Raw genomic sequence first — 57,671 nt, forward strand, 5'->3', positions numbered from 1 at the left:
ATTACAGCTAGTTTCCCACCTACTCCTCGTATCGAGGCCCCGGCACGATTGCCGGTCCGGCGGCACAGACCGCACCCTGCTGTTACCCGACCTCCCCAACGCCCCGGCAGGAGTGATCAGCATGAGGCCCGACAGCCACACGACGACGGCCGACGCGGTAGATCATCTTCAACGGCTGGCCTTCCAGTTAGAGGCGCACGCCTTCCAGGTGGAGCTGACCGCGCGAACCGGCCTCTTCCCCCGGCTGCACGTGATCAACCCCATGGTCCCGGCCATGACCGAGGACGTGTTCGCCTCCCACGAGGAGGACGGCGAATGGTGGTTCTGGCTCTCCTGGGCGGGCCGCATCGGCCAGGCGGAGGACGTCGCCACCGCCGCCGAGCGCATCGCCAGCGTCCTGCACGTGATCCGCCGCTGAGACCGCCGCCGACCCACCTCGGCGGCGGTTCTCACCGCCGCCGCCACGGTCGGGCCGCAGCACGGCACGCCATCTGTTCAGCTGAAGACGGTGTCCAGGTGGGTGTCGAGTGCGGCCAGCGCCTCCTCGGCGGAGTAGTGTCCGCCGAGCACGTGGATCGACAGCCCTTCGATGAGCGCGGCCAGGGCGGTCGCCGCCAGAACGGGGTCGGGCCGGGGTGAGGCGTCGCCGGTCTCCCGGGAGGCCAGGATCTGGCCGGTGATGAAATCCCGCAGTTGCGTGGTGTTCTCCCGCAGACCGGCGCCGGCCTGCGGCCGGACGGCGGTGTAGGCGAAGAACGCCAGGGCGACGTTTGCGTCGAGCAGGCGGTCCTCATCCAGCGGGAGCAACTGCACCAGCAACGCCCTGACCAGGTCCTTGGGCGGCAGGTTCGGTTCGATGCCACCGGCCATCCTGGCGCCGGCGTTGTCGCGGACGACGTCCATGGCGAAGGTCATCATCTCGTCCTTGGTGCGGAAGTAGTGCTGCACCATGCCCAGGGACACATCCGCCTCTTCGGCGACGTGCCGCAGGCTGACCGCCTCAAGGCCCCGTTTGGCGGCGACACGCACCAGGGCTTCGGCGATCAGCTTGCGGCGGGCGTGGTTGTCGACCTTCTTGGGCACCTGCCCATCTTTTCACAATACACTCGCATTGACTAACAGGGCGGGCCTTCTTTACAGTGCAGTCGTATTGCCAAACGACCGCGGAGGAAAGAATGACGCCCAGGACTTTGCCCTTCGACCGCCCGGACCCGCTCGCGCCGCCGCCGGCGTACGCCGAACTCCGCGAGACCGCTCCCGTCGCGAAGGTGGTCACCCCCGACGGCCAGGAGGCGTGGCTGGTCACCTCCTACGACGCGGTGGCGACCGTGCTGGCCGACCCGCGTTTCGGAGTGAGCCCGCCCGGCGGCTATCCCGGCAACGACACCCTCTTCCAGGACGGTCCGGCGCACGCCAGGCTGCGCCGGCTGGTGTCGAAGACGTTCACCGCACGGCGCGTCGCCTCGATGGCTTCGCGCGTCGAGGACCTGGTCGCCGAACGCGTCACGGCGATCATCGCGGCGGGCCCGCCCGCCGACCTCGTCGCCGCCCTGTCCACCCCGCTGGCCCTCACCGTGATCGGCGAGCTGATCGGCGTGCCCGCAGCGGAACGCGAGCCCCTCCGGCGCTGGGCCGAGACCGCCCTGGTGGTCGGCGAGGTCCCCGACGTGGCCGCCATGACGCAGGCCCACCAGGCGCTCCGGGAGTACTCCCGCGGCCTGGTCGAGGCCAAGCGAAAGGAGCCGGGCGACGACCTGCTCAGCGCGCTGGTCGAAGTGCGCGACACCGAGGACGGACGGCTTGACGACGACGAGCTCTCCGCCATGGCCATGACCCTCGTGGAGGGTGGGTACCTGAGCGCCAGGAACGCGATCTCGGTGTCGGTCGTCCAGATGATCCGTGACGGTCGCCCCGCCGGCGAGGAGTTCGACGTCGAGGAGGTGCTGCGACGGCTGTCGGGACTCATCGGCGAGGCCCTGCCGCGCTGGGCCACGGAGGATCTCGAACTGGACGGCGTCCGCGTCCACGCCGGTGACATGGTGCTGGCCAGGCTTGAGGCGGCCAACCAGGACCCGCGCCACTTCGCCGAGCCCGGCACCCACCTCCCGGGGCGGCCCGGCAAGCACCTGGCCTTCGGGCACGGCGCCCACTACTGCCTCGGGGCCGCCCTCGCCCGCCTGGAGGTCTCCGCGGTCCTCCGCGCCCTCGGCGACCGTCTACCGGACCTGCGGCTCGCCACCCCGGTCGAGGAGATCCCCTGGACGCACGGCTTCGCCGACTCCGGACCGGCGGCGGTCCAGGTCACCTGGTGAACGGGCACCCGGTTGATCAGCCCACGCGCGCCTCCCGTCAGCTGAACTTCGTCTGTGTTCGCTCCTGGAGCTCGCCGTCGAGGTAGATGTCTAGTTTCTCGTTGTAGAAGCAGATCAGACCGGCGACCCGGTGACTTTCGAGCAGCGGGGTGGGATAGGACCAGGCAAGGTCCTTCTGCCCGTTGACCGTCCAGTACGCGGCCGTGCCCTTGTAGGGGCAGTGGGTCACGGTGTCGGTGGGTTCGAGGAGGTCCAGGCGGACGTCGGTCTTCGGGAGGTAGTACCTCGGGGGCAGGCCGGTCTCGAAGAGGATGCGGGCGTTCCGGGAGTCGGCCACGGTCACCCCGTCCACCTCCACCCGGACGTGCCGCGAGCTGGGCAGGATGTCGACCCGGGTGTAGGGGCTGCGGGGGTGGACGAAGATCTCCTCGTCCTCCTCGAACCAGGCGTCCATCGCGGCCCAGTCGAGCCGTACGGTGCCGCGCAGCGCCTCGATCGGCGAGTCGGTGTAGACCAGGGCCGCGCCCTCGCGGCCGCCCACCGAGTGCACCTCGGCGTCGCCCCGGCTCGGCGAGTGATCGGTCTCACCCGTCGGCTTCAGCAGCCCGTCCTCGACGTCGGCGAGCGGGAGGTAGTAAGTGGGGTAGTACGGGTTCTCCCACACCAGCAGCGCGCGGACGGTGTCGGCCACCGGGCGCCCGCCGAGATACGCACGAACTCTTCTGGCCGTCGGTTCCCACTGGACCTGGCCCTGCTTCGTCGTCTCCATACAGGCTGAAACCCACCCGAATCAGCCCATGTTCCCAGATGAGTATCAGGATACTCATGCGCGAATCACGACGGAGGCGGAGAGTCAGGGCAGGAACATGGCTACTCAGGAGACGTCATGAGCGAGAACACGCTGGAGTTCTGCGAACTCCCCCTCCGGCCGGCCCCCGTCCTGCCGACCGGTCTCACGCAGGACCGCATGGACGCGATCGTCCTGTTGCGCGCCAAATGGGTGAACGGCACCACGCTCCACTACTACTTCTTCGACCGCGACACCGACGGTTCCACGGTCAACCAGGGCGGCGTCCAGACGTTCGTCTCCTGGGTCGGGAGCAAGGACCAGCAGGACGTGGTCAGGGAGTGCTTCGGAGAATGGCAGGCCCTCGGGATCGGGCTCAAGCTGAAGGAGGTGGCCGACCGCTCGGAGGCGGAGATCCGCGTCGGGTTCATGCCGGGCGACGGATCCTGGTCCTACGTCGGCCGCGACGTGCTCGACCAGGGAGTCAACGAGCGCACGATGAACTTCGGCTGGGACCTCACCCCGCCGGGCAAACGCCGGACGGCGCTGCACGAGATCGGCCACACCCTGGGCATGCCCCACGAGCACCAGAACCCCAACGCCGGCATCGCGTGGGACGAGGAGAAGGTCTACGCCACGCTCGCCGGGCCGCCGAACTTCTGGTCACGGGAGAAGACCTTCCACAACATCCTGCGCAAGCTCGACCCCGGTGAGGTGAGCGGCTCGACGTGGGACCCGCAGTCGATCATGCAGTACCCCTTCCCGCCGGGTCTGATCATCACCCCCGCCGAGTTCCACACCGGCGGCGTCGACCCGCCGGGGACCATCTCCGCGACCGACGCCGCGTACATCCGGCAGTGGTACCCGCCGCTGGACCCGGCGTCGGCTCCCCGGCTCAAGCCGTTCCAGTCGGTGCCGCTGTCGCTCGCGAAGGGCGAGCAGGCCGACTTCACCATCGACCCCGACGCGACCCGCGAGTACACCATGCGCACCTTCGGCCCCGCCGACGCGGTGAGCGTGCTCTTCGAGGAGGTCGACGGCGAACTGCGCTACGTGGGCGGCGACGACGACAGCGGCCAGTCCCGCAACACCGAGCTCAAGGCCAGGCTCTTCAAGGGCCGCCACTACGTGCTCCGCGTCCGCGTCTACAGCTCCTGGCAGTCCAACGAGACCGCCGTCATGTACTGGTGACCTCTTCCCCCGCTCCGGCCCCCCAGCCGGAGCGGGGGCCCTCTCCAACCCCTCGACCGGCCGCCGGGGTCAGTCACCCGGCGTGATCTTGGTAGGGTCGATCCGGTCGATCTTCCCCACCACCAGCCGGTTGATGAACCACAGCACCACCCCGATCGCGATCAGCACGACCGCCCGGAGATAGACCGATCCCTCCCGCCCGGTGATCGGCAGGATCAGCACCAGGCACACGACCGCGCCCAGCACCGGCGCCCAGCTCGGCGCGCGATAGTGATCGTGCTCCACGGTCTCCCGCCGCAGCACCAGCACGGACACGTTCACCAGCGCGAACACGCACAGCAGCAGGAGCACCGTCGTGTCCGCCAGCCCGCCGATCTCACCCGTGGACACGAGCACCACCGCGATCGCCACGGTGAACAGGATCGCGACCCACGGCGTGGCCCTGCTCGGGTGCACGGCGCCGAACACCGCCGGCACGATCCGCTCGCGGCCCATGCCGTACACCAGGCGGGAGGCCATCAGCATGTTGATCAGCGCGGTGTTCCCCACCGCGAGCAACGCGATCAGGGCGAAGACCTTGGGCGGGAACGCGAACCCCGCCACCTTGACGACCTCCAGCAGCGGCCCGGTGGACGTCTCCAGCGTCTTCGTGTCGACCAGCATCGTGGCGGTGAAGGCGACCGCCAGGTAGATCACCGCCGCGACGATCAGCCCGCCGAAGAGGGCACGGGGATAGTCCCGCTGCGGGTCCTTCGCCTCCTCGGCCAGATTGACCGAGTCCTCGAAGCCGAGGAGCGCGTAGAACGCCAGGGCGGTGCCGCCGAGCACGCCGAGGAACGCGCCGTGCGCCGGATGGAACATCAGCGCCCGCCCCGGCTCGCCGTCCCCGGAGATCAGCGCGAAGACGCCGATCGCGACGATGACGAGCAGGCCGCCCGCCTCCACGATCGTCAGCACGACGTTCACCCTGACGGACTCCGAGATGCCCGCGAAGTTGATCAGCGTGATCAGCGCCAGGAAGATCAGCGCTCCGGCGAGCACCGGAAGGCTGATGAACTCGGCGAGGTAGTCGCCGCCGAAGGCGCGGGCCGCCGCGCTCGCCGAGGTGATGCCGCTCATCATCACCGCGAAGGCCACGATGAACGTCACGAACGGAATGCCGTACGCCTTGTTCGCGTACAACGCGGCCCCGGCCGCCTGCGGGTACTTGCCCACGAGTTCGGCGTACGCGGTCGCGGTGAGCGCCGCCAGCACGAACGCCACCAGGAACGGCAGCCACAGCGCCCCGCCCACCTGCCCGGCCACTTTTCCGACCAGGGCGTAGATCCCCGCGCCTAGAATGTCCCCGATCACGAACAGCAGCAGCACCTTGCGCCCGATCACCCTCTTGAGCGAGTGCTGCTGCGTGTGCCCCACACCTGATGCCTCAGCCATACCGGACTCTTACCCTCTGTGCCGCAGAAACGACACTGGGTGATCTCCGTAAGCCCTGAGGGTCGCACGGGGCACCCCCACCTGACATTAAGGAAAGCCATGTCCAACGTCCTCATCCGTCGCGGCCCCGCCGTCATCGCCGCGTCCGTTCTCGTCTTACTCACCGCCTCCTGTGGCTTGGCCTCCGCCAACACGGAGGCGTGCCTGGAGGCCACCGCGGTCTGGAATGACCTCGGCGACAAGCTCGCGAAGGCGAACGACAACTTCGACGGCCTCGACAAGGCCCTCGACGAGGCGGCGGGCAAGCTCAAGACGATCGGCGGCAAGGCGGAGGGCGAACTCGCCACCGAACTGGCCAAGATGGCCGACGACATCGACTCGGTCAAGCTCGACGGTTCGGACCCCGCCGCCGCCGTCGGCGAGCTGGAAAAGCTCACCAAGATCTTTTCTGAGGGCGGCGCCAAGGTCGCCAACGCCTGCTGATCACGTCGCGCGTACCGCTCCGGATGGCGTCCGGCGAGGCGGTCGCCCCGCCCACGTCCTGCCCGCCTCTGACGTCCGGGGCGGGACTCCACGGCGTCCTTCGGAGGCGAGCCGCCTTCGACTTCGTCGTCTTCGGCTGGGCGGTCCGGCCCGTGCGGATTCACGCGTCTCACTCCTGACACATCGCGCAACAGGAGTAACATCCGGTAACTCCGGCATCACCTGTAAGTCCGATGAAAGTGATCTGCAAGTGTCGATCACTATGGTGCCGGTTCGTTTCAAGTGCCATTCGAACCCCCAGAGAAGGCAGTTCATGTTCTCCGTCCTCGCCCGTCGCGGCACCGTCCTCGTTGCCGCGTCCCTACTCGTCTCCCTCACCGCCGCCTGTGGCGGGGCGTCCGCCGCCGAATGCGCGGAGGCCACGAAGGTCCTCAACGACGGCACCACCCAGATCACCGCCGCGGCCGCCGGAGATCTCAAGGGCCTCGACAAGTCCCTCACTGAGATGTCCGAGAAGTTCAAGACGCTCGCCGGCAACGCCGAGGGCGAAGTCGCCGTCGCGCTCAACGAGCTGGCCACCGGTCTCGGCGATGTCAAGATCGACGCCTCTGACCCCGCCGGCGCGGTCACGGCGCTGACCGGGCTGACCACGACGCTCAGCGAGTCCGGCACCAAGCTGGCCAACGCCTGCAGCTGATCCACCTCGGTATGGGCCGGTACAGCAGTGGGTGCGCCCCGCCGTACCGGCCCATACCGGTTTGAAAGTGTCTAATCTGTCGCAGTGACCATCGTCGAGGACACTCCCACCAACCGCTGGTTACCCACCCGGTGGCGTACGGTCATCCGTACGGCCGGGCTTCGGGGGCATGCGCTCAGAGTCGGTCTGCTCACCGCCGCGGCGGCCGCCGTCTACGCCACACTCGGCCTGGTCAAGCTGCACACCTTCAAGGCCAGCACCTTCGACCTGGTCATCTTCGACCAGATGGTCAGGGGGTTCGCCGCCTTCGGGGCGCCGACCAGCGCGGCCCGCGGCATCAGCCTCGACCAGGGCATGCACTTCGTGCAGCTCGGCGAGCACTTCTCACCGATCCTGGCGCTGCTCGCGCCCTTCTACTGGGTGTACGACGGGCCGCAGACGCTGATCGTCGCCCAGGCGGTGCTCTTCGCCCTGGCCATCCCGTTCGTCTGGACGTTCACCCGGCGGGTGCTCGGCGCCGTCCCCGCCTATCTCGTGGCCGTGGCGTACGCGCTGTCCTGGCCGATCGCGCAGGCGGCCAACTTCGACTTCCACGAGGTGGCGTTCGCCCCGCTGCTCATCTCGATCATGATCGAGCGCTACCAGGCGGACCGGCTCAGGTCCTGCGCCGCGGCGGCCATGGCGCTGCTGCTGGTCAAGGAGGACATGGGCCTGCTCGTGATCGGGTTCGGCGCCTACGCCTTCGCCATCGGCAGGCGGCTGGACGGCGCCAGCTTCGCCCTGCTGGGATTCGGCTGGACCCTGCTCGTCAGAGGCGTCCTGATCCCCGCCGTCGGCGGCGACCCCGAGATGTACTGGGCCTACGACCAGCTCGGCTCCGGCGTCTCCGGCGTGCTCACGACCCTGGTCACCGACCCGTTCACGGTGATCAGCACCTTCTTCACGCCGGAGGACAAGGTGGACACCATGGCGATCATGCTGTGGCCCACCCTGCTGCTGTGCCTGTTCTCGCCGCTCACACTGATGGCCGTGCCGCACTTCCTGGAGCGGATGCTGTCGGACCGGCTGCACTGGTGGATCACCGACTTCCACCACAGCGCGTTCACCGTCGTCATCCTGACCTGCGCCGGCGTGGACGGGCTGATCAGAGTGCTCGGCCTGATCAAACGGCGGGAGGACCGCGGGCTGATCCTGAGCTGGTCGGTCGCGGTGTGCGCGATCGCGATCACGCTGCTTCCCCGGTTCGCCCTCGACCAGCTCGTCCATCCGGCCTTCTACCAGCGCGACGCCCGCGCCGAGGCCGCGGCGGCGGCCGTCTCGACGGTCCCCTCGGGCGTGGTCGTGGAGGCCGCCAACGCGCTGGGGCCCGCGCTCAGCTCACGCGCCACGGTCCTGCTGCTGGACCACACGCCCCGGCTGGCTCCATGGGTCGTCGCCGATCTCACGGCCGCCCACTTCCCGTTCGGCTCGGCCGAGGACCAGCAGCGGCGGGTCGCCGACCTCAGGAGCCAGGGCTACCAGGTCGTGTTCGATCGTGAGGGCTACGTGGTGCTGCGCCGCTGAGCCCTGGTCCGGGCCTGCGCGTAGCAGCTCTCGAAGCCCTCCAGCACGGATGGCCATGAGCACCTGACCGGCTCCGTCTCACGGTTGTGCCCGGCGATCTGCTCACGCAGCTCACGATCGGCGGCCAGCCGTACGACCGAGGTGGTCAGCTCGGCCAGGTCGCGCCCGAGCAGGCCCTCCTTCCCCGGCCGGACGAAGTCGGCCACCCCGCTCTGCGCCCTGGCCACCACGGGCACGCCCGCCGCCCGCGCCTCCAGTGCCGCCAGCCCGAACGACTCCCGCGGGGCCGGGGCGACGAACACGTCGGCCTGGGCGAGCAGGTCGCGGATCTCCTCGCGGCTGCGCCTGCCGGGCAGTGACACCCACCCGTCCATCGCGTGCGCGCGCAGGTAACGCCGCATCGACGCCTTCGCCGGGCCGTCGCCGACGATCGTCGCGCGCAGCGGGGTCCGCGCGCCCGCGCCCTGGAGCAGCTTCAGCAACCGCAGGGGCTGCTTCCGCGGCGCGAGCCTGCCGACGGCTACCACGTGCACCGGCTCGCCGTCCGGGACCCGGCGCGGCCCGCCGGACGGGCGCCAGCCGGCCAGGTCGAGACCGTTGGAGACGACGTGCACCGGCACGCCACGCCCCGCGACGGCGCGGATCGGACGGGCGGCGGCCTCGCTGACGGCGGTGCCCACCAGGCCCCAGCTCCGCCAGCCGAAGGTCTCGCGCAACGCCCGGTAGATCCCGCTCGTCACGGGATCCCACATGCTGTGCACGGTCACCACCACGGGCAGCCGCGCCCGCTCCGCGGCCCGCGCGCCCATCCAGGCGAACGGCGAGACCGCGCCGGCGTGCACGTGGACCACATCGGGCCGCCGCGCCGCCATCAACCGGAGGAGATGACCGACGCCGAAGGGATGCACCGGGAGGTCGAACGGCAGCCGCGCCACGATTCTGTGCAGACCGGGTAACCGCTCCCCCGGTGTCGCGGTCGCCACCTCGACCTCGTGTCCCGCCTCCCTCTGCATCCGGACCAGATCGGCGACCTGCATCTCGATGCCTCCGAGCCGCGGCAGATAACAGTCACTGACGTGGAGGATCCTCACCATCTCAGCGTATGGCTTGATCGCACCCCCGCGATCCGGACCGCGAACCGGGAGTAAAGTTCTGCTCGACCGAGCGAGCCGGCGACGCGGAGGGAGCACGATGAACACGGTGTTCTTCCACGCCCATCCCGACGACGAGGCCCTGCTCACGGCGGGGACCATGGCGATGCTCGCGGCGGAGGGGCACCGGGTGGTGCTCGTGGTGGCCACCGCCGGCGAGCGCGGGCTGGCCGATCTGGAGCCCGGTGACGAGTTGGGCGAGGCCCGGATGAAGGAGCTCTACCGGTCGGCGGCGCTGCTGGGCTGCGCCCGCGTGGTCAGGCTGGGCTACGCCGACTCGGGGCTGGCCGAGCAGGGCGGAGTGGCCGACGAGCGGCCGGAGAACGCGTTCATCGACGCCGACTCCGAGGAGGCGGCACAGCGGTTGGCGGCCGTGCTCAAGGAGGAGGACGCCGACCTCGTGACGATCTACGACCCGGCGGGCGGCTACGGGCATCCCGACCACGTCCAGGTGCACCGGGTGGGCAGGCGGGCGGCCGAGATCGCCGGCACGCCGATCGTGCTGGAGGCGACGGTCAACCGCGACCCGCTGCTCAAGGCGCTGCGGCTGGCCGCCAGGTTCTACACGTTCCCGCCCGAGTTCGACATGCGGAGCTTCGAGCGGGCCTACTCCCCCGGCGAGACGATCACCCACCGGGTGAACGTGCGGCGCTACATCAAGCAGAAACGGGCCAGCATGGCCGCGCACGCCTCCCAGGCCACCGGCGGCGACGGCGCCCGCACGCTGGGCGTGCTGCTGAAGATCCCCGGACCGCTCTACCGGTTGATCTTCGGCACGGAGTGGTACGTCAGGCGCGACGCCCCCCGCGGCTCGAAGCTGAGGCATCCGCTCGACGAGCCCCTAAGGGGATGACTCCTTCTCGAGTAGGAGATGCTCGCGCCCGGTTCCAGGCAGACTAGGGCGAGATGAAGAACACGTGGGCAAGGATCGTCCTGTCGGCGGCGTCGTTGACGCTCGCCGTCACACTGGTGGTCTTCCTCCCGCAGATCGTGGGGAGCCTCACCGACAAGGAGGTCTCCTGGAACGCGATCGGCGCGGAGTTCTCCGCGATGAGCCCGCTGATGATCGTGGCCATGACGGCGGCCTGGCTGGCGAGCCTCGCCGCGTACACCTTCGTGCTCACCGCGTCCCTGCCCGGCCTCACCCATCTCCAGGCGCTCACGCTGAACGCCGGCGGCAGCGCGGTGAGCAACCTGCTGCCCTTCGGCGGCGCGGCGGGCGTCGCGCTGACCTTCGCGATGACCAAGGGCTGGGGCTTCACCATCCGCTCGGTGGTCGTCTCCACCCTGGTCAGCGGCGTGTGGAACACCCTGTTCCGGTTCATTCTGCCCGCGGTGGGCATCCTCGCCCTGCTCCTGGCGGGCCAGGTGCCGAACGGCACGGTCGCCAAGGCGGGCTGGGTCGGCGCGGTCTCGATCCTGGTCCTGGTCCTGGTGGTGGGCACCGCGCTCTACTGGGACCGGGCCGGCGCCGCCCTGGGCCGCGGCCTGGACGCACTGGTACGGCTGGCCCCGGCGAAAGTCCGCCCGCGCGAGCACGCCGCCTCCCAGGCCCTGACGAAGCTGCGCAGAGACACCGCCGAGGTCGTACGGCACCGCTGGGCGGGGCTGACCTTCGGCATGATCGCGTTCCAGATCCTGCAATGGCTGATCATGGTGTGCTGCCTGTACGCCACCGGGGCCTACCCCGGGCTCGCCCAGTCGATCGCGGTCTTCGCCCTGTCCCGGGTGCTGACCACCGCGCTGGTCACCCCGAGCGGCGCCGGGATCATGGAAGCCGGGGTGGCGGTCCTGCTGGCCGCCTTCGGGGTGCCGCTGCCCGCCGCGACCGCCGCGGCACTCCTGTTCGGCTTCTGGACCTACACTGTCGAGATCCCCTTCGGGGGCCTGGCGCTCGGCGCGTGGGCCCTGTTGCGCAAACGTAACGGGGGTGGCACGGGAGACGGCAGTGACACGGTCGAGGAGGACGCACACGGTGACGGAGCCTGCGCGCGCGAGTAGCGCGGCCCCAAAGCATCCAAACACCTTGTGCGCCGTTCGAGAGCACGCATAGCGTGGCGGCTGACATGGTGGCGTTCCGGGTTCTCGGACCGGTCGAGGCGTACGAAGGCGACGCCGAACTCGACCTAGGCGGGTTACGGCAGCGGGCCGTGCTCGCCCGGCTGCTCGTTGCCCGCGGGCAGGTCGTGCCGGTCGACTCGCTGCTCTACGACCTGTGGGCCGACGACGCCGCCAAGGGCGCCCAGTCGGGCCTGCAGGTCTACATCTCGCGGCTGCGCCGGGTGCTGGAGCCGGGCAGGCCACGCGGCGGCCCCAACCGGCTGCTGGTGACCGTGGCCTCCGGCTACGCGCTGCGGGTCACCCCCGACCAGGTCGACGCGCTGCGCTTCGAGGCGCTGATGCGCAGCGCGGGCGAGCACATGGAGGGCGACGACCCCGCCTCCGCGCGGTCCCGGCTGGGCAAGGCGCTGGGCCTGTGGCGCGGCACCCCCTATTCCGACTTCGCCGACCAGCCGTGGGCGGAGGCCGAGGTCAACCGGCTCACCGAGCTGCGCCTGGTCGCCAGGGAGCGGCACGCCGACACCGGCCTGCGGCTGGGCATGCACGCCGAGACGGTGCCCGACCTGGAGGCGCTGACCACCGAGCACCCGCTGCGCGAGGAGGGTTGGCGGCTGCTCGCCCTCGGCCTGTACCGCTGCGGCAGGCAGGGCGACTCGCTGGCCGCGCTCAGGCGCGCCCGGGGCACGCTCGCCGACGAGCTGGGCATCGATCCCGGTCCCGCGCTGCGCAAGCTGGAGACCGACATCCTCGCTCAGGCCCCCGACCTGGAGCTCGCCGCTCCCCCGCAACGCCACCGCCCCGCCGTCCCCGCCGCCGACACCTGGCCGCCCCGCCCGACCGCCGGTGAGGCCGACCAGCCGCCGCTGGAGCTGGAGCTGGAGCCGTTCGTCGGCAGGGAGGCCGAGCTGGCCCGGCTGACGACCGCGGCCGGCCGTACGGGCAGGTTCACGGTGGCGATCATCAGCGGTGACCCGGGCGCGGGCAAGACCACGCTGGTGCGGCAGCTCTCCCGCAAGCTCACCGCCGACGGCTGGACCGCCGCGGCCGGCGCGTGTCCCGACAGCAGCGCCACGCCGCCGGGCTGGGCCTGGGTGGAGATACTGCGCCGGCTGGTCTCGGTCGCGGGCCCCGGAGAGTACGGCCAGCTTCTCGCGCCGTTGCTCGACGACACCGCCCCCGACCCCGACGACGACATCGCCTCGGGCGGCTTCCGCCTGCACCGGGCCGTCGGCGGCTATCTCGCGGCGGTCGCCAAGGAGTCGCCGGTCCTGATCACCCTGGAGGACCTGCACTGGGCCGACACGCAGACCCTCGCGTTGCTGCGCGCGCTGCCCAGCCTGCTGGCCACCAGCCGGGTGCTGCTCGTGGTCACCGCGCGGGACAGCGAGCTGGGCGGCGAGCAGGCCGACGTGCTGGCGGCGCTGGCCAGGCTGGGACCGGTCAGGGTCGGCCTGTCGGGGCTCGACCCCAAGGCGGTGGCCGAGCTGGTCAGGGCCACCTGCGTGCGCGAGGTCGACGAGGAGGCGGTGACCACCATCGCCGAGCGCACCGGCGGCAACCCGTTCTTCGTACGCGAGACCGTGCGGCTGCTCGACGCGGAGTCGACGGGCGAACGGGCCACCGCCGCCGAGGTGCTCTCCGGGGTGCCCTCGGGCGTCCGCGACGTGCTGCGCCGCCGCATCGCGCGGCTGCCCGGCCCCGCCCAGCAGATCCTGCTCCAGGCCGCGGTGATCGGCAGAGACGTCGACGTCGACGTGCTGGTCGAGGTCACCGGTGACGAGGACGCCGTCGTCGAGGCGGTGGAGGCGGCGCTGCTGGCCGGTCTGGTGACCGAGCCGGGGCCCGGCAGGCTCCGTTTCGACCACGACCTGGTGCGCGGCACCCTCTACTCCGACGCCTCCCGGCTGCGCCGCTCGCGGCTGCACGCGGCGGTGGCCGCCGTCATCGAGCGGCGCAGCCCCGGCGACGTGGCCGCCCTGGCCCACCACTACGACGCGGCCGGCACCGCGGAGACCGCCGCCAAGGCGGTGCACTACGCCGGGCTCGCCGCGGACCAGGCCGAACGCCGGTTCGCGCACCGCGAGGCCGCGACCCTGTGGGAGCGGGCCATCGCCGCCTTCGACCGGTCGGGCCAGGCGGGTGACACGCGTGAGCGGCTGCTGCTGTCGCTGCGGCTGATCAAGGCGCTGGGGCTGTGCGGCGACATGGCGGCGGCCCGCGGGCAGCGCAGGGCCGCGATGGACGCCGCGCTCCCGCTCGGCGATCTGGAGCTCACCGCCCGGGTGGCCGCGTCGCTGGCCGTGCCGCACAAGGGCATGGCCCGCGACTTCACCCGCACGGCGTGGGAGATCGTCGACGTCACCGAGAAGGCGCTGATCGAACTGCCCGCCGACGAGCAGGCACTGCGTGCCAGCCTGCTGGCCACGCTCGCACTGGAGCTGGAGGGCTCGGCGACCGGGCGCGGCCACCAGGCGTCGCTGGAGGCGGAGGAGTTGGCCCGGCTGAGCGGTGACCCGGCCCTGCTGGCGGTCGCGCTCAGCGGGCGGCTGCGCCAGTCGTACGGGATTCCCGCGGTGGGCGAGCGGGAGGCGATCGGCCACGAGCTGCTCCAGGTGGGCGAGGCGTCCGGGCAGGTCGCGGTGCAGGTGCTCGCGCACCTGGTGCTGATGGAGTGCGCGGCGGCCAGGGGCGACTTCGCGCTCGCCGACTCCGAGGTGGGCCTCGCCGAGCAACTGGCCAAGCAGTACGACCTGCCCGCGCCGGCCGCCGTCGGCGCCTGGTACGCGGGGCAGCGCAGGATGATCGCGGGCGACTACCCGGGAGCCGAGCGGGCCTACCGCGAGGCCGCCCGGCTGACCGCGCGGGCCGGCATGCTGGAGGGCCGCCAGGATCTGCCGCTGATCACGACCTTCTGCCTGCACCTCGTCGACGGCCGGGCGGCGGAGATGGTCGAGCCGCTGGCCGAGGCGCACCAGCGGGGAGCCAAGTGGACCCTCGACGCCTACGCGCTCGCCCTGGCCTCCGCCGGGCACGAGCGCGACGCGCGGGCGGTGGCGGCCGTGCGCACCCCCGTACGGCCGGACTTCCTCTACGAGCTGGCGATGACCTGGCGCGCCCTGACCGGCATGCTCCTCGGCGACCGGATCAGGATGCAGGAGTCCTACGACACGCTGACCCCGTTCTCCGACCGCATCGCGGGCGCGGGCACCGGGGTCGTGGCCCTGTGGCCGGTCGCGCTCACCCTGGGCGATCTCGCGATCAGGCTCGGCCGGCCGGAGGCGTCGAAGACCCACTACGAGAAGGCCCTGGCGGTGGCCGAGCGGGTGGGTGTGCCACGCTGGGTCGAGGCGGCCAGGCGGGCGCTGGTCAGCAACTGAGCTGGAAGCGGTCGCTGTACGTGCCGGCCGTGCCGGTGACCGACAGCTTCACGCGGTACCACCCCGGGTTGCGCACCACGTTCGGCCGCCACTCGACGACCTTCGACTCGCCGATGAAGCCCGAACGTGCGGCGAGGTACGACTTCCAGGTCCGGCCGGCCGGGCTCCAGCGTTGCAGGCGCCAGCCGTACAGGACGGTGTCCGCAGGGTCGGGGTTGGCGACCAGGCCGCGGACGTGGAGCTCCTTGTCGCACGAGGAGGAGGTGGTGGAGGTGGTGGAGGTGGTGACGGTGATCTCGCCGGGCTCGGGGACGCGGCCCGCGGTGGCCCGTTCGCCGGTGGCGGCGGGCATCGGCAGGACGTGTGCGGTGAGCCTCAGGGTCTGGACGGGCCCGCCCGTCTCCCGCGCGCCGACGGTGGCGCCGCCCGACGTAACGACCCCGGCGTACGCGCCGGCGAAGGCGAGGGTGGCCACCAGCAGCTTGACCGCGTTCGCGGTTCCGCTCGCCACCACCGGCGCCACACTGCTTCGCGGACTCATGGCCGACACCCCGTTTCGTTCACCTTCAGGTGTACGGCACGCGGCTTTATCTTTGGTTGCCGTCGGCTTGCAGAGTGCTGTGCCCGCTTTCTCGTCCGGCCCGCCATGGCCAGATGAGGTAAGCCTGACCTAATATTGGCTGATATACGCGTGACTAGGGTGGTGACGGTCGGAGATGAGGTCCCCTGCGGTGGTGATTCCCAGCCCGACCGATCCCTCTCTCTTCGGGCTGCCGCTGTGGGTGATCGCGGTGGTCGGGGCGATCCTGCTGTTCGGCGCCTTCCAGGTCTACTACTGGGTCGGCCGGAAGCTCGGCGACCGGCTCACCTCCTCGCGGATCGGCGAGCGGGCCGGTCGTGAGCGCATCCAGAAGGTGGAGAACGTCGTCAACCGCTGGGGCGCGCTGGCCGTCTACGGCTGTTTCTGGGTGCCCGTCCTGCGCCACACGCTGCCCTGGGTCGCGGGCGCGCTGCGCGTCTCCTACCCCTGGTACGTCGTGGCCAGCGCGCTGGGCTGTCTGACCTGGGTGCCGGCGACGATGTTCGTGCTCTACACGGTGATCTGGGGGTGGCTGGAGGTCGCGGCCCGCTCGCCGTTCACCGCCCTGGCCGCCGCCGTACTCGCCGCGGTGGTCGCCGTTCTCGTCCTGCGTCGCCGTCGCCGCCGTCGTGAGAACGCGGCCGAGGACACCTTCGCCTCGGTTTAGGCGCACTTCACCAGAGAAGACGGCGTTGCCGATGATCTCGTGTCACCATGGTCGACATGAGAATCGGGGGTCTCCTGTCGTTCCTCTGCGCCGTCGTGCTCGTGCTGCTCGCACCCGCGCCCGCCCTCGCGGAGGCCGGGCCGCAGACGCCGAGCGTGCCGGGGCGAGCGGCCTACCTCGTGGACTCGGAGGGAACGGTCCACTACAGCAAGCAGGCGACCAGGCGGATGCCGGTCGCGAGCCTCACCAAGGTGATGACCGCCTACGTCGTGCTGCGCGAGGCCGAACTGAGCGACGTCGTCACGATCACCGCCGCCGACGTGAGCCACGCGTCCACGAACGGCGCCACCCACGCCTCCCTGCGCAAGGGCGAGCGCTTCACGGTCAGGGACCTGCTCTACGCGGTGATGCTGCCCTCGGGCGCCGACGCCACCAACGCCCTGGCCCGCCGCTACGGCCCGGGGACCACCCGCTTCGTCGCCAAGATGAACGCCGCGGCCCGTTCCCTCGGCCTGGCGTCCACCCGCTACACCAACCCCGACGGCCTCCCCCGCCCCGCGAACGGCGGCTACTCCACCGCCCGCGACCAGGTACGGCTGGCCCAGGTCGCGCTGGCCGACGCCACCCTCCGCAAGATCGCCTCGGCCGAACGCCACGTGGTCACCAAGACCGCCGTGCACCGCGCGCACACCTGGCGCTCCACCAACAAGCTCCTCGGCTCGGCGCCCGGCGCGACCGGGGTCAAGACGGGCTACACCCGTGCCGCCGGCTACTGCCTGCTCTTCGCCGCCGACCGCGACGACCGGCTCTACGTCGGCGCCATCCTCGGCGACTCCCGGCCCGACCGCCGTTTCAGCACCGCCGAGCGCCTCCTCGACTGGGCCGCCCGCGAGTCCCTCTGAGCGGTCTCACCTCATGGTCGCCCAGAAGGCCGGGTGGTCGGAGAAGCCGTTCATGCCCTGCGTGCCCGTGGAGCCGAATCGCAGGCTGTTCCTGATGAAGATGTGCTGACGGTTTCCGTCGCCCTTACGCGAGAAGCCCGACGGCACGCAGTCCTGGACATCGGGGTTTCCCTTGTACTTCAGGTTGAAGTCGCCGGCGATGATCACGCGTGTCCTGCCGGCGAAGTCCTTCGCGCGGCGCATGACCTCCTTGCACTGGGTCTTCGTCACCGATGTGGGCTTGTCGGACAGATGCGTGACACAGACGGTCAGCGTGTCGGTCTTGCGGCACCCCATCACGCGCTTCTCACTGTTGGCCTGGCTGGTGAGCCTCTCCTCGTACCGGTACTTGCTGTACGGCTTGGGCAGGGCACGCTTGTCGAGGATCGCGGTGCCGTAGTCTCCCCGTCCCCCGGTGCACTTGGCGTTGGAACTCCCCGAGAGCACGTTGAAGAACGAGTCCCCGCTGAAGCCGATCGTCTTCTTGAGCGCCTCGACGTCTTCGCTGCACACCTCGGTCAGCGTCACGATCGTCGGCCGGAGCGCCCTGATCTTCTTGGCGGCCTCCTGCATCGTCCGCTTGGCCTTGTCCGGGCCGGGCTTCGGGTCCCAGCAGTGCTTGGCGCCCCCGCCGTTGCAGAGGTTCATTTCCAGGACCTTGTGCGTGGGGGCGGCGGCCACGATCTTCGAGGCCGGCACCGCCGCCTCCGGGGCGGACGCCGCGGCGGCGCCCGGCGCCATCGCGAGCGGGATCGTGATTCCGAGGCCGACAAGGATTCGCGCGTGCTGCCGCATTGGTCTCCCACCTTAGGCTTTCGGAACTTCGGTGTTCCAGACCCTAGGAGGCCGCGTTATGGGTTTGATTAACGCACGCGTTTGACCGTGGTTTACAGGGGACCGGCCCCGGTCGACGTGGCGACCGGGGCCGGCGAAGCGATCGGACGTCAGTCCGCGCAGATCGCGTAGACGCTGATCCCGACGTCGCTGTAACCGTCCTGGCGCCCGATGCCGATCCAGCCCCGTCCGTCATTGGTGGGGAAGGAGCCGACCAGGATCGCCCTGTTGCCCTGGGCCTCGGCGCCGCCGCCGAGGACCTTCTTCGCGCCGGGGCAGTACAGCGTGCGGCGCTGGAAGTTGGGGACGTTGACGTTGGGCAGCATGACGAGCTGGTAGCCGGGCGGCAGGGCGGTGACGGCGGTGGCCTGTGCCGGGGCCGCGGAGACGAGGTTCGAGGCGGCGGTCGTCGCCAGGCACGCTCCGGCGACGACGACGGTCAACGCCAGAGCGGTGGCCTTCTTCGACTTCATCTGCTCTCCTTCTGTCGTTCCCCGGATTCGCCTTCCATCGCGGGCAGCACGAAATACGCCGGCGGTGTGATGCCGGTGAGGGAAAAGTGGTCCGGGAGGCTGGGGGGCCATTACCCGCAAAGTATCCAGCCCGTGACTCGTTGTGTCCATGCGGAATTATGTTTGATTAACGCCCGCCCCCTTCGGGACAATAGCGGGCCAAACTCCGATAACTCAGAACCACCCGGGGCGACAAACTGCGAAATACCCCGAATTTCACTACCGGCCACTCGCTAAATGAGAATTGCGACCGGAGTTTTCCTGAGGGCCGTCGCGGAAGGGCCCTCTCTAACGCGTCAGACCGTGACACGCGATCGCGGCGGCCGCCACCACGTTGAGGGAGTCAACCCCCAGGTCCATCGCCGCACGACTCATCGGGATGCACACGGGCTCGTCGGCCTCGTGCAGCCAGCGGGACGACAGCCCGTCACCTTCGGAACCGAGCAGCAGGGCGACCCGATCACCGAGCTCTGCCTCAGGCAGCGGCGTGGCCGTCTGGTCCGGCGTCAGGGCCAGGGTGCGGAAGCCCGCCTTACGCAACTCGGCGAGCCCGTCGTGCCAGTCGGTCATCCGCGCGTACGGCACGGCGAAGACCGCCCCCATCGACACCTTCACCGACCTTCGGTACAGCGGGTCGGCACAACGGGGGGAAAGGATCACTGAGTCGATGCCCAGGGCGGCGGCGCACCGGAAGATGGCGCCCACATTGGTGTGGTCGACGAGATCCTCGAGGACCAGGGCGCGGGGGCCGGTGAGGACGTCGGCGACGGCCGGGAGGGGCAGGCGGGCCATGGAGGCGAGGGCGCCGCGGTGGACCTGGAAGCCGGCGACGCCCTCCATGACCTCGTCGGTGACGAGGTAGACGGTCACGCCGTCGAGGAGGTCGCCCAAGGGCTCCAGCCAGCGACGGGTCATGAGCAGGGAGCGGACCGGGTAGCCGGCGGCGACGGCCCGGCGGATGACCTTCTCGCCTTCGGCCAGGAAGAGACCGCGGGAGGCTTCGAGGCTTTTGCGCAGCTCGACGTCACGCATCCGCGTGTAGTCGGCGAGACGCGGGTCCGAGGGGTCCGCCACAGGCTCAAGCACGCTTGAATCCTTTCACGAGCCGCCAGAGGACCCCGTATCCGAGCAGCAGGACGGACGCGCCGACCACCACGCCGATGCCGTGCTTGGTGATCGTCGAGGCCCACCCCTCCGCCGGCGGATCCACCAGCGGCCAGAGCGCGGCCCCGGCGAGCCCGCCGGCGCCGAGGGCCACCGGCAGCCAGATGCTCCCGCCCGGCCGCAGCCGCAGGCGCGGGATCAGCCACCACGCCACCAGGCCGAGACCGATCAGCGTGGAGGCGTACTGGAGCGCGCGGTACACGGTGATCCAGCCGATCACCGGGGCGGACAGCCAGTCCCAGCCCCAGATGGCGGCGCTGTAACTGTGGGTGAAGGAGTCCCAGAGCACATGGGTGGACGAGCCGATCACGGCTCCGGCCAGCACGGCGGGGGCGCGGCGCAGGCCGTACCGGATGGGGGGCAGGTCGACGACGGCGAGGAGTGGCTCGCGGAGCAGGCCGTGGAAGAGGACCAGCACGACCAGGGTGGCCGCGACGTCGATGGTGAGGATGCCGGGCAGGGAGTGCCAGATGGCGTAGGCAGGCAGGAAGGGCAGGAAGAGCGGCAGGTCGGGCACCATCGCGCCGATCGCCAGGGCCCAGGGATCCAGGCGGCGAGAGTTCAGCAGGGGCAGAACCGCCGCGACGTGGCTGAGAGTGAACGGCACGCACACTCCTGGTTGAGGTGGGAGAAGGGGGAGGAGTTAACCGAGTTTTGCGTGGAGCGGACGTAGTAACGCTAAGTGCCGGGTAGGGTACGTAGCGCTGTCGACGGCCGGGCGTGGGAGGCGAGGGTCATGGTGCCTGACCAACGTGTCCAGTCACGCCCGGCCGCGTCAGCAGAACCGTGGTTGCGCGATGCCCGGCGCGCGAGGAGCCTATCGACGATCACGCTCGGCTGGCTCGGGCTGGAGAGCGGGCTCGCACTCGTCGCCGGCCTCCAGGCGCACTCGGTCGCGCTGATCGGCTGGGGCCTGTCGTCGATGGTGGAGGCGCTCGCCAGCCTGATCGTGGTGTGGCGCTTCACGGGGGCTCGCACCGGTTCGGCGCACGCGGAACGGCGGGCGACCAAGGCGGTCGCGGTCAGCTTCTGGCTGCTCGCGCCTTACCTGGTGGTGCACGTGGCGCACGACCTTGAGGCCGGCCACCGCTCGGTGCCCTCGGCGCTCGGCATCGCGGTCACCACGATCAGCCTGATCAGCATGCCGGTGCTCGGTCTCGCCAAACGGCGGCTCGGGGCCCGGCTCGGCTCGCCCGCCACCTCGGGCGAGGGGACCCAGAACCTGTTGTGCGCGGCGGTGGCCGCGGGAGTCCTGGCCGGGCTGGGGCTCAACACGATCGGCTGGTGGTGGGTCGATCCGCTGGTGGCGCTCACACTGGCGGGGGTGGCCACGCGCGAGGGATGGAAGGCCTGGCACGGGCACGCCTGCCGGCACTGAGCGCGGCGCGCGACGGTGAGGACCGCGACCGGCAGACCTCGTGCGGACAGCACGCGCGCCAGCGTCGCACCCCCGCCGGCCGCCGCCACGACCCGGCACGTACGGCCGGCGAGCGTGACGTTTCTCACCTGAGCGCATTCCCTGAGCGCCCGCCTGACCTCGTCGCGGAACCCGGGAAGGTCGATGAGCACCAGATCGCCGCACCCCGTGACGGCCCTTTCGCGCACCCCGGCCACAGCCGACATGGGCACCCCCATTACGCGACATATCGCGTTGTTACCGCTAACGATACTGAGCGATGACGCTCTGTCAAGATGTATCGCGAAACATGAACACATGCACAAGTTACCGATGCGTACCGTAATCACTGCAGTAAAAGAGGCATGTTGCCAGTCCAAGGCTTCCCAGTATCGTTCCGTCAATATGGCGGACTGTCACCCGATAGTGTGACCAGCCGCATCCACCGACACCTAAGAGGACACCGTGGGCGGACGCCACCGCACAGATGAACTCGAGGACGGCAGCTACGCGCACCAGCCCCCGCCACGCCGTCGTGGCGGCCGGGGCAAGGTGTTCGTCCCCCTCGCCGGGGCCGTCGCCCTCGCCATGCTGCTCGGCGTCGCCGCGTTCGTGATCGTGAACCGCGACCGGGGTTGCGCGGGTGACGAGCTCGCCCTGCGCGTGACGGTCTCCCCCGACATCCGGCCCGCCATCGTCAAGATCGCGGACGGGTTCAACAAGACCGGCCGCGGGGTGGACGGCCGGTGCGTGCGGGTCGAGGTGAAGGGGGCGGCCGCCCCAGGCGTGGCGAACAGCCTGGCCGGCGAGGCGCCCGCGATGGATCTGTGGATCCCCGACTCCAGCCTCTGGCTCGGCCAGTTGGCGGCGAAGGGGGCGGCGAAGGGGGCACAGCTCCCCAAGCCCGTCGGCTCGGCCGCGCAGTCGCCGATCGTCCTGGTCGCCTCGCGTTCGGTGGTGACGGACCTGAAGAAGACCCTCGGCACGGCGAGCTGGACCAGCCTGGTCGGCGCGGCGAACGTGGCCGACCCGGACGGCCTCGCCAAGAAGGTCAGGGTCCTGGCGCTCGACCCCGCCCGGAACGCGGCGGGGCTGGGCGCGATGCTCACCGCCTCCGGCGTGCTGACCGCGGGGGGCGAGGAGGACCAGCTCATCGGGGCCCTCAAGCAGCTGTCCAGATCGCTGGCCCGCTCCCCCGAGGCGCTGCTGTCCAGTCTCGACGTGAAGTCGGGCCGCGCGCCGCTCGGCATCTCCTCCGAGCAGGCGATCTGGGCCTTCAACTCCGACAAGAAGCCCGCCAACCCGGCCGTGCCGCTCTATCCGGCCGAAGGCACCATGAACCTCGACTACCCCATGGTGGTCACCGCGAAGGATCCGGCGGCCCAGCAGGCGGCGCGGGAGTTCGCCAAGGAGCTGTCCACCGAGACCGCGAGGAAGGCCCTGCGCAAGGAGGGCTTCCGGGTCGACGGCAAGGGCGGCGAGGCCCTCGCCGTCGCCGGCGGCTTCGCCGAGAAGGCGCCGCGCACGCTTCCGCTGCCCGAGGCCAAGGCCGTCGCCTCGATGGCCCAGTCGTGGTCGCGGCTGAACCTGGGCACCCGGCTGCTCGCCCTCTACGACGTCTCGGGGACCATGGCGCTGCCCGTCCCCGGCACGGGCACCGACCGGATGCGGGTCATCTCGAAGATCGCCTCCGAGGGCCTGCGCCTGTTCGCCCCGGACAGCGAGATCGGCGCCTGGGAGTTCTCCACCCACCTCGACGGCGACACCGACTACCGCGAGGCCGTCTCGCTCGGCCCGATCACCGAGAACGTCGACGGCGTGCTCCGCAAGGACCTCCTCACCCGGCACCTGGCCACGGTCAAGGCCAAGGCGACCGGCGACACCGGACTCAACGACAGCCTCGCCGCCGCCTACGCCCACATGACCGAGACCTACAAGGCCGACAAGATCAACACACTGCTGGTCCTCACCGACGGCGCGGGCAACGACGACCCCGACGGGGGGATCTCCAACGCCGCCATCCTGCGCAAGCTCAAGGAGCAGTACGACAAGACCAAGCCGGTCAGCATCCTGATCATCGCCTTCGGCCCGGACGCCCCCAAGGGCAAGCGCACCATGGAGGCCCTCGCCAAGGCCACCGGCGGCGAACTCTTCATCGCCAAGGACGTCCTGGAGGTCCGCAAGTTCTTCCTGGAGGGCATGAAGCGCCGCCTCTGCTCCCCGCACTGCGACGGCTAGCCCCCGTACGGCAGGCCCACCCGGCGCCACCCGCCGCCGGCAGCCGGCGTCCGTGGCGCCATGGCACTCCAGCGGCTGTGGCTCCGCGCCGTTACAACCCGCCCGTCGAACCCTTGGCCACCTGAGTCACACAGACCCCTCCCTCCCCCTGTTTCCCCAGGTCATGCCTTCTGGTTATCCCGTAAGCCGGACATCTGCCGGTAGGTCAACCGAGTCGGCGGGGGTGGCGTCCTACGCGTGTGGGGACTGGCGCGGGCAGGTGATTGCTGCCCGCGGACATGCCCGTCCTGCGGGGAGGAAGATCCGTGCCCGGATGGCCGAATGCCGGACGCGCCGACGACCACCGACTGGTCGAGGCGCTGCGACGTGTGGACGGGCAGGCGCCCGTGGACCTCTACGACGCCTATGCCGAACGACTCCACGACTACGCCCGAACGCTTCTTCCCGATCCCGCCGCGGCGGCGGAAGCCGTACACGACGCCTTGGTGACCGCGCACGGGTGCGTGCGGCGGCTCGGTGACGCCAACCGGCTGCGGGCCTGGCTCTACGCGCTGACCCGGTTCCAGTGCGCGGCGCGGACCCGCGGCAGGGGGACGCCGCCGCACGGCTCTCCCGAACCGGAGTTCGACGAGGAGCCCGCGGACCCGGAGCTGGTCGCGCTGGTCCACGAGGTGCTCGGCGAGCTGAACAGGACCGAGCGCGAGGTGCTGGAGTTGTCCCTGCGGCACGGCCTCACGCCCGCGGAGGTGGGCGCCGTGCTCGGGCTGAGCTCCCGGCAGGCCACGACGCGGCTCGCGCGGTCCCGCGACCAGCTGGAGATCGCCGCCGCCGCCGTGCTGCTGGCCAGGACGGGACGGGCGCACTGTCCCGACCTGTCGGCGATGGTCGACTCCTGGGAGGGGCCGCTCACGCCGATGCTGCGCAGGCGGCTGTCCGGCCACATCGGCGGCTGCGAGGTGTGCACCGAGCGCAGGCGCAGGCAGGTCTCCGCCGCTCGGCTGCTGGACCTGACGCCCCCGATGTACCCGCCGTTGTCGCTGCGCCAGCGGGTGGTCGACACCTGTGTGCGGCCGGAGCGCGAGCAGACCAGGACGTTGATCACGCAGCGGTACGACCACGTGGACAAGGCGGGCTTCCCCATCGTGGTCGAGCGCCGTTCCCGCAGGCGGCCGCGCCGGCTCCTGCCGGTCGTCATGGCGGCCGTCTGCGTGCTGGCCGCGACCGGCGCGGTGATCGCGGTCGGCCAGGGCCTGCCCGCACCGGCCGGAGACGTGCGGGCCGCACCCACCGCCGGCGGGCCGCCGGTCTTCACCCCCGATCCGGAGGCCGGCCCCGAAGAGGAGCCGGACGTCTCCCCTGGCGCGGAGGAAGTCCTCCCCGAGGAGACGCCGGAGCCGCCCGGCACGCCCACGCCCACGCCGACGGCCGGACCCTCGACGTCCGCGCCGCCCCGCACCACCCGGCCGACCACGGCGCGGCCCCGGACGTCCCGGCCCGCCACCCGGCGTCCCGCGCCCGCGTCGGCGCCCAGGTTCGCGGTGACCTGCCCGGCCGACCTCGGCGAGTCGGGCGCGGGCAGGATCCAGCTCTCCGCCCGTGGCAAGGCCATGGCGTGGAGCGCGACGGGGACGGGCGGCGTGGCCCTGTCGCCCCGGCGGGGCAGGCTCAAGGCGGGTGCCGGCGCGGGGATCTGGGTCACCGTCGCCGATCCCGGGGTTCCGGGCAGCGGGCGGGTGTCCTTCCGGTCGGCCGCGGGCAGCCCGATCTGCGTGATCACCTGGACCGGTCAGGACGATGCCGCCGAGCCGCCGACGGACCCGCCCACCGACTCGCCCAGCGACCCGCCGACCGACGAGCCGACGGAGAGCCCGTCCACGGAGGCGCCCACCGGCGACAGATAAACGCCTTTACGTCGCTCTTATCACTACAGGACCCCACCGTGCCATACCGTAGAGCGGTATTGTAAGATCATTGGTGCTATATGGGGAATAACGCTACGACTTGGCTCTGCAATCCGGTAAACCATGTCCTGGTGCTACGCGTCGCCATTGACGGCTGTGTGGCGTGATTGGTCCCATTGCACAGTGGCGATCAACCATGCCTTGATCCAGGCAAGGAGCAACAGGGAATGCGCAGGAACCGGAGGGCACTGACGTGGGCCTTGGCGCTCGCGTGCCTCATGGGGGCGGTGATCGCGCTCGCCGACATCGACACACCGTTACGCCTTGTTTTGACGCCTTTGTTCCTTCTGGTCGTTCCGGGTGCGGCAGTCGTCGGACTGTTGCGTGATCGTGACCCTCTGGCCGCGCTGTCCGTCGGCGCGGCGGCAAGTCTCGTCATCAACGTCCTGCTGGCCGAGGCCATGCTGCTCTTCGACGCATGGACTCCGCGGGCGGGCGTGGCGACGATCGCCGTCCTCAGCGGGTTCCTGTACTTTCTGCGAACGCTGCACCGGGGAGACACTGGCCTGCGGACCGAACAGGGGGCGAAGGCAAGGTGAGAGGCACCCTCGCCCGGGCCCGCACGTCGACGCAGTCGGAGCCCTCCGCCGAACCCTCGGGAGTGCGATAACGCTCCCACCGCAACCCTCGAAGCAGCAGCCCAGGACCCTCGCATGCACCGTTCGCGGAATTCGCCATTTCCCCTGATCACGCCGATCGCGAGGCCCCCCGGACCCGTTGGGCAGTCAGCGCCGACGACCGACCGCCCGGAAGGACAGCCCCTCACCATGAGCCCCGAGATCACCAGGTACAACGGCAAACCTCAGGTGACCCCCCTGAGGTCGGTGCCGCCCGTGGAGCGGTTCACCCCGCTAACGTCCCATGTCGCCATCTCCCCGACTGTCAGCGTCGTCGTGCCCGCGATGAACGAGGCGGAGAACCTGCCGCACGTCTTCGCGACCCTGCCCCATTGGATCGACGAGATCGTGCTGGTAGACGGGAACTCTGTCGACGACACCGTCGCCGTCGCCAAGCGGTTGCGGCCTAATGTCCGAATCGTGACTCAGACCGGCAAGGGCAAGGGCAACGCCCTGTCCGCGGGCTTCGCGGCCTGCACGAGTGACATCATCGTGATGATCGACGCCGACGGCTCCACCGACGGACGGGAGATCATCCACTTCGTCGGCTCGCTGGTCACCGGCGCCGACTTCGTCAAGGGGTCCCGCTACGCCTCCGGCGGCGGCAGCGACGACTTGACCTTCAACCGGCGGTTCGGCAACAAGGTGCTCACCGGTCTGGTGAACCGGATCTACGGCACCCGCTACACCGACCTCTGCTACGGCTACAACGCCTTCTGGGCCCGCCACCTGGACGCCCTCGACCTCGACTGCGACGGTTTCGAAGTCGAGACGTTGATGAACATCCGCGCGGCCCGTGCGGGGCTGCGCGTCCATGAGGTGCCCAGCTACGAGCGGTCCCGAATCCACGGCGAGAGCAACCTGCACGTCGTGCGTGACGGAGTCCGCGTGCTCAAGACCATCATCCGCGAGTGGCGGCGACGGCCTGCCCAGCCCATGCCGGAACCGGCCTCCGCACCGGCGGCCGACCGCGGCGTGGCGTAGACCCCGTTAGCGAGCAGGCATGAAGTGCAGCGTTGTCATCTGCGTCTACACCGAGGACCGTTGGGACGATATCCGGGCCGCGGTCGAGTCCGTCGACCAGCAGCGGCGGCCGGCGCACGAGCTGATCCTCGTCGTCGACTACAACCCCGACCTGCGGCTGCGGTTGAAACGGGAGTACCCCCAGGCGATCGTGGTGGCGAACGGCCACGAGAAGGGACTCTCCGGGGGCAAGAACACCGGCGCCGCGACGGCCTCGGGCGACATCGTGGCCTACCTAGATGACGACGCCGTCGCCGACCCCGGCTGGCTGGAGGCGCTGGAGGAGGGCTTCCAGAATCCGGCGGTCGTCGGCGTCGGCGGGCGGACGTTCCCGATGTGGGCGTCCGGCCGCCGCCCGCGCTGGTATCCCCACGAGTTCGACTGGACCGTGGGGTGCTCCTACCTCGGCATGCCCGTACGGCGGGCCCCGATCCGCAATGTGATGGGGGGCAACGCCGCCTTCCTGCGCGAGGTGATCGACGGCGTCGGCGGGTTCCGCACCGGCATCGGCCGTAGCGTCCAGGGCAAGAAGAGCAGGCCGCTGGGGTGCGAGGAGACCGAGTTCTGCATCCGGCTGTCGCAGCGCAGAGCGGGTTCGATCATGCTGTTCGAGCCCGCCGCCGTGATCGGCCACAAGGTGCCGGCGCTCCGGTCCACGTTCGCCTACTTCCGTAGCAGGTGCTACGCGGAAGGGTTGTCCAAGGCGCTGGTCACGGCCAGTGTCGGCAGTGGCGACGGGCTCTCCAGCGAACGCGCCCACGCGTTGCGGGCGCTGCCGCTCGGGGCGCTGCGCGGCGTCGGCGAGGCGTTCCGCGGCGACCTCGCCGGGCTGGGCAGAGCGGCGGCCATCGTGATCGGGCTCGCCTGGACGACCTGGGGATACGTCATCGGCACGGCCCGGCTGCGGTTGGCGCGATCATGACCCGGGTGCCCATCCTGATGTACCACTCGGTCACCGACTCGCCGAACGACGAGACCCGGCCGCTCGCCGTACGGCCCGCCGACTTCGCCGAGCAGCTCGCCTACCTGGGTGCGCAGGGGTTCACCCCGCTCACCCTCGCCCAGCTGGTCGCGGTGGCGAACGACACCTCGGGCCGGGCGATGCCGGCGCGGCCGGTGGTGGTGACCTTCGACGACGGCTACGCCGACTTCCACGCCGAGGCGCTGCCGGTGCTGCAGCGGCACGGCTTCCCGGCCACGGTCTTCCTGACCAGCGGCTGGGTGGAAGACGCCGGTGAGGAAGCGGCGGGGCGTCCGCTCGACGCGATGCTGACCTGGTCGCAGGTGCGGGAGGCGGTGTCCTGCGGCATCGAGATCGGCGGCCACAGCCACAGCCATCCGCAGCTCGACCAGCTCCCCGGCGCGGAGCTGCGCCAGGAGTTGCGCCACAACAAGGCGCTGGTGGAAGATCGCATCGGCCGGCCGGTCACCACGATGGCCTACCCGTACGGCTACTCCAGCGCGCGGGTGCGGCGCGAGGTGCGCGCCGCGGGCTACGTCGCCGCCTGCGCCGTGGCCAACGACCTCAGCGCCACCGGAGACGACGTGCTGGCGATGCCGAGGCTGACCATCGCACGCGGCACCACGATGAACATGTTCCGCCGCGCGGTCGAAGGCCGCGCTGTCCCCCTGATCTATCTGAGAGAACGCCTGCTGACCAAGGGATACGCCGTGGTCCGCAGGACGCGGTACGGCCTGCGCCGGGTGCGCGGGCATGTCTAGGCCCCCGTCGCGCCAGAGGATCACGGCGCGGCGGCGCGACGAGGGGGTACGGCACCATGGGCGCTGGCACGCTGTCCGGCATCGGGCAGAGGCTCCTGCTCGACCTGCGTAACCCGTTGTTCCGTAACGGCTACGCGTTGATGGCCAACACCGCCATCACCGCCGTCCTCGGCATGGGCTACTGGTTGCTGGCCGCGCGCCTCTACGCGCCCGAGGACTTCGGGCGCGGGCAGGCCCTGATCACCGCGATGCGGCTGTTCGCCTCGCTCACCGCGCTCGGCTTCGTCGGGGCGCTGGCCAGGTTCATCCCCGTTTCGGGCAGGCGGACCGCCGAGATCGTCGTGCGCGCCTACGTCATAGCGGGCGCCACCGGGGTGACCGCCGCCCTCGGCTTCCTGCTGACGCTGCCGCTGTGGGGCGAGACCTACGCCCGGCTGTCCGGCTTCGGACCCGGCCTGTTCTTCCTGGTGGCGGTGCTCGTCTGGTCGGTGTTCACGCTCCAGGACGTGACGCTGGCCGGGTTACGCAAGGCCACCTGGGTCCCGGTCAACAGCATCTGCTTCGGCCTGGTCAAGATGGCCATGCTGGTCGCACTGGCCACGGCGCTGCCCGACGACGGGATCTTCGTCTCGTGGATCGTGCCGACGACGATCGCGCTGATCCCGATCAACATCTTCATCTTCGGTTTCGTGATCCCCAGGCACGTGCGCGACAATCCCGGCGGGAACCCGCCGCGGCTGCGGGAGATCGGCCGGTTCCTGGCCGGCGACTATCCCGGCACCCTGTCGATCCTGGCGATCGTCTACCTGATCCCCGTGCTGATCGCGACGCGGGTCGACGAGGCGACGTTCGGCTACTTCTCGATGGCCCACACGCTGGGCTCGCTGATCGAGCTGCTGGCGATGAACATGGCGACCTCGCTCACCGTGGAGGGCTCCTTCGACCGGTCACGCCTCGCCGCGAACGCGCGCACGGCGTTACGCAGAGCCTTTATGATCATCGTGCCGATCGTGGTGGTGACGATCATCGTGGCTCCGCTGATCCTCTCCGTCTTCGGTACGGACTTCGCCGAGGAGGGCACCCTGCTCCTGCGCCTGATGGCCCTGGCCGTACTGCCTCGCGTCCTGATCGAGATCTATCTGAGCGGCCTGCGTACGCGGAGCGAGGCGCGCAAGCTCGCCCTCGTCCAGGTCGGCCTCGCCGTGCTGGTCATCGCGAGCACGGTCGTGATGTTCCCGGCCTTCGGCGTCGACGCGGTGGGGTACGGGCTGTTGTTCAGCGAGCTGCTGGTGGCTGTGTTGATCTTCGGCGGACTACGCAAAATTCTCAATGCCGACGACACCCCGCAGCCGTCCATCGCGGGCAGGTAGCCGGAAAGCCGACATCATGGACCACGTGAGGCAACGGGCAGGCAAAGACATGACCACGGGGAAGACAGGCGACCCGGACGTCGAGGAGACCGAGGCGACCCATCCCGAGCCTCCGGAGGACACCGAGCCGGACAACGAGGACGACACGGCGGTCTTTCCCAAGATCGTGGTCATCGACGACGGGGCGGACGAGGTCGCCCCCGAGCACACCGGCGACGACACCCCTGCGGACTCCTCCGGCGCCCAGGCTCAGCACGACGACGCCCCGGAGCGGCACGACGACGCCCCGGCTCACGACGGCGCCCCGGCTCAGTACGACGACGCTCCGGAGCGGCACGACTCCTACGCTCCGGAGCGGCACGAGGGCTCCTTCGCTCCGGAGGCCGCACACGGGCCCGCGCCCGGTCCCGCTCGCAGGCCCGCGCCCGTTCCGCCTCCCGCCCCCGCCCCCGCCCTCAGCCCCGCGCCGGCCAGGGGGGCGGGCTCCGCCGTGCCCTCGCCGGGCTCCGCCGTACGCCGGGGGGAGCGGCTCGGGCGGGTGCGCGACCGGCTGGACGCGCTGTTGGTCACGGCGCCGCGCTGGGCGCCGCCGGTCCTCACGATCGAGGGCCTGATCATCTACGTGCTGGCGCTGAGGATGTCGCCGGGGCCGCTGCGCGGGGTCGAGCTGGACAAGATCGACGGGCTGGGTCTCATCTCGGTGCTGCCGGCGGCGGCCTTCGGCGCGATCCTGCTGCTGATCCTCGCCTTCTTCGTCACCGTGGCGCAGAACACCGACCGCAAGGGCCTGCTCCTCTTCCAGCTCGCCACGATCACCTTCGCGCTGCACGGCGCCGCCGCGCTGGTCGAGGACGAGCCGCGGTTCCACACGGCCTGGGTGCACGCCGGGTTCGTGGAGTACATCGCGCGGACCGGCGACACGCTGCCGGGGCTGGACGCGAGATTCTCCTGGCCGGGCTTCTTCGTGCTGTTCGCGTTCGTCACGCGGGCGGCGGGGATCACCGACCTCTCGGCGATCCTGCAGTGGACCCCGCTGCTCTCCAACCTGCTCTACCTGTTGCCGTTCGTGCTGTTGCTGCGCCTGGTCGTGGCGACCACGCGGGCCCGGTGGTTCGCGGCGCTGTTGTTCATCCTGGTCCAGTGGATCGGGCAGGACTACTTCTCCCCGCAGGGGTTCACCTTCGCGCTGTATCTGGCGTTCGTGGCGATCGTGCTGCGCTGGTTCGGCAAGGTCGATCCACGGACGAAACCCCTGCCCGCCAAACGTGGCGTTCGCCGGCTGGTGGCGAAGCTCGACTCGCTCACTCCCGGCGAGTTGTCCATCGCCGTCCCCTCCCTCTCCGACCGCGTGATCATGCTGACTCTGCTGATCATCCTGTTCGCGGCGTCCACGGCGGCGCACCAGATCACGCCGTTCATGATGCTCGGCGCGCTGACCGGGCTCATCCTGCTCCGCCGTACCAGCCTGTCGATGGCGCTGCCGTTCTTCCTCGGCCTGACCGTGCTCGCCTGGATCAGCTACCAGGCCACGTCGTACTGGACCGGGAACATCGACCACATCTTCGGCGGCATCGGCCGGATCTTCGCCACCTTCCAGGAGAACACCGGCGACCGGATCTCGGGCACCGACCCACAGCACGCACAGGTCCTGCGGGTACGGCTGGGCATCTGCGGCGTGATCCTCTCCCTGGCCGCCGTGGGCCTGGTGCGCCGCCTGCGCCGGGGAGTCGGCGACCGGGCCGCGCTCGTCCTGCTGTGCATCCCGGTCCTCGCCCTCGCGCTGCAGAGCTACGGCGGCGAGATCGGCCTGCGGATCTACATGTTCGCCCTGCCTGGCGCCTGCATCCTGGCCGCCTACGCCTTCTTCCCGAACCTTCCCGCCGGCGCGGACACGGGCGAGGAGACCGTGCCGGACCGGCGGCGCAACGTGCGTTTCGACCCGCGACTCACCCGGCGGATCTCGCTCGTGCTCGCGGCCGTCTGCGCGCTGGCGCTCTCGATGGCCTTCCTGGTCGCGAGGTACGGCAACGAGAAGTTCGAACGGGTCACGCCGGGCGAGGTCGCCGCCATGCACTACGTGTACGACCACGACAAGCCCCGCGCCCAGCTCCTCTATCTGGTGCCGACGCTCGGGGAGGAGATCACGCCCACCATCCCCTGGCGCGAGCGCGACATCGAGAACGTGGAGTACCGCGAGGTCCAGGTGCTGCCGAATCCGAAGGTGATCGCGCAGGTGACGCGCTCGATCAGGAACCTCGGTCCGCAGACCTACGTGATCGCCAGTCAGGCCCAGGCCCACTTCCTGGAGCTCAACCACGGCTTCCCGAAGGGCTGGGGCGACCGGTTCCGGGCCGCCCTGGACGCCTCCCCCCAGCTCAAACGCGTCTACTCCAACGAATCCGCCGCCGTCTACACGCTCAAGACGTTCCCCAAGGGCCCCCGAGCCATGCAGCCCCCCGGCTACGAGCTCCCGCCCGACGCCACCACCGCCTGGACCCCGTTCGGCCTCGTCGGCCTCGCGGTGAGCTGGATCGCCCTCTTCGTCTACGAGGTCCTCCGCCTTCGCGGCACCGGCCACGCCCGCCGGGGCCGCCGCCGCATGCTCGTCACCGGCGGCATCGCCTTCGTCATCGCGGTAGGCGTGATCATCGAACGCTTCCTCGTGATCGGCTTCCTCTAGGCCGGCGACCGTGGGCGCCCGCCCTCGCGCACGGTCGGCTGTCACTGCTCGACTTCGAGACCGACCTCGGCTGCCTTCCTGGCTGTAGGTTCTCGGCCGGCGTGGGCGAGCCACTGAGGTGGCGCGTTGGAAGGGGCGCGCGTCGCCTCCGCTCGCGCGCTGCCATCGTGCGACGGCATACCGCGGACATACCCCGGCTTGACAGGCTGATGTTCGCGAAATCGTCCCACGTAAGGAATGACATGAGGAAACTGCCGGCCGTCCTGGTGCTCTGTGCGAGTGTGCTGACCCTGAGCCTGAACGCCGCCCCCGCGCAGGCGGTGCCCCGCGACTGTGCTCATGGGGTCAAGAAAACTACCGCTGGTACCCACGTGGCTTGGGGAAAGTGCACGTCTGGGAAGGGTACCCAGAGGGTGGTGGTCGACTGCAGGACACAGGCTAACAAGCCTTCGAGCGAAGCCCGGTACTACGGCCCCTTCGTGATTGTGGGCAAGGTGTCGGAGAAGGCATGCCCGGCGAACAGGCCGGTCGCCGTCTGGACGACTGTCTGGCCCAGGTGAGCCGAGCCCCGCACGCAGATGCCCGAGCCGTCCACGCGAGTAGCGGTGGGCAGTGCCGTCCCTGATCTCACGGGCCGCTTCATGACGCGGGGGTCTGTGCCGCCGATCGGGTTTGCGGGGGTGGAAGCCGGAACAGCTGGTGCAGTTCGCGCAGGGCTCGCTGATCGCCGGAGGCCGAAGCGGCGCCGTCACTGATCGCTTCGGCGAGGGTCGACCGGCCGGCGGCGAGGTCGCGGAAGACCTCACCGCCGATCGTGATCACCACGTCGGGGTGCTGGGCCGGGCCGTGCACCGTTTCGATCGTGCCGTCGTCGATGCGGGCGTGGAAGACCTCCTCCTCGACGCGGAACTCATACAGTGCGCGCAGGCCGGCGGCGGCCTCGGCGTCGAAGCACGCCCTTAGGCCGAGCACGGCCCAGCCGGGGTGGAAGGTCTCCTGTTCACGGGGTTCGTCCATTGCCCATTTCAGGCCCCACCGGGCCAAGGCCAGCACTGCGGGGCCGAGCTCCTCGCCGGCCTGGGTGAGGGCATAGGCGGGCGTGCGGGCCGGCGGAGGGAGGGTGACCTTGTGGACCAGCCCTTCGCGTTCCAGATGCTTCATCCGTGCGGCCAGCAGGCCGGTGCCCAGGCCGCGCAGGCTGTGTTGCAGGTCGCCGAAGCGCTTGGGGCCGGTCAGCAACTCGCGGATCAGTAGCAGGGTCCAGCGTTCCCCGACAAGGTCGAGGGTGCGCGCGGTCGCGCAGTACTGGTTGTAGGTTCGCTGTTCCACTTCAGCATTCTAATCCTGACGCTTCTCGTTATTGAACTGGAACGTGTGGGCCTCCAAGAGGACGCGGGCCAGAGCCTGCGGGTGGGTGAGCATCACGTCGTGTGGGCCGTCCAGGACGATGGTCCGGTACCCGATCGTCGCGGCGAACTGATCGAAGGCATAGGTCTGCGGCCGGCAGTAGACGCCGGTGCCCGGTATCCGATCGACGGCTCCGCTCAGCCGGGTCTTCTCGGTGAAGGTGCGCAGTGGCTGAGGTCGCATACGCGCGGAGAGCCAGCGGGCATCGCCGGGATCGGTGACGCCGAACATCGCCGGAGCTGGGGCGGGGATCTGGTTGTCCACGCTGGTGCCGGCGGCGGCCTGGATCGCGTGGACGAAGGGCTCAGGCGCCAGGCCGAACATGCTGGCGCCGTCGTCGCCGGCCCAGCCGTCCACCAGGATGACGTGGTCCACCAGCCCGGGTCGCAGATCGGCCGCCTGCCGGACGACCAGGCCCGCATAACTGTGCCCGACCAGCACCAGGTCGTCCGTCAGGGTGTCGTCAGCCGCGGCGTCCAGGGCGGTGAGGACCTCTTCGACGTGCGCGTGCAGGCCGATGTCGCCTTCCAGGGTGAGGGCGGGGGTGATGGTGCGCACCCCCGCTCGGTGAAGGAACGGGGTGAGGCGGTCCCAGGCCCAGGGGCCGTGCCAGGCGCCGTGTACGAGGACGAAGGTGGTCATGGACGTCCTTTCGTGCGGATCAGGGGCATCACACGGCCGGCGAACTCTTCCATGGCCGCGTGCTGGTCGTCGGCGGCCAGGCGGATCACCAGGTGGCGTGCTCCGGCGCCGGTGTAGGCGTTGAGCCAGTCGGCGGCCTCGCCGGGCGGACCGGCGAACATGGCCTGGATCGTCTCGACGGCTTCCAGCGGGGCGTTGTAGTAGCGCTCGATGCTGGTTCGCAGACGCCTGCGCGCGCGCTCGCGGTCCTCGTCCAGGCACAGCGTCGCGTACAGCGCAGGGGTGAGCGTGCGGGCCGCCGACTGCTGGATGACGGCCAGGTCGCGAGCATAGTTCTGTACGGCAGGCGGATAGGGCAGCCAGCCGTCGGCCAGGCGCGCCACCCGCCGCAGCGCCGGTTCGCCGCCTCCCGCCAGCCAGATCGGCGGGCCTGCCGGCCGAGTCGGGGCAGGAGCCAGTCTCACGTCGTGGAAGTCGAAGTGCCGGCCGGTGAAGGAGACCTCCTCTCCGGTCCACAGCCGCCGCATCGCCTCGATCGACTCCTCCAGGCGACTGATGCGGCGATGGAAGTCGACACCGACCGCGGCGAACTGGGCCTCGGTGTTGGCGTTGGGGAATCCGCCGCCCATACCGACGATCAGCCGCCCGTCGGCGAGCCGGTCCAAGGTGGCGAGCTGGTGCGCCAGCAGGATCGGATGGCGCAGCGCGGGCAGCAACACCGCGGTGCCGAGCGTGATGCGTCGAGTGGCGATGGCCACGGCCGCCAGGAGAAGCATCGGGTCGGCGCGCGGCCTGGTCACGGGGCTGTCGCCGGCCCAGACGGAGTCGAAACCCAGTGCCTCGGCGCGGCGTGCCTGGTCGATCAGCTGGTTCGGCTCGTGGTCGCCACGGACCGCCTGATCGCGTGTCGGCAACAGGTAACCGATTCTCGGTGAAGCCATGTGGTCGCCTCTCGGGGTCGTCAGGTCCCTGATCCTAGGCGTTGACTTCCTGATTTTGAAGTCTAAGCTTCATTTTCAGGAATTTACGAGAAGGGACTCATCATGACGAGCGCGCTTTACACCGCACAGGCCCACGTGACCGGCGGCCGAGCGGACGGCCACGGGCGTACCACGGACGGCAGGCTGGAGGTGGAACTTCGGCAGCCCAAGGAATTGGGCGGGGACGGTGAAGGAACCAACCCCGAGCAGTTGTTCGCCATCGGCTACGCCGCCTGCTTCGCCGCCTCACTGGCACTGGTGGGGCAACGCAGGCGACTGCGGGCGGATGACGTGGCGATCGACGCGAAGGTCATGCTCATCTCCGCCGGCACCGGCGGGTTCAAGCTGGGCGTCGAACTCGAGATCGAGCTGCCGTCGATCGCCGACGCCACCCAGGCCTCCGACCTGGTCCTGATGACACATCAGGTGTGCCCCTACTCCAACGCCACCCGCGGCAACATCGACGTGGCGCTGGTCGTCAACGGCACACGACTGTGACACCCGCCGCGCGATGGGTGCGCCTTCACCAAGAAGTGCACCCATCGCGCGGTGTGCGCGTTTTCACGCACCATGGCTGACTCAGGTGGTCAGCGCGTTCAGGATCGGGACCAGTTCCCGCTCCTCGTAGTCCAGGTGCGCTTCCAGTTCCGCGGTGAGTCGTTCGACCTCGGCCATGAGCACGCCGGGATCGGTCGCCTCGCCGGACAACAGGGTCTGCAGCCCGGTCAGGAGCCGGTCGACCGTCTTGTGCTCGTGGCGCAGCCGTTCGATGACCGGGGCGAGTTCAGGGTGCCGCGTCTCCACGTAAGGAAGGAAGCCGCCGTCCTCGATGGTGTGGTGGTGGTGCACCCCCTGGCACAGGGTCAGGCAGTTGACGCGTAGCTGCGCGCCCAGGCCCGGCCCCGACTCGGCGATCTCCTTGCGGATGAGGGCGAGTTCCCTGCGGAACGCGCCGTGGACCGCCACCAGTGCGTCGCCCAGCGGCCCGGCGGGCGGCCCGCTGTCCTCGGGGCTGAGGGCGACGATGGGAATGATCCGATTAGTCCGGGCCTGGTAGTCGGCCCAGCCGGGGTCCGCCTCCACCGCGCGGGCGAAGAGACGGTCGCGTTCCGCGCCTTCCAGGACGGTCGCCCGCGCCGGGAAGGTGAAGACGCCGTTCTCCACGGTGACGCTCGGCTCGGCGACGATGTTGTGGTACCAGGCCGGATGGGCCGGCGCGCCGAAGGCGGAGGCGATGATCAGCATCCGCTCGCCGTCCGGCAGGTAGCCGAGCGGAGTGGTACGGCGCGCGCCGGTCCTGGCCCCGGTGGTCGTCAGAAGGAGCAACCGGCCTCCTTCGAAGGGGCCGCCGACCCGGCCGGCGTTGGCGCGGAACTCATCGATGATCTGCTGGTTGAAGTCGTTGGGCATGCTTGTCCGCTCCAGGCGTGAGAAAGTCGCGTTGGTGGTGAATGACTGCGGTACGGATCACCGCACGCCGACCCGGCAGCGGGCATGGAGCCTCGATGGGCGCGCAGAAGCGGCCGACCGTCAGCCGGTCACCGATCTGTGCGGGGCTCGCATACGACGGCGGTGCTCGGCACCACCGGACGCAGGGGAGGGCGCGCGGGCGCTATGCGCTCAGGCGCGGCCTGTGAAGTGTGAGTTCACGACATCATCCCTCCGTGCCACTGCCGTCATCCAGGCCGACGACACGCGACATGCAGGCAATTACAAGCCCTCAGCGCCGACGTTGTCAAGGCGGTTCAGGCGGCAGGCCGGCCAGGCGGCGGGAGCGCTTACTCGCCGATGGCTGGTGGGCATCGAGCCTGCCGACGGCTCCCCTCAGACGGCGGACGGGTCAGGCGGCGGAAGCACCACCAGTGGGATCCGGCCGCGTGGGACAAGGCCGAAGTCAACGCCGAGCTGGGCAGGCTCGCGAAGCGGTGGGCCAAGCGCGACGCCTAGCCGTCGATGATCCGATCGAGCCAGTCGCCCAGCAGTCGGCTCTCGGAAGGGCTGAGGACCTTCACGTCCGCGAGGGCAGCCCGCAGGGTGATGGCGCCGGCCACGACGTCGTTCCCGGTACGCGTGAAGCCGGTCAGGGCGGGATCGGTGATCGCGTTGATGACCGCTTCGCGGACGATCCGGGCGGCGTCCATGTCGCGTTCTGGCTCTGGGGTGGCGATCAAGGCCAGCGTGGTGCCACGACCAGCCGCATGGATCACGCGCGCCGCACGCTGCTCCGGGACGCGGAGGCGACCGGCCAGGGCCACACGATGCACCAGCCCGGCGAGGATCTCCGCGGCCTGCTTCGCCCCGTCGGGCTCGGCACCTGGTCGTGGACTCCCGTAGATCAGCGAATACAGAGCGGGCTCGGCGAGACCGAACCCGACATGCAGATCCCAACCACGCCGCAAGTCCTCCACGGGGTCGCCGCTGGGTGTCATGCCCCGCTTCTCGGCGAGGTATGACGTGAGCCCTCGACTGGCTACGGCATCCAGCAGGCCCTGCTTGTCACCGAACAGCCGGTACAGGATCGGCGCCTGCACGCCGGCGGCCTTACAGACCGCCCTGGTCGAGACGGCGTCTCTTCCTTCACTCGCCAGCAGGTCCGCCGCAACGTCGAGGATCGCTTCCCGCTTGTTCATGCTGCACATGAATCGATGTTAACGGGCATTCGCCACAACCGATAACTTCTCCGCTAACACCCTATTGTTATCGGCTTGATGCAGTGCTAACTTTTTAGTGTTAGCACGTGAACGAGGAGGTTGTTCATGACACCACGTAGCCCTGATGACCGCCCGCCGCACCGGCGAAGCCGGTCGCTGGCAGACGGTCGATCCGGGCCAGACGACCGCGAACGCGATCACGGGGACGGTTGCAGATCGCGGTGACCGTCGGCGCCCAGGTAGATGTCGGCGGCGCGGCAACACGGCTCCGCGAGATATTCACCGAACTCATCAATGCAGATGCTTCCACTGCCACAATCCGCAACAAAGGAGAATCTCCATGAAACGAATCGCCAAACGGGCGGTCCTGGCCGCCTTAGCGTCTATCGCGGTGACGGCCTCACTTACCATCGCCACCTCGACGCCCGCGTACGCGATCAATGAAGTCCCATGCGCCGGCCGGGACGACCTCGTGCGCGCCACCATCCACGCAACCCATTCCTCGTCAAACGACTACTGTTACGCCAACGCCGGAGAGGATTACTACGACCTGTCGCTCTGGTGGGTCACCCGGATTTCGACCGGCAACAACCGCGTCCAGTGGTACGGGGACGGAAGGTGGCAGCCTGCTCAGCCGATCCCGAAGTACACCACGTTCACCTGGCCGAACCACCCTGGTGGAGTCCGCATAGCCGGGATCAGGATCCTCTGAACCACCGGCGATATCGGGAGCGGCGATCCTGCCCGATCGCCGCCCCCAGCCGGCAGAGCCACTTGCCACAGCCCCCGCGAACCGATGAACCGCACCTTCCACCGCACCGCGAACCTCATCGGCCGGCCGGGCCTCTGTAGGCCGCCCCACGACCACCCGCATCGGAACGGCCAGTGACGATAAAACGAGCCCGCCGGGCTCCTTAACGTCACTGGCCGTTCGGTTGCTGCAAACGCACGCTATTACAGCGGACGAAATTTCCGACTACCCCAACCCGTGGTCTCCGGACGTCAATGTGCTGGCCTGCGGACCGCTTCACGGAGGACGGGGGTGTGAGTTCACGTTAGCAGCCCTGAGGTCGCTCCCAGGAAGTGCACTCACTCGCCGATGACTGGTCGGCATCGAGCCTGCCGACGGCTCCCCTCAGACGGCGGACGGGTCAGGAGGCGGCGCAGTTCACGGTGGCCGGGACGGCGTTGGTGCCGGTCCAGGCGCCGGTGAAGCCGACCGTGGTGGTGGCGTCCGGAGCGAGGGCGCCGTTCCACGGGGCGTTCGTCACCGTCACGTTCGATCCTGCCTGGGTGTGGGTTCCGCCCCACATCTGGCTGATCGTCTGCCCGCCCGGGAAGGCGAAGGTGACCCGCCACGAGGTGATGGCCGGCCCGGTGTTGCGTACGGCCAGCTCGCCCTGGAAGCCGCCCTGCCACTGGCTGGTGACCCGGTAGGTGGCGGCGCAGCCCGCCGGGCCACCCGTGGGGCCGACCGTGGGGGTGACCGTGGGAGTGGGGGTCGTCTGGGTGACCGGCGGGACGCGGACGATCCGGTCGTCGGCGGCGACCGGGCTGCCCCTGCCGTCACGGTTGCTGGTGGCGATCCAGAGCCAGCCGTCCGGCCCGACGCCGACCGTGCGGAGCCTGCCGTACGCGCCCTGCAGTTCGGCGGTGGGCGTGCCCGCGCCACCGGCGGCGGTCACCGGGACGGTCCACAGCCTGGTGCCGCGCAGTCCGGCGGCGAACAGGGTGCCGCCCGCGAAGGCGAGACCGCTGGGCGAGGCCTGGGCCGTCGTCCACGTCACGATCGGATCGCGGAAGGAGGCGTTGCCGCAGGTGCCCTCGCAGGTGGGCCAGCCGTAGTTGCCGCCCGCGACGATGGCGTTGATCTCGTCCCAGGTGTTCTGCCCGAACTCGGTGGCGAACAGGCGGCCCTGCTGGTCCCAGGCGAGTCCCTGCACGTTGCGGTGGCCGTAGCTGTAGACGAGCGTGCCGAACGGGTTCCCCGGCGGGACGCCGCCGTCGGGGCGCATCCGCAGGATCTTGCCGGCCGGGGTGCCGAGGTTCTGCGCGTTGCCCGTGTTCCCGGCGTCACCGGTGGCGACGTAGAGCAGGCCGTCCGGGCCGAAGGCGATGCGCCCGCCGTCGTGGATCGTCGCGCGGGGGATGCCGGACAACAGCACCTGCTGCGTCTGGGCCGAGCTCAGCCGGAAGCGGACCACCCGGTTGTCGGAGGCGGTGGTGAAATAAGCGTAGACCCACTGATCCTGGGCGTACGTCGAGGCGACCGCGATGCCCAGCAGGCCGCTCTCCCCCGACGCCGACACTCCCGGCACGGTGGCGACGTGGACCGGCGTCGCGCCCGGCCGCACCTGCATGATCCGGGCGGTGTTCCGCTCGGAGACCAGGGCGCTGCCGTCGGGCAGGAACGCCATGCCCCACGGCACCTGCAACCCCGTGACGGCGACCTGCGCCCGCGCGAAGTCGAAGCCACTGGCCATCTTCGCCCCCGCGGCGTACGGGTTGAGCACCGCGAACAGCACCAACGCCACCGCCACGACCAGTGGGGGAACCGAGCGCCTGAGCATCACGAACTCCTCGCTGCCGACCGTACGCACCGTAGGCATGCGAGCGACACCCGGGCAACCACATCGCGGAGTCAGACCGCGTGACCAGCGAACCAGGTACGGCGGGCGGCGAAACTTTCATAGGACACCGTGCCCGGTGGAACTCATCGCCAGGCGTGTCCCGATTCACTCAGCCGGTCCGGCGTCCGGCTCGCACAGCCATAACACGTCGCCTTCCTACGGCCCGCGAATCGGTTTCACGGATTGGATCGGCGACGCTCCGTCAGCATAGACTAATGCCGTCGCCCCTCCGGTGGTAATTTCGGCACGTAGGAGGTATGAATACGTTATCAGGCTTATTTACATGACAAAATAGTGGACTAGTCGACATCGGTGTCGTGAGTTTACTTTCGTCCCATTGATGCGTTGCAGGCGATGAGCAGAGAGTCTTACGGCGAACCCCCCGGCGAAGGTCACGTCAACGAGTTGGGCGGGACGATCTTCGGGCCGGCGGTGCAGGCACGCGACGTACACGGCGGAATCCACCTGCATCAGGCGTCCGTCCTGTTGCCCACGCCGAGCCAGCTCCCGGCGGTGAGCATCTTGGTCAACCGGGATGAGGCACTCGCCCAGCTCGACGCCACCCGGGCCCGCCGCGGCGGCTCGGGCGTGCCCGGCGTGGTGGTCCTGAGCGGTCCCGCCGGGATCGGCAAGACGGCGGCCGCGCTCCACTGGGCACACCGCCGGCGCGCCGACTTCCCCGATGGCCAGCTGTATGCCGATCTACGTGGCCACGCGATGGACGATCCCGCGGAGCCGACGGAGATCCTGGGGCAGTTCATCAGGGCCTTCGGGGTGGCACCCGACCGGATTCCGGGCGAACCGGCCGAGCGCGCCGCGCTGTACCAGTCGCTGGTCACCGGGCGCAGCCTGGTCGTCGTGCTGGACGATGCGATCTCGGCGGCGCAGGTGAGCCCGCTGCTTCCGGCCTCGGCGAACAGCGTCGCACTGGTGACCAGCCGGTGGCGGTTGGCCGGGCTGCTGGCGCGCGGCGCACGGAGCATCCAGCTGGAACGGCTCAGCCCGGAAGCCGCACTTGAGCTACTCGAACTGAGCCTGGGTCACGACCGGATCGAGGAGGATCTCGACGCCGCTCGTGTCCTGGTGGAGTTGTGCGCGCGGTTGCCGATCGCGCTGTCCGTCGCCGCCGCGCGACTGGCCACCCGGCCGCACCGGCCGCTGACCGAGATGGTCGAGGCACTCACCCACGAAAGGCACCGGCTCAGCGCGCTCTCGACGGAGGACGACATGACGATCCGGGCCGCCTTGACTCTGTCCTACCAGGGCCTGCCGCCATCCGCCGCCCGCCTTTATCGGCTGCTCGGAATATATCCGGGCACGACATTCAGCACCTGGGGAGCCGCCGCCGCCGCTGGGCTGCCACGTTCTGAGATCCGGCCGCTGCTGGATATTCTCACCGACGCCAACCTGCTCGATGACTTACCGGGCGACAGTTATCGCTATCACGACCTGACCCGATTGCACGCCCGTGAAATGGCCGAGCGCGAAGAACCGGAAACCGTCCGCGCAGAAACCATCCGGCGCGCCCTCGACTGGTTTCTGCACACGGCGACGGCGGCAAGTCGGGCAGTGGCTCCCTACCGTGACCTACCCCGGCCTGCGGTGCTGCACGAACCCGCCGAGCCGATCGCCTTCTCCGCCGCGGCGGACGCACTGACCTGGCTGGAACACGAGTTCCGCAACCTGCGGACGGCTGCCCGGACGGCCCTCGACCGAAGGCTCTACCGAACCACCTGGCAGCTGGTCGACGCGATCTGGCCGCTGTTCCTCCATCGTGGCCACTACGCGGAACGGCTGGACGTCGACCGGATGGGGCTGGAGGCGGCACGCGCCGGCGCCGACTCCACCGCCGAGGCCAAGATGCTGAACCGCACCGGCCTCGCGCTGCGGGCCCTCGGCCGGCTCGACGAAGCGGCCGAGGACTTCCGGCAGGCGGCGGAGCTCTGGCGTCGGCTCGGCGATCTTCAGCGACTGGCGGGGGCGCAGCGCCGGTCGGGGCTCCTCGACATGGACCGCGGCCGCCTCGACCTGGCCATCACACGTTTCACCGAGGCCATCGCCGGCTACCGTACGGCAGGCGAGCCGCGGCGGGCCGCCCGCACCATGTCCGATCTCGGCGACGCCCTGATCAGAAGTGATCGTACGGCGGAGGCGGTCGCCCATCTCACCCAGGCGCGGCGGCTCCTGGGCGGCGAAGCCGACCCCTACAACCAGGCCCGGGTGCTGATCCTGCTCGGCCGGGCACGCCGGACCGACTCCGCGGTCGCTGTGGATCTGGCCGCCCAGGGGCTGCGGGCGATGCGAGAGATCGGATCGGAGACGGGTGAGGCGCTCGCTCTGCAGGTACTGGGTGAGCTCGCCGCGGACGCGGGGCGGCGCGACGACGCGCGCCGCCACTACGAGGACGCCCGACGGATCCTCAGCCGGATGGGAACCGGCACCGGCCATCTCGACGAGGCGCTGACCCGGCTCGAAGGCCCCGGGTGATCAGGTGTCCCACCTGCCGGCGACGACGCGGGGCGGGTGCGACGCCTGAAGCTCGGCCAGTCCGGCACCGGTCAGCGACACCGACGCCGGAGTCCGGTGCCCGACCTTCCAACCGGCGTGGGACACCCCCGCCCGGAGTGACCGCACCACGTCCCCCGTTTCAAGCCAGACGTGTAGGAAGGTAGCGAACAGGGCATCGCCTGCCCCCGAGGTGTTGACGACGCCACGGGGCGCCACCGCCTCGACCGTGACCAGCCGCCCGTCCCGCGTCCCGGCGAGCGCCCCTCGGGCACCCAGCCCGACGGCTGCCAGCTTGCAGCGCGGATGACGGGCGAAAACGCTGGACACCCACCGCGCGGGCGGCTGCGGCAGACGTTCATGGCTACAGAAGACGATCTGTGCCGCGTCGAGCCATGGGCGGTTGTAGTCACCGGCCAGATCGGCGATGAGGTGAACGTCCACCGCGATGGGAATGTCCAGCGCGGCGGCGGCGCCGAGCAGCGGCCGTACGAACTTCGCGTTCGTCAGGACCAGGAGATCGGCGTCGCGGGCCTGTTCGGCGAACGTTTCCGGGGGATATCGGAGCTGATTCACGGGGGCGAGATGGGGAAACCCCATCCGGCGTCCGTCCGGACCGACGAGGACCACACCCAGCGATGAGCAGGCTCCGTCGATCACGCCCGGCCCCAGCAGGCCGTCACGGCTCAGCTCCGCCCGGATCGCGGTGCCCGCGGCGTCGGACCCGACAACCGTGCACAGGCGGGCGTCGTCGCCCAGGGTGCGGAGAACCCGTGCGATGTGACCTGCGGCCCCGGACACTCCGCCGGCCAGCCAGCGAGGTGCGCGGGTGGGCTGAAACCGCAAGGGGAACTCCGCCACCCCGAGTGACAGGTAGAAGCTGGTGACCCCGGCGACAAGGATCTTGTGGGTCACCGGGCCACCTCCCCGACGGGACGGCGAGCCAGCCGGATGCGCGCCCGGCCGGCCACGTGGAGCCGTCCGGTCCCGTCGGCGGCCGGGCCGGTGGAGTAGTGGCCGGCGATCACCGACGCGGTGGCCAGCCCTTCGAGCGGCATCCGCCCGGCCCGCCAGCAGTAGAGGAATGACCCGAAGGCAGCCGCCCACGGGTCGGCGCCGGCCGAGAAGCCGGCCGTCCCGGCGATCTCGGCCAGCCTGCCGTCCCGCATCCCGGCGAGACAGCCCCGGGGACACCGGTCGACGGCGACCGCGCACCCCGGGTGGCGATCCAGGACACGCGCCACCCGGTCGGCTGGAGGCGGGCACGAGCCCTCGGACCGGCCGACGAGGACGTCGGCCAGCTCGCGCCAACGCCGATCGGCGGCATCGTCGGAATGGACGACGATATGCGTGTCACCGACGACGAGATCACCGGCCGGCAGGCCGCAGGAGGCGAACTCTCCGGCGAGCACCATCAGGTGGGGCTCACGGAGTGGGCCCACGCGTGGGATGACCAGGATCGCCGGCACGGCTCCCCTGTGCTTGGCCGATGGAGACACGGCTGGTCCGCGGGTCAGGCACAGCGGACGGCCGAGCCGGAACAGATGCGCGGCGGTCAGCTTTTCGAACACGGTCCGCCTCCGTTTCTACGTGACGAGGAACGTTCTACTTGACGAGGAATGGCACCGGAATCGGCGTGGCGCCCGGCACGACGGCGGGCTGACGCAGGTCGAGAAGCCGGTACATCAGTTGCCGCATGTTCCGATCGAAACGGCCCGGCACCGAGGTGACGAGCTCCGCCAGTCGCCGATGGTGGTCCGGCTGGAACTCCGCGGCGACCCTGGCCAGTTGCGCCCGCAACGGTCTACGCCGGGTGATCCTCGGCGCGAGCGCCGCTAGTTCGGCCGGCGCCGACTCGGGATCCACCTCCGCCGCGGGGAAACCGGCCAGCATGACGGGAACTCCGGTGGCCGCGCCGTAGAGGGTGGCGGAGCCGTGGTCGCCGATCACCCAGTCGGCGGCGATGAGTACGGCACGCCAGTCCGCCTCGGGCGGCAGCACGCTGAGGCCGCGCCGCTGGCAGTCGGCGAGCCAGGTACGGATCTGCCAGATGCCATGCCCGAACCAGACGTGGGGGTGGAACAACGCCACCACGCGGAACTCGTCTGCGGGCAGCTCGGCGACAAGCCGCGACAGCAGGTCGGACCGCCGCCCGAACAGTGACTGAGAACCCCACGTCGAACTCACCACGACGAGCTTCTGGTGGGATCTCACCGCGAGTGCCCGGCGATAGAGCGGGCGCCGCGCCATGTTCACGGACAGCCTGTCGAAGCACGGGTCTCCCACGACGACCGCCGCCGGCAGCGCCTCGGGGCACGAGCGGCCCAGTCTTACGAGGTCGGCCCGATGCGACAGGACGATCGCCGACGGGACGACGACGCCGTCGTGCACCAGGCGCTGAGCGTCGAGCCCGTAGGTCTCCCGGCTTCCCCTCGCTCCGGCACCGTTCTGACGTGGCACGAGCTTGTTGAACCGGGCTCCGTGTGACATGACGATCAGTGGCGCGCGAATCTCGTGCACCGCCCCCAGACTCGCCGTGATGGCCAGGTCGAAACTCTCGTGCAACGCCTGCTGCCAGGGCAGCCACACGACGCCGAGACCTTCGATGAACTTCTTCACGCCGTTGCTGAACACGTCCGGCGCGCTGGTGAACACCACCTGGATCCGAAGGTCCGACTCCATGAGCCGGACGACTTCCATCAGACGCTGTCCCGATGTGACCGTGTGCACGATCACGAGCACGAACTTGCAGTTCCCACGTGTCACCCATCGGCGCGCGTCGAGTCCGACCGGTACGCGACACCATTCATGACCTGACATTGTGATTGAATCCCCCTCGGCGCAGCTTCGCGATACTTGCGAGGCCCCCTCGCCCCTTCACGCAGCGTCCGTTCCCGACCTTGCAGCAGACCTTGCGGAGACCTTGCTGACAGAGTCAGCTCACCTCATGGCAGCCAGACCGGTACGGCCTGCGGCTGGATTTCAGTGCTTGAAGATGAAAAAATCTCAGCTTGAGAAGGCAAGTCCCTAATTAAGGGGCTCAGGTGGATTTCCGCATTCTCGGCCCTATTGAGCTGTGGGCTCAAGAACGACGTCACAACATCGGCTGGGCGAAAGAGCGTCACATCCTAGCCTCCCTGCTGCTGACCCCCGGCAAGCCGGTGTCCGCCGAGTCCCTCGTCAACCGGCTGTGGGATGACAATCCGCCGACGAACGCCCGGGACCTCCTGAACAGCCAGGTTTCCCGGCTCAGGGCGCGCCTGCACGCCATAGGGGAAGCCGCCCATTTGCGGAATCGATCCGGTGCGTATGTCCTGGAAACGGATCAGGAGAACGTCGATTACCACCGGTTCCGGCGGCTACGGGCACAGGCACGCGCAATCGGGGAAAGCGGCGATGACTATCAGGCAGTCCAGCTGCTTCGCGACGCGGCTACGCTGTGGCGCGGAGAGCCGCTGGCCGGCCTTTCCGGGTCGTGGGCCACCCGCATCCGCAAGAACCTCGAAAACGAACTGCTGACGAGCACCGTCGACCGCGCCGGACTCGAACTACGACTCGGTCACCATGCCGACCTCGTCGCGGAACTCTCGGAACTCGTCGATCGGTTCCCCTTCGACGAGAAACTGGTCGAGTTGCTCATGATGGCGCTCTACCGCGCCGGCCGCCAGGCGGATGCCCTCGAGGCCTACCGCCGGACCTGGCGGCGCCTGGACGAAGAACTGGCCACCGAGGCGAGCCGTTCCCTGCAGGAGTTGCACCAGAGCATGCTCCGTGGCGACGCCTCGCTCCAGCCCCCGTTCCGGACCGGAACCACAAGAAACGACATCCCCAAGAGCCTGCCGCGCGACAAGTTCACCTTCGCCGGCCGCGCGCGGGAAATCGATCGGCTGATCTCCGCGACGGACGCGCGGCAATCATCCGTCGCCGTGATCGCCATCGACGGCATGGCCGGCGTCGGCAAGACCACACTGGCCGTCCACCTGGCTCACCAGCTGATCGACCGGTACCCGGATGGACAGCTCTACCTCAAGTTGCACGGCTACGACGTCGAACAGCCGTCGGTCGATCCCGCCACCGCCCTGGACCGGTTACTCCGCAGCATCGGCGTCCCGGGCTCCCACATCCCGAAAGGGCTGGAGGACCGCGCGACCTTGTGGCGTACCGAGCTCTCACGGCGCAGGATGCTTCTCGTGCTCGACGACGCCACGGGCCACGAGCAGATCAGCCATCTCCTTCCCGGCGCGCCGGGTTGCCTGGTCGTGATCACCAGCAGGCGGCGCCTGGTGGGGCTGGACGACGTCGAGACGCTGACCCTCGACGTACTGCCCCCCGATGACGCCGCCGCCCTGTTCACCCGCATCATCAGCCCCCGCGGCCAGGCCCCGCCCGACGATGTCGATTCGGTCGTACGGCTGTGCGGCTACCTGCCCCTGGCGATCCAGCTCGTCGGGAGCCGGGCCCTGCATCGCCCCGCGTGGGAGGTCGCGGACATCGCGGCGGTGCTCCGGGAGGACAACCGGCGGCTGGCCGAGATCCGCGCCGGGGACCGAGAGATCACCACCGCTTTCGGGCTTTCCTTCCACGGGCTCGGCGAACGCCAGCAGCGCGCGTTCCGCGCCCTCGGACTCCATCCGGGAAGGGACTTCGCTCTCGAATGCGTCGCGGCCCTGCTCATGGAGAGCCCGGCCGCGGCCGAAGGAATTCTCGACGACCTGCTCAACCATCACCTCATCACCGAGCTGCGGCACGATCGCTACCGCTTCCATGACCTCATCGGGTCATACGCGCGCCAGCTCTCCGCCGACGAGCCTACGGCCGAACGGCAGGAGATCCTGCGCAGGATCTTCGACTACTACCTGTTCACAGCTGATCGAGCAGATCGGCTGCTGTATCCGGAACGACGGCGAATCACCGTCGTGGTGACTCCCGCGCCGCAAGTTCACCCCGTGCTCAACACCGCCGACGAGGCAAAGGACTGGGTCAGCGTCGAAATCGACACCCTGGTCCGCGTCACCCACCACGCGGCGAACCAGAACTGGCTCAGGCACGCGGCGTTGTTCGCCCATGTGCTCGGTCACCACCTCGAAAAGTGTGGCCGCTGGGAAGAAGCCGCCGATCTGCACGAACGCGCGGTCACGGCATGGCGGGAATTGGCGGACCAGGCCGGAATCGCCCGCGCCCTGTCAGACCTCGCCGAGGTGCGCTGGCGAGCCGGGAAGTTCGGGGAGGCACTCCAGCGGGCGGCCGAGGCGCTGGCCATTCAGCGGGCCGTCGGCAACCAGCACGGAATAGCCGGGCTACTCGACCAGATCGGTCTGATCCACTGGCACCGCTCCGAATTCGACTTGGCGCTGAGCCATTTTGATCGAGCACTCCAGATACGCAGGTCGATGGGAGACCGTCGAGGCGAGACCGTCATCCTCAATCACATCGCGATTATCCACTGGCATACCGGAGATTACGTCGAGGCGGCAGATCGGCTGCGTGAGGCCCTCGGCATCTCCCAGGAAATCGGCGATCGGGGTGGCCAGCAGATCGCATTGAACAACATAGGCGACGTCGAGCTCCGGTTCGGCCATCACATGACGGCGCTGAATTATTACGAGGAAGCCGCCGTGACCGGGCCGGAGATGGGGCGGCAACATCGCGCCATCTGGCTGAACAATGTCGCCAACGTTTATCGGGCCACCGGCCGGTACACGGAGGCGCTCGAACACTACCGGACGGCCCTGAACACCTATCGGGAAATCGGTGACCGGCGTTGCGAAGCCGACGTTCTCAACAACATCGGCTGTTGTTACGCACAGATGGGAGACGGCGACGCGGCCCTCATCCATCACCAGCGCGCCCTGCACATCGCACGCGACCTCTCCGAGAGATACGAGGAGTGCCGGGCACTGCGGCACATCGGCGACGCCCACCAGCGGGCCGGCCGCCACGACAAGGCGCTCGACCGCTACCGGCAGGCGCTTGACCTCGCCCGCGACATCGGCGACATCGACCAGCAGGCACTGACCCTGGACCAGATGGGGACGTCGACGCTGCACGCCCGCGGCCGGCCTCAGGCCGAGGAGTGCTGGCGAGCAGCCCTCACCCTGTACGAACGCCTCGGCGTCCCCGAAGCCGACACGGTGCGATCCCGGCTGGCGCGCTGACGGTCACGAGTGCGCGTCCGCGCGGGCGGCACCGGCCCGCGCGACGCGCATTCGTGAGTCGGCCCCCGGGTGACACGGTCGCGCCTCTCCGGAGCCCTGCGGCGGCGAAAGGCCTCGCAGCACTCGACCCGGTGAATCATGAGCAACCCTCAAAGGACAACGCATCATATGTCCCCATCTGATCGCCATGTACGGCATATCCGGATATATGACCAATCGTCAAGCCAGAATGTCTGGCAATTCGCTCCGCATTACACGATTGCATCCGGTAATGTCTGTCCCGCCGAACGTCGGCCATGACATGACCATGTCTTGTGGGCACGCGCCCAGTCCCCGAAGAAAGGAGAGTCGTGCACAGGTTCCAAACGGTTAAACTTATGCTACTCGCCGGCATGTTCATGACCGGAATCACGGTCATGGAGCAGCTCTCGAGATTGCCGGTAGGGTCTCTTTCCTGACCCGATATGCTTCAAAGCACCATGTGTGGGGGGAGCGGAGTCCGCTTCCCCCACATCACTCGCACGAAATGACGGCATCGCTCAGTTGATGGTGAGCCCGCCGTGCACGTCGCGGAGCTGGATGGACTTCTCGGCCCGGCCCTGGAAGATGTTGACGACCCCGTCGCCCTCCGCCGAGGCGTCGAGCCGGGCTCGGCCCCAGAGCGCCTGAACCTCGTCGCGGAACGCGGGATCCTCGGCCATGCTCCGCCGCAGCGCTTCCCTGAGTTCGGCGAGTCGTTCGGCGGAACCGGGCTCCCCGGCTGCGGCGCCCAGGATCGCCTCATCGGCCGGACGTCCGCGAAACTTCTCCCTGACCTTCCGTACGAGCCCGGCGACCGCTTCCTTGGCGGGTTCGCCGGCGACTTCGACAGCTTTCCCTGCCATAGCGGTGGCAATGGCCATGGTCATCGGATCCATCGTCGGCGCCCTCTCCTGTGGAGAACTGATGAACGGTGTCCACTCACCAGTCCACCACGCCCGGCCCCTGATCCTCCACCACTCTTTCGACGCCGAGGTCTTTCGACGCCGAGGCTGAATGCGATCCGGGCGGCGTGGTCAGCCTCGAATGACGCGTGGGCGGTCGAAGGAGGTGAACGCCCGGCCGGACAACGGAGGCAACCGAGAAAGGGCTTGGATTGGGAAAGGTCGGCGTCAGCGAGGCGCTGCTCAGCGAGCTGCGTCTCAAGGCCTACCGGCATACGTGCCATGCCCGCGCCCCAACAGAGGCGGAACATATACGGTCAGCAATCCCATTGGACCGAAACGTGTTCATTGCCGAACTTCCACCAATTCTGTTAAATTGAGTCCGGATACTCCTCACTGTTCACTTAACAACCAGCACAATTCCCGGTTTGGTGTCGTCCTTGCCACCGTTACCGCGCACCGGCAGGCCTGAAAGAACAGTCGCCTGCCCGGAGAGGCGGCGGGCGACGCAGCTCTCCTGGCGGAGGCGCGCGAACGGCACCACCTGCGCGTACACCCGAGATCACGGATGGCATAGGGCAGGTGGGAATGACGACGGTTGGAGAACCGGATCGGGCCGCTTCCGGCGGGAGGCGGCCGTGGGCGAGGGCGCCCGGTGGGGCGGCGCGGTGGTACCGCCGGGACCCGCTGGGGTTCGTCGAGCACGCCGCCCGCGAGCGGGGCCCGGTGTTCCGGCTGCCCGACGACGAGTCGCTGTGCGTGGCCGACCCGGCGGAGGCCCTGCGGGTGCTGCAGGACGAGGAGGGTCACTACGACGAAGTGTCCGACTTCTTTCACGTCCGCGGCGGGCGGCTGGGACCGCGGGAGACACAGGTCGCGATCGGGCGGGCGGCCCGCGCGACGTTACGCACCCACCTGGCCGCCCACCGCGAGCGGCTGCCCGCCATCGTGGCGGAACTGGGGGAGGTCAGCGAGTGGCCCTCGGCCGGGCGCGCCGCCGCCCACCGGTTCCTGGCCGGGGCGCTGCTGCGCCCGGACAGCCCGCCACCCCTGCGGGAGTTGATGGCGCAGGTGATGCAGCACGATGTCCTGATCCGCCCCAACGGCCGGCTGGCGCGCGTGACGCGGCGGGCGCTGTGGGCGCGCGTGGTGCGGGCGCTCGCCGGCGAGGTGCTCGCCCGGCGGGCCGGCTCGCGGCCCGGCCGACCCGACCTGCTGGACGCCATACTCGAGGCCACCCCGCCCGACACGCCTGCCACGCAGCTCGCCCAGGTCTACCTGCTGCTGTTCCGAACCTCGGTGGCGCCGGTAGGCCACGTGGTCGCCTGGACGCTGCTGGCGGCCGCGACCCACGGCGTTGACCTGGCGGCCGTGCCCGCGGAGTCGGCTGTACGGGAGTCGCTGCGGCTGTGGCCGGTGGCGTGGCTGCTGGGCCGCCCCGTCCGCCGCGCCCACCAGGTCGGCGGCGTACGGCTGGAGCCGGGGGAAAGTGTGTCGGTTTGCGCCTATCTGCTGCACCGCGACGAGCGGCACTGGCCGGAGGCCACCCGGTTCCGGCCCGACAGGTGGGACGGCCCCGGCCCTCGGGGGCCCTACCTGCCCTTCGGCGGCGGCCCGTTCACCTGCGCCGGAGCCGTCGTCGCCCGGACCCTGGCCGCCGACCTGGTCGCAGCCGTGACGGTCGGCGCCCGTCTGGAGGTGCGCGGCGGTCGCGGACGACCCCACGTCGCGGGCATCATCACCCCTCCCCCGTTCCAGCTGCGCCGGACCCCGTGCCAGGCCTGACCACCAGCGATCGTCAGGAAAGGAGGTGAGCACCATGAGGAAGTTACTGCGCCGGGTCACCGGCCGCCGGATCAACCGGCAGGCATGGTTCATCTGGTAGTCCGTCTCCCGTCGGCCGTGCCGGGCCCCGCGGCCCGGTACGGCTCCCGACGTGGCGCGCGGCCGACGGGACACCTGCGAGACGGGACACCTGCGAACAGGAGGCGCGCATGTCGCATGTGGATGAGACGCTGGCCGTGTACGAGAACATCGCGGCTCGATACGACGAGCTGAACTCGCAGATGGACACCGCCAAGCTGGTCGACCGCTTCGTGGACGCGGCGGATCGGTACGGGTCGGGCGGGCGACGGCTGCTGGACGCCGGGTGCGGGACCGGCCGCAGCAGCGCGTCCTTTCGCGAGCGCGGGTTCGAGGTGACCGGCTACGACCTCTCCCCGGCGATGGTGGCGATGGCCCGGCGCCGGCCCGGGGGCGAGGAGATCAGGTTCCTGGTGGGGCGGCTGCAGGAGCCCCCGCCCGAGCTGACCGGCTTCGACGTTGTCGCCTGCGTCGATGTGCCGATGGCGTACCTGACCGACACAGAGCAGTTGCGGCGGTCGCTGGCGGCCGCGCGCGACCAGCTCACCGAGGACGGAGTGCTGGTCTTCGACATGAACACCATCGGCTACTACCGGCGCATGTTCGGCGTCCCCACGGTCGCCGACCGGGGGGACCGGTATGTGGCCTGGTTCGCGGTGTCCCCGCGGATCGAGGCCGACGCGGTGGTGGTCACTCAGTTCGACCTGTTCGAGCGGAACGGCACGGGCTGGGAGAGGGTGTCGATGCGGCACGTGCAACGGCACCACTCCGACCGGACGGTGCGCCGGGTGGCAGGGGAGGCCGGACTGCGTGTCGTGGCCGCCCACGGGCTGGTGGGGACGTCGGCACGGGAGCCGGCCGACGAGGACGACCACGACCGGATCCTGTACGTCGCCCGCCGGGCCGACTGAGTGGGTGCGTTTGTCGGGGAAGGGCAGCGGGCCGGGCCGTACGGACCAGAAAAGGTTGCATCAAGATGTCGCTGACGTGGGTTAACGGCTTGTACGGCGAGCCCCGGGCTGCCTACGCTCATCAATCATGAGGGAACCGGAACACCTCGGCACGACCAGGCTGCTGGACGGACGCGTGCTGGGCTGGGCGCAGTGGGGGCCGCGCGACGGGGTTCCGGTGCTGTTCTTCTCGGGGGCCGCGATGGGCCGGAGCCTGGGTTTCGGCGCCGACGCCGTCGACCGGCACGGCGTGCGCCTGATCGCGGTGGACCGGCCCGGCCTCGGCGCCTCCGATCCCGCCCCGGACCGGACCCTCACGAGCTGGACCGCCGACGTCAGGGAGCTGGCGTCCGCTCTGGAGCTGCCCCCGTTCGCGATCGTGGGCCTCTCCCACGGGGCGCCGTTCGCGCTGGCGTGCGCGGCGGCGGGGATCGCCAATGCGGTGGCGGTGGTGTCGGGGACCGACGATCTCCACAATCCGGCCTTCACCGATCTGCTCGACGCGCACGTCGCCAAGATGATCCAGGCGGCGGCGAACGATCCGGCGGGCTTCGAGGAGTCGTTCGCGGCGACGGCCGGCGCCGACATGATGTGGCGGCTGACCACGGGGATGAGCTCCGACGTCGACCTGGCCGTCTACACCGCCCCCGCCTTCGCCGCCGTCTACCGGCAGGCGCTCGACGAGGGTTTCGCCCAGGGCGCCGCGGGTTACGCCCGCGATCTCGTCCTGGCCTTCGGCCGCTGGCCGTTCGACCCGGCCGGCATCAAGGTCCCCGTCGACCTCTGGTACGGCGGGCAGGACACCAGCACCGTCCACTCACCCGACCTGGGCGCGACCCTCGCCCTGCGGATTCCCACGGCCCGGCGGCACCTGCTGCCCGACGCCGGCGGTTCGCTGCTGTGGACGCACGCCGATGAGATCCTGGAATCGCTGCTCGCCAGGACCGGTTAGGCCGCGCCGCGGTCGCTCCACCTGACCTCGTAGGGCTTGAGCGTGAACTCCTGTTCGTCCACCGTCACCGTGACCTCGGCGTCGGCGGTGTTCACCAGCACCATCTGCCGGGCCTGCGCGAGGACCCGGACCCGCTTGTCGGAGGGGGTCACGGTGGTGAGCTCGGCGTGCGCGGGGAACCACTTGGTGAACCCCTTGAGGACCCCGGCCATCGGCATCTCGGAGCCCTTGCCCGGCCGCCACAGGCACCCGGGGCACGGGATGTCGCCCCGGCCGGCCTCTCGCTGGGGGTTCCAGTAGAGAGCGGTGGTCACGCCGCTGACGGCGAACTCGATCAGGGCCGCGGTCTGCACCGCCGTACGCCTGGCCTCGGTCCAGTCGAGACCCTCGGGCTCGACGTACCACTCGGCCCACCACACCGGCATGTTGCCGCTCTCCCGGCGGAGCCAGGTGGTGATCGCGCTGAACTTGCCGAGCGCGCCGAACTCGTCGGGGATCAGGCCGCGGTCCTTGGTCGCCGCGGAGCCGTCGACGACGATGTAGTCGGCGCCCTTCTTGTTGGCGATCCAGTAGCGGATCGCGTCGAGGGCGCGCTGGTCGACTTTGCCCCAGGGGCCGGACAACTCGGTCCGCTCGCCCTCGGCGTGGCTGTCGATCGGCAGGTACGGCCCGCCGATCTTGATGTCCTCGTCGACGGCCTTGAGCGCGTCGTACACCTTGTTGTACAGCTCGGTGTACAACGCGGCGTCCCACTCGTTGCGCGTGTCGTTCCAGAAGCCCTTGAACTCGTTCCACACCATGAAGTGCTTGATCGTGGGGTAGCGCCTGGCGACGGTGGCCGCGAGCTTGGCGTAGTCGTCGAAGTGCTCGCGCTCCGGGGCGACCTCGATCTGATCCCAGTCCGTACGGCCCGCGTCGCCGCCCTTCATCCAGTCGGGCGAGCAGCACAGGGTGATCACCGGGATCGACTGGGACTTGGCCATGAACTTGACCCGGCGGTCGAGGCTGCGGAAGTCGTACCTGCCGGGGGCGGGCTCGGGATTGTCGGCTCCCCAGCCCATGATGTGCTGGTTCTGGATCAGCGGCTCGCGGTCGAGGATGTGCGCGGCGGCGGCGACGATCACCTCGTCGTGCTCGTTGTCGGCGCTGAACTGGGTGTGGGTGACCCCCCAGCGAGGCCAGTCCTCGGTGACGGGCGGGGTCTCCAGCGTGGGCGCGGGCTGTGCGGGCGGGATCGTCGCGGCCTGTCCGGCCGGGGTCCGCTCGCGGGCGGCGTAGGCGAGGATGCCCGCGATGAGCGCCAGGGTCACGATTCCGGCTCCGATGGCGACCGGCCAGCGGGACCGCCTCTGTGCGTGCCGTCCGTTGCTCGGAATCACCGGTCGCTCACCCTTTGTGGTAAATCGCGGACGTCCGTTCCCTGACGAACCGACCGTGCGCGTGGTCATCAGCCGAAGCCGGCGCGCGTATACCCATGCGCGTCGGCTCTACACCGATTACCGTACCTACTTCTGACCGCGGATCGCTTCCGATCAGTGCCCTTCCAGGACCCGGTGCGCCCGCTCGACCAGAGTCGGCACCGAGGCGCCGATGTTCTCGAATCCCTCGCCGACGGTCTTGCCCTGCTGGTAGCGCGCGTGGATGCCCTCGATGATGACGGCGAGCTTGAAGTTGCCGAAGGCCAGGTAGAAGTCCAGGTCGCCGAGATCGGTGCCGGCGGCCTCGGCGTAGGCGGCGGCGAACTCGCGGGAGTCCAGGAAGCCGGGAGTGAGCGTCGCGTCCCCGGCGACCGCGACCGAGCCCGGCTGGGCGGGGTCGCGCCAGTAGGTCAGGCTGACGCCCAGGTCGGCCATCGGGTCGCCGAGCGTGGACATCTCCCAGTCGACCACGGCCCTGATCTCCGGCGTGCCGTCCGGGGTGACGCCGACGAGCGTGTTGTCGAGGCGGTAGTCGCCGTGCACCAGCGTGGCGGCGGAGTGCGCGGGGAGCCGTTCCGTCAGCCGCTTCACCAGCCTGTCGTACGCGGGCAGTTCGCGGGTCGTCGACCGTTCCCACTGCTGGTTCCAGCGCCTGAGCTGCCTGGCCAGGTAGCCGTCCGGACGGCCGAAGTCGGCGAGACCGACCGCCTGGTAGTCGACGGCGTGGATGGCGGCGAGGATCTCGGCCAGCCGTACCGCCAGCCGCCTGGCCTCCTCGGGACCGAACGGGGCGAGCTCGTCCGCGGACCGGATCGCGGATCCCTCGACGTGGCCCATCAGGTAGAAGGGCGCCCCGATCACGTCCTCGTCGGCGCAGAAGGCGACGGGATCGGGGACCGGCACGGGGGTGTCGGCGAGGGCGGCGATGACCCGCCACTCGCGGCCCATGTCGTGCGCCGTGGGAAGCACGTGGCCGAGCGGGGGCCGCCGCAGCACCAGCCTGCGCCCTTCGGTCTCGATGACGTAGGTGAGATTGGATCTGCCTCCGGAGATCAGGGAGACCTCGGTGGGCGCCCCGGCATCCGGAACGTTGGCTGCCATCCAACGGACAAGCTGAGGCCACTCGATTCCAGGCGTGCTCATGGCCATTATTAGAACGTGACTCGGGTACTCGGCGCCACCCGGGGTACGTCGCCGGAACCCGGGGAGAGACGCGCTTTGGGGCGCGGAGAGTGGAAATTTGGTACCTTGATCGAGCTTCCCGGTTCCATCTGCTCTCTACGGCAGCATCATCCGCCGGCGTCCACGCTGGGCGACGAAGGGTTTCAGGTGGCGGGGCCGACACCTGAACCCCCGCAAACCCCCAGTAGGAGTTCATGCGCGTCTCAGTCGTACATCCCCGAGAACTAGGTGATCCGGAGATCTCTGCCTGGAGGGCCCTCCAGGAGGATGATCCCGCCGTCGACAACCCGTTCCTGTCGCCCGAGTTCACCCTCGCGGTGGGCGAACTGCGCGACTATGTGCGGGTCGCCGTGCTGAGCGACGGACCCGACCTCGTGGGATTCTTCCCCTTCGAGCGTCATCCGCTCGGCACCGGCAAACCGGTGGGCGCGGGGCTCACCGACGCCCAGGGACTGGTCCGCGCCAAGGGCCTCGACCTCGATCCGCGAAGGCTGATCAAACAGTGCGGGCTCGGCGTGTTCGAGTTCGACCATCTGATGGCCGGTCAGCCCCTGCTCTCGGACCGGGACAGCCGCCATCCCTCGCCGATCATCGACCTGCGCGACGGCTTCGACTCCTACATCGCCACGGTCAAGGAGAACTCCGGCAAGAC

The 57,671-nt window shown here is 69.8% G+C and carries 51 protein-coding genes (1 of these 51 only partly in view); 28 read left to right on the plus strand and 23 right to left on the minus strand.

Features of this window, described 5'->3' with window-relative positions:
• The first annotated feature begins 121 nt into the window (after positions 1-121).
• A complete protein-coding gene (locus MBA17_RS05135; protein ID WP_238495099.1) occupies positions 122-418 on the plus strand; it encodes a hypothetical protein in 297 nt (98 codons plus the stop codon).
• A gap of 77 nt (positions 419-495) precedes the next feature.
• On the opposite strand, the gene MBA17_RS05140 is transcribed toward MBA17_RS05135, so the two are convergent.
• Entirely contained in the window at positions 496-1,083 is a 588-nt protein-coding gene (locus MBA17_RS05140; protein ID WP_238495100.1) for a TetR/AcrR family transcriptional regulator, read from the minus strand.
• Positions 1,084-1,175: 92 nt separating this feature from the next.
• On the opposite strand from MBA17_RS05140, the gene MBA17_RS05145 reads away from it, so the two are divergent.
• Positions 1,176-2,312, plus strand: coding sequence for a cytochrome P450 (locus MBA17_RS05145; protein ID WP_238495101.1), 1,137 nt, complete (start codon positions 1,176-1,178; stop codon positions 2,310-2,312).
• A 37-nt stretch (positions 2,313-2,349) separates the two neighbouring features.
• On the opposite strand, the gene MBA17_RS05150 is transcribed toward MBA17_RS05145, so the two are convergent.
• Entirely contained in the window at positions 2,350-3,081 is a 732-nt protein-coding gene (locus tag MBA17_RS05150; RefSeq protein ID WP_238495102.1) for a DUF427 domain-containing protein, read from the minus strand.
• A 117-nt stretch (positions 3,082-3,198) separates the two neighbouring features.
• Between MBA17_RS05150 and MBA17_RS05155 the strand changes: the two genes are divergently transcribed.
• A complete protein-coding gene (locus tag MBA17_RS05155; protein WP_238495103.1) occupies positions 3,199-4,290 on the plus strand; it encodes a M12 family metallopeptidase in 1,092 nt (363 codons plus the stop codon).
• Between the two features lie 69 nt (positions 4,291-4,359).
• Here the strand turns inward: MBA17_RS05155 and MBA17_RS05160 are convergent, their stop codons facing one another.
• Positions 4,360-5,724: an APC family permease gene (locus MBA17_RS05160; RefSeq protein WP_238495104.1), complete on the minus strand. Its 1,365-nt coding sequence runs from the start codon at positions 5,722-5,724 to the stop codon at positions 4,360-4,362.
• Between the two features lie 99 nt (positions 5,725-5,823).
• Between MBA17_RS05160 and MBA17_RS05165 the strand changes: the two genes are divergently transcribed.
• From MBA17_RS05165 to MBA17_RS05175, 3 genes are all read left to right on the plus strand, one after another.
• Complete coding sequence (locus tag MBA17_RS05165; RefSeq protein ID WP_238495105.1) at positions 5,824-6,207, plus strand: hypothetical protein; 384 nt, start codon at positions 5,824-5,826, stop codon at positions 6,205-6,207.
• 313 nt (positions 6,208-6,520) lie between these two features.
• Positions 6,521-6,904, plus strand: coding sequence for a hypothetical protein (locus MBA17_RS05170; protein WP_238495106.1), 384 nt, complete (start codon positions 6,521-6,523; stop codon positions 6,902-6,904).
• A gap of 84 nt (positions 6,905-6,988) precedes the next feature.
• On the plus strand, positions 6,989-8,467 hold the full coding sequence (locus tag MBA17_RS05175) for a DUF2079 domain-containing protein (protein ID WP_238495107.1): 1,479 nt from the start codon (positions 6,989-6,991) through the stop codon (positions 8,465-8,467).
• Here the strand turns inward: MBA17_RS05175 and MBA17_RS05180 are convergent.
• Positions 8,446-9,558, minus strand: a complete 1,113-nt coding sequence (locus MBA17_RS05180; protein WP_238495108.1) for a glycosyltransferase family 4 protein — start codon at positions 9,556-9,558, stop codon at positions 8,446-8,448. The genes MBA17_RS05175 and MBA17_RS05180 overlap by 22 nt on opposite strands.
• Before the next feature lie 100 nt (positions 9,559-9,658).
• Between MBA17_RS05180 and MBA17_RS05185 the strand changes: the two genes are divergently transcribed.
• The 3 genes from MBA17_RS05185 to MBA17_RS05195 are packed head-to-tail and all read left to right on the plus strand — an operon-like array spanning position 9,659 to position 15,056.
• Positions 9,659-10,471 carry a PIG-L deacetylase family protein gene (locus MBA17_RS05185; RefSeq protein WP_238495109.1) on the plus strand — a complete coding sequence of 271 codons (813 nt, stop codon included), beginning with the start codon at positions 9,659-9,661 and terminating at the stop codon, positions 10,469-10,471.
• A gap of 53 nt (positions 10,472-10,524) precedes the next feature.
• The gene (locus MBA17_RS05190) at positions 10,525-11,619 is read left to right on the plus strand and encodes a lysylphosphatidylglycerol synthase domain-containing protein (protein WP_238495110.1); all 1,095 of its coding nucleotides are present in this window, start codon (positions 10,525-10,527) and stop codon (positions 11,617-11,619) included.
• 53 nt (positions 11,620-11,672) lie between these two features.
• The gene (locus tag MBA17_RS05195) at positions 11,673-15,056 is read left to right on the plus strand and encodes an ATP-binding protein (RefSeq protein WP_238495111.1); all 3,384 of its coding nucleotides are present in this window, start codon (positions 11,673-11,675) and stop codon (positions 15,054-15,056) included.
• Here MBA17_RS05195 and MBA17_RS05200 read toward each other — a convergent pair.
• Positions 15,046-15,597, minus strand: a complete 552-nt coding sequence (locus tag MBA17_RS05200; RefSeq protein ID WP_238495112.1) for a hypothetical protein — start codon at positions 15,595-15,597, stop codon at positions 15,046-15,048. The two genes, MBA17_RS05195 and MBA17_RS05200, sit on opposite strands and share 11 nt — an antisense overlap.
• Positions 15,598-15,787: 190 nt before the next feature.
• Here MBA17_RS05200 and MBA17_RS05205 point away from each other — a divergent pair, with 190 nt between their 5' ends.
• Both MBA17_RS05205 and MBA17_RS05210 read left to right on the plus strand, forming a co-directional pair.
• Complete coding sequence (locus MBA17_RS05205) at positions 15,788-16,303, plus strand: DedA family protein (RefSeq protein WP_238495113.1); 516 nt, start codon at positions 15,788-15,790, stop codon at positions 16,301-16,303.
• A 56-nt stretch (positions 16,304-16,359) separates the two neighbouring features.
• Entirely contained in the window at positions 16,360-17,205 is an 846-nt protein-coding gene (locus MBA17_RS05210; protein WP_238495114.1) for a D-alanyl-D-alanine carboxypeptidase family protein, read from the plus strand.
• Between the two features lie 6 nt (positions 17,206-17,211).
• Here the strand turns inward: MBA17_RS05210 and MBA17_RS05215 are convergent, their stop codons facing one another.
• From MBA17_RS05215 to MBA17_RS05230, 4 genes are all read right to left on the minus strand, one after another.
• Entirely contained in the window at positions 17,212-18,039 is an 828-nt protein-coding gene (locus MBA17_RS05215) for an endonuclease/exonuclease/phosphatase family protein (RefSeq protein ID WP_238495115.1), read from the minus strand.
• A gap of 149 nt (positions 18,040-18,188) precedes the next feature.
• Positions 18,189-18,551, minus strand: a complete 363-nt coding sequence (locus tag MBA17_RS05220) for a hypothetical protein (protein WP_238495116.1) — start codon at positions 18,549-18,551, stop codon at positions 18,189-18,191.
• 327 nt (positions 18,552-18,878) lie between these two features.
• Positions 18,879-19,622 (minus strand): TrmH family RNA methyltransferase, encoded by a 744-nt coding sequence (locus MBA17_RS05225; RefSeq protein ID WP_238495626.1) that lies wholly within the window; start codon positions 19,620-19,622, stop codon positions 18,879-18,881.
• Between the two features lie 46 nt (positions 19,623-19,668).
• Positions 19,669-20,361: a DUF4184 family protein gene (locus tag MBA17_RS05230; RefSeq protein ID WP_238495117.1), complete on the minus strand. Its 693-nt coding sequence runs from the start codon at positions 20,359-20,361 to the stop codon at positions 19,669-19,671.
• A gap of 183 nt (positions 20,362-20,544) precedes the next feature.
• Between MBA17_RS05230 and MBA17_RS05235 the strand changes: the two genes are divergently transcribed.
• The 9 genes from MBA17_RS05235 to MBA17_RS05275 all read left to right on the plus strand — a co-directional run bounded on the left by MBA17_RS05235 (position 20,545) and on the right by MBA17_RS05275 (position 32,761).
• Positions 20,545-21,132, plus strand: coding sequence for a cation efflux transmembrane domain-containing protein (locus MBA17_RS05235; protein WP_238495118.1), 588 nt, complete (start codon positions 20,545-20,547; stop codon positions 21,130-21,132).
• A gap of 483 nt (positions 21,133-21,615) precedes the next feature.
• Positions 21,616-23,388, plus strand: a complete 1,773-nt coding sequence (locus tag MBA17_RS05240; protein ID WP_238495119.1) for a substrate-binding and VWA domain-containing protein — start codon at positions 21,616-21,618, stop codon at positions 23,386-23,388.
• A 305-nt stretch (positions 23,389-23,693) separates the two neighbouring features.
• Entirely contained in the window at positions 23,694-25,289 is a 1,596-nt protein-coding gene (locus MBA17_RS05245; protein ID WP_238495120.1) for an RNA polymerase sigma factor, read from the plus strand.
• Between the two features lie 227 nt (positions 25,290-25,516).
• Positions 25,517-25,888: a hypothetical protein gene (locus tag MBA17_RS05250; RefSeq protein WP_238495121.1), complete on the plus strand. Its 372-nt coding sequence runs from the start codon at positions 25,517-25,519 to the stop codon at positions 25,886-25,888.
• 228 nt (positions 25,889-26,116) lie between these two features.
• Positions 26,117-26,950 (plus strand): glycosyltransferase family 2 protein, encoded by an 834-nt coding sequence (locus tag MBA17_RS05255; RefSeq protein ID WP_238495122.1) that lies wholly within the window; start codon positions 26,117-26,119, stop codon positions 26,948-26,950.
• A 19-nt stretch (positions 26,951-26,969) separates the two neighbouring features.
• Positions 26,970-27,911 (plus strand): glycosyltransferase family 2 protein, encoded by a 942-nt coding sequence (locus MBA17_RS05260; protein ID WP_238495123.1) that lies wholly within the window; start codon positions 26,970-26,972, stop codon positions 27,909-27,911.
• On the plus strand, positions 27,908-28,711 hold the full coding sequence (locus MBA17_RS05265) for a polysaccharide deacetylase family protein (protein ID WP_238495124.1): 804 nt from the start codon (positions 27,908-27,910) through the stop codon (positions 28,709-28,711). The genes MBA17_RS05260 and MBA17_RS05265 overlap by 4 nt, the downstream gene beginning before the upstream one ends.
• Positions 28,712-28,767: 56 nt before the next feature.
• On the plus strand, positions 28,768-30,081 hold the full coding sequence (locus MBA17_RS05270; RefSeq protein WP_238495125.1) for a lipopolysaccharide biosynthesis protein: 1,314 nt from the start codon (positions 28,768-28,770) through the stop codon (positions 30,079-30,081).
• A gap of 25 nt (positions 30,082-30,106) precedes the next feature.
• Positions 30,107-32,761, plus strand: a complete 2,655-nt coding sequence (locus MBA17_RS05275) for an ICP22 family protein (protein WP_238495126.1) — start codon at positions 30,107-30,109, stop codon at positions 32,759-32,761.
• A gap of 466 nt (positions 32,762-33,227) precedes the next feature.
• Here MBA17_RS05275 and MBA17_RS05280 read toward each other — a convergent pair whose 3' ends face one another.
• Genes MBA17_RS05280 through MBA17_RS05295 form a run of 4 tightly spaced genes read right to left on the minus strand, consistent with a single transcriptional unit; the run spans position 33,228 to position 35,751 of the window.
• Positions 33,228-33,392: a hypothetical protein gene (locus tag MBA17_RS05280; protein ID WP_238495127.1), complete on the minus strand. Its 165-nt coding sequence runs from the start codon at positions 33,390-33,392 to the stop codon at positions 33,228-33,230.
• 8 nt (positions 33,393-33,400) lie between these two features.
• Positions 33,401-34,090, minus strand: coding sequence for a winged helix-turn-helix transcriptional regulator (locus MBA17_RS50230; protein ID WP_238495128.1), 690 nt, complete (start codon positions 34,088-34,090; stop codon positions 33,401-33,403).
• A 9-nt stretch (positions 34,091-34,099) separates the two neighbouring features.
• Entirely contained in the window at positions 34,100-34,810 is a 711-nt protein-coding gene (locus MBA17_RS05290; RefSeq protein ID WP_238495129.1) for an alpha/beta fold hydrolase, read from the minus strand.
• Entirely contained in the window at positions 34,807-35,751 is a 945-nt protein-coding gene (locus tag MBA17_RS05295; protein WP_238495130.1) for an LLM class flavin-dependent oxidoreductase, read from the minus strand. The genes MBA17_RS05290 and MBA17_RS05295 overlap by 4 nt, the downstream gene beginning before the upstream one ends.
• 102 nt (positions 35,752-35,853) lie before the next feature.
• Between MBA17_RS05295 and MBA17_RS05300 the strand changes: the two genes are divergently transcribed.
• A complete protein-coding gene (locus MBA17_RS05300) occupies positions 35,854-36,288 on the plus strand; it encodes an organic hydroperoxide resistance protein (RefSeq protein WP_238495131.1) in 435 nt (144 codons plus the stop codon).
• Positions 36,289-36,369: 81 nt separating this feature from the next.
• On the opposite strand, the gene MBA17_RS05305 is transcribed toward MBA17_RS05300, so the two are convergent.
• Together MBA17_RS05305 and MBA17_RS05310 are read right to left on the minus strand one after the other, a co-directional pair.
• Positions 36,370-37,200, minus strand: coding sequence for a nitroreductase/quinone reductase family protein (locus tag MBA17_RS05305; protein WP_238495132.1), 831 nt, complete (start codon positions 37,198-37,200; stop codon positions 36,370-36,372).
• 533 nt (positions 37,201-37,733) lie between these two features.
• Positions 37,734-38,429, minus strand: coding sequence for a TetR/AcrR family transcriptional regulator (locus MBA17_RS05310; RefSeq protein WP_455432697.1), 696 nt, complete (start codon positions 38,427-38,429; stop codon positions 37,734-37,736).
• Between the two features lie 352 nt (positions 38,430-38,781).
• Here MBA17_RS05310 and MBA17_RS05315 point away from each other — a divergent pair, with 352 nt between their 5' ends.
• Positions 38,782-39,153 carry a beta/gamma crystallin domain-containing protein gene (locus MBA17_RS05315; protein ID WP_238495134.1) on the plus strand — a complete coding sequence of 124 codons (372 nt, stop codon included), beginning with the start codon at positions 38,782-38,784 and terminating at the stop codon, positions 39,151-39,153.
• Positions 39,154-39,592: 439 nt separating this feature from the next.
• Here the strand turns inward: MBA17_RS05315 and MBA17_RS05320 are convergent, their stop codons facing one another.
• Positions 39,593-41,050, minus strand: coding sequence for a PQQ-dependent sugar dehydrogenase (locus tag MBA17_RS05320; protein WP_238495135.1), 1,458 nt, complete (start codon positions 41,048-41,050; stop codon positions 39,593-39,595).
• A gap of 375 nt (positions 41,051-41,425) precedes the next feature.
• Here MBA17_RS05320 and MBA17_RS05325 point away from each other — a divergent pair, with 375 nt between their 5' ends.
• Positions 41,426-43,558: a tetratricopeptide repeat protein gene (locus MBA17_RS05325; protein WP_238495136.1), complete on the plus strand. Its 2,133-nt coding sequence runs from the start codon at positions 41,426-41,428 to the stop codon at positions 43,556-43,558.
• Here the strand turns inward: MBA17_RS05325 and MBA17_RS05330 are convergent, their stop codons facing one another.
• The 3 genes from MBA17_RS05330 to MBA17_RS05340 are packed head-to-tail and all read right to left on the minus strand — an operon-like array spanning position 43,559 to position 46,312.
• Complete coding sequence (locus MBA17_RS05330; RefSeq protein ID WP_238495137.1) at positions 43,559-44,491, minus strand: carbohydrate kinase family protein; 933 nt, start codon at positions 44,489-44,491, stop codon at positions 43,559-43,561.
• On the minus strand, positions 44,488-45,147 hold the full coding sequence (locus MBA17_RS05335; protein WP_238495138.1) for a hypothetical protein: 660 nt from the start codon (positions 45,145-45,147) through the stop codon (positions 44,488-44,490). Before MBA17_RS05335 ends, MBA17_RS05330 begins: the two co-directional genes overlap by 4 nt.
• 34 nt (positions 45,148-45,181) lie before the next feature.
• Positions 45,182-46,312 (minus strand): glycosyltransferase family 28 protein, encoded by a 1,131-nt coding sequence (locus tag MBA17_RS05340; protein ID WP_238495139.1) that lies wholly within the window; start codon positions 46,310-46,312, stop codon positions 45,182-45,184.
• Between the two features lie 308 nt (positions 46,313-46,620).
• On the opposite strand from MBA17_RS05340, the gene MBA17_RS05345 reads away from it, so the two are divergent.
• Entirely contained in the window at positions 46,621-49,731 is a 3,111-nt protein-coding gene (locus MBA17_RS05345; RefSeq protein WP_238495140.1) for an AfsR/SARP family transcriptional regulator, read from the plus strand.
• A 539-nt stretch (positions 49,732-50,270) separates the two neighbouring features.
• Here the strand turns inward: MBA17_RS05345 and MBA17_RS05350 are convergent.
• Together MBA17_RS05350 and MBA17_RS05355 are read right to left on the minus strand one after the other, a co-directional pair.
• Positions 50,271-50,615: a hypothetical protein gene (locus tag MBA17_RS05350; RefSeq protein ID WP_238495141.1), complete on the minus strand. Its 345-nt coding sequence runs from the start codon at positions 50,613-50,615 to the stop codon at positions 50,271-50,273.
• Between the two features lie 439 nt (positions 50,616-51,054).
• The gene (locus tag MBA17_RS05355; protein ID WP_238495142.1) at positions 51,055-51,210 is read right to left on the minus strand and encodes a hypothetical protein; all 156 of its coding nucleotides are present in this window, start codon (positions 51,208-51,210) and stop codon (positions 51,055-51,057) included.
• A 32-nt stretch (positions 51,211-51,242) separates the two neighbouring features.
• Between MBA17_RS05355 and MBA17_RS05360 the strand changes: the two genes are divergently transcribed.
• The 3 genes from MBA17_RS05360 to MBA17_RS05370 all read left to right on the plus strand — a co-directional run bounded on the left by MBA17_RS05360 (position 51,243) and on the right by MBA17_RS05370 (position 54,419).
• A complete protein-coding gene (locus MBA17_RS05360; RefSeq protein ID WP_238495143.1) occupies positions 51,243-52,439 on the plus strand; it encodes a cytochrome P450 in 1,197 nt (398 codons plus the stop codon).
• Between the two features lie 209 nt (positions 52,440-52,648).
• Positions 52,649-53,428, plus strand: coding sequence for a class I SAM-dependent DNA methyltransferase (locus tag MBA17_RS05365; protein WP_238495144.1), 780 nt, complete (start codon positions 52,649-52,651; stop codon positions 53,426-53,428).
• A 127-nt stretch (positions 53,429-53,555) separates the two neighbouring features.
• On the plus strand, positions 53,556-54,419 hold the full coding sequence (locus MBA17_RS05370) for an alpha/beta fold hydrolase (RefSeq protein ID WP_238495145.1): 864 nt from the start codon (positions 53,556-53,558) through the stop codon (positions 54,417-54,419).
• Here the strand turns inward: MBA17_RS05370 and MBA17_RS05375 are convergent.
• Positions 54,416-55,729 (minus strand): GH39 family glycosyl hydrolase, encoded by a 1,314-nt coding sequence (locus tag MBA17_RS05375; RefSeq protein ID WP_238495146.1) that lies wholly within the window; start codon positions 55,727-55,729, stop codon positions 54,416-54,418. The genes MBA17_RS05370 and MBA17_RS05375 overlap by 4 nt on opposite strands.
• A 222-nt stretch (positions 55,730-55,951) precedes the next feature.
• The gene (locus MBA17_RS05380; RefSeq protein WP_238495147.1) at positions 55,952-56,938 is read right to left on the minus strand and encodes a phosphotransferase family protein; all 987 of its coding nucleotides are present in this window, start codon (positions 56,936-56,938) and stop codon (positions 55,952-55,954) included.
• A 275-nt stretch (positions 56,939-57,213) separates the two neighbouring features.
• Between MBA17_RS05380 and MBA17_RS05385 the strand changes: the two genes are divergently transcribed.
• Positions 57,214-57,671 carry the 5' end (the start) of a GNAT family N-acetyltransferase gene (locus tag MBA17_RS05385; RefSeq protein ID WP_238495148.1) on the plus strand. 625 nt of this gene lie beyond the right edge of the window, so the window shows 458 of its 1,083 coding nt (coding positions 1-458); it begins with the start codon at positions 57,214-57,216; its stop codon lies off the right edge, out of view.

The sequence above is a fragment of the Dolomitihabitans soli genome (genome assembly GCF_022213955.1).
Classification (GTDB): domain Bacteria; phylum Actinomycetota; class Actinomycetes; order Streptosporangiales; family Streptosporangiaceae; genus Streptosporangium_A; species Streptosporangium_A soli.

Excerpts from the sequence above, each read along its gene's own strand:
- MBA17_RS05165 (WP_238495105.1), top strand. The coding sequence starts at position 5,824 with ATGTCCAACGTCCTCATCCGTCGCGGCCCCGCCGTCATCGCCGCGTCC.
- MBA17_RS05190 (WP_238495110.1), top strand. The coding sequence starts at position 10,525 with ATGAAGAACACGTGGGCAAGGATCGTCCTGTCGGCGGCGTCGTTGACG.
- MBA17_RS05300 (WP_238495131.1), top strand. The coding sequence starts at position 35,854 with ATGACGAGCGCGCTTTACACCGCACAGGCCCACGTGACCGGCGGCCGA.
- MBA17_RS05370 (WP_238495145.1), top strand. The coding sequence starts at position 53,556 with ATGAGGGAACCGGAACACCTCGGCACGACCAGGCTGCTGGACGGACGC.
- MBA17_RS05310 (WP_455432697.1), bottom strand. The coding sequence starts at position 38,429 with ATGTGCAGCATGAACAAGCGGGAAGCGATCCTCGACGTTGCGGCGGAC.
- MBA17_RS05210 (WP_238495114.1), top strand. The coding sequence starts at position 16,360 with ATGAGAATCGGGGGTCTCCTGTCGTTCCTCTGCGCCGTCGTGCTCGTG.
- MBA17_RS05295 (WP_238495130.1), bottom strand. The coding sequence starts at position 35,751 with ATGGCTTCACCGAGAATCGGTTACCTGTTGCCGACACGCGATCAGGCG.
- MBA17_RS05305 (WP_238495132.1), bottom strand. The coding sequence starts at position 37,200 with ATGCCCAACGACTTCAACCAGCAGATCATCGATGAGTTCCGCGCCAAC.
- MBA17_RS05260 (WP_238495123.1), top strand. The coding sequence starts at position 26,970 with ATGAAGTGCAGCGTTGTCATCTGCGTCTACACCGAGGACCGTTGGGAC.
- MBA17_RS05170 (WP_238495106.1), top strand. The coding sequence starts at position 6,521 with ATGTTCTCCGTCCTCGCCCGTCGCGGCACCGTCCTCGTTGCCGCGTCC.
- MBA17_RS05155 (WP_238495103.1), top strand. The coding sequence starts at position 3,199 with ATGAGCGAGAACACGCTGGAGTTCTGCGAACTCCCCCTCCGGCCGGCC.
- MBA17_RS05225 (WP_238495626.1), bottom strand. The coding sequence starts at position 19,622 with ATGCGTGACGTCGAGCTGCGCAAAAGCCTCGAAGCCTCCCGCGGTCTC.
- MBA17_RS05250 (WP_238495121.1), top strand. The coding sequence starts at position 25,517 with ATGCGCAGGAACCGGAGGGCACTGACGTGGGCCTTGGCGCTCGCGTGC.
- MBA17_RS05380 (WP_238495147.1), bottom strand. The coding sequence starts at position 56,938 with ATGGCAGCCAACGTTCCGGATGCCGGGGCGCCCACCGAGGTCTCCCTG.
- MBA17_RS05320 (WP_238495135.1), bottom strand. The coding sequence starts at position 41,050 with ATGCCTACGGTGCGTACGGTCGGCAGCGAGGAGTTCGTGATGCTCAGG.
- MBA17_RS05360 (WP_238495143.1), top strand. The coding sequence starts at position 51,243 with ATGACGACGGTTGGAGAACCGGATCGGGCCGCTTCCGGCGGGAGGCGG.
- MBA17_RS05290 (WP_238495129.1), bottom strand. The coding sequence starts at position 34,810 with ATGACCACCTTCGTCCTCGTACACGGCGCCTGGCACGGCCCCTGGGCC.
- MBA17_RS05220 (WP_238495116.1), bottom strand. The coding sequence starts at position 18,551 with ATGAAGTCGAAGAAGGCCACCGCTCTGGCGTTGACCGTCGTCGTCGCC.
- MBA17_RS05325 (WP_238495136.1), top strand. The coding sequence starts at position 41,426 with ATGAGCAGAGAGTCTTACGGCGAACCCCCCGGCGAAGGTCACGTCAAC.
- MBA17_RS05265 (WP_238495124.1), top strand. The coding sequence starts at position 27,908 with ATGACCCGGGTGCCCATCCTGATGTACCACTCGGTCACCGACTCGCCG.
- MBA17_RS05200 (WP_238495112.1), bottom strand. The coding sequence starts at position 15,597 with ATGAGTCCGCGAAGCAGTGTGGCGCCGGTGGTGGCGAGCGGAACCGCG.
- MBA17_RS05215 (WP_238495115.1), bottom strand. The coding sequence starts at position 18,039 with ATGCGGCAGCACGCGCGAATCCTTGTCGGCCTCGGAATCACGATCCCG.
- MBA17_RS05150 (WP_238495102.1), bottom strand. The coding sequence starts at position 3,081 with ATGGAGACGACGAAGCAGGGCCAGGTCCAGTGGGAACCGACGGCCAGA.
- MBA17_RS05255 (WP_238495122.1), top strand. The coding sequence starts at position 26,117 with ATGAGCCCCGAGATCACCAGGTACAACGGCAAACCTCAGGTGACCCCC.
- MBA17_RS05185 (WP_238495109.1), top strand. The coding sequence starts at position 9,659 with ATGAACACGGTGTTCTTCCACGCCCATCCCGACGACGAGGCCCTGCTC.
- MBA17_RS05350 (WP_238495141.1), bottom strand. The coding sequence starts at position 50,615 with ATGGCAGGGAAAGCTGTCGAAGTCGCCGGCGAACCCGCCAAGGAAGCG.
- MBA17_RS05160 (WP_238495104.1), bottom strand. The coding sequence starts at position 5,724 with ATGGCTGAGGCATCAGGTGTGGGGCACACGCAGCAGCACTCGCTCAAG.
- MBA17_RS05145 (WP_238495101.1), top strand. The coding sequence starts at position 1,176 with ATGACGCCCAGGACTTTGCCCTTCGACCGCCCGGACCCGCTCGCGCCG.
- MBA17_RS05315 (WP_238495134.1), top strand. The coding sequence starts at position 38,782 with ATGAAACGAATCGCCAAACGGGCGGTCCTGGCCGCCTTAGCGTCTATC.
- MBA17_RS05135 (WP_238495099.1), top strand. The coding sequence starts at position 122 with ATGAGGCCCGACAGCCACACGACGACGGCCGACGCGGTAGATCATCTT.
- MBA17_RS05270 (WP_238495125.1), top strand. The coding sequence starts at position 28,768 with ATGGGCGCTGGCACGCTGTCCGGCATCGGGCAGAGGCTCCTGCTCGAC.
- MBA17_RS05365 (WP_238495144.1), top strand. The coding sequence starts at position 52,649 with ATGTCGCATGTGGATGAGACGCTGGCCGTGTACGAGAACATCGCGGCT.